Origin of the sequence: Caballeronia sp. GAWG1-1, assembly GCF_023631465.1 — a bacterium.
Taxonomy (GTDB): Bacteria; Pseudomonadota; Gammaproteobacteria; order Burkholderiales; family Burkholderiaceae; genus Caballeronia.
This window is the reverse complement of sequence record NZ_JALQDB010000053.1, coordinates 1-56,359: the sequence shown is the minus strand read 5'-3', so window position 1 is coordinate 56,359 and position 56,359 is coordinate 1. Positions and strand designations below refer to the sequence as shown.

Genomic DNA, 56,359 nt, shown 5'->3' with positions numbered 1-56,359 from the left:
CCATTTCAGCACGGCCGAGTTCTTTGGAAGCGGCGAGGTCTTTGATCGTCAGCATGGTGAATCTCCTAAGTGGTTGGTTGGTCGAGCGTTGATTTGTTGCGCTCGCAGCTACATATGCGAGAGGCATGCCAACGACGCAAATAAATTTGGTTTGGCTGTCTAAATGATTGATTTAGAAAAATAAAAGTTGAATTGGTCGCACGCTTCGATCAGGTTGAGAAAGATCAGTAGAAACATTTGTGTTTTGATGGGCCCGACATAAATTTCGAAGATGACTGTCCTGAACAGACACAGTGGAAGGTCCTCTTGGTCCGCAAGACAGAGACGTGAAAAAAATCTAGTCCCAGCCAAGTCTCACGAGTCCTTGGCTAGCCGCCGTCCACACTTCCGATTGAAACAACTCAACTTTGCTGACGCGCAGAGTGTTATCTGGAGTCATTCCGGCCCTGATCGAGTCGTCCCGCCGTCGAACGCTCAACCATCCATCGTCTCTGCAAGCTTCTCGAATCCATGGAAAAATGTGCATATGCACTAACCATGGAGAGAATGTCATGTTCAAAGACGAAATCGTTCTATGCGCGCCGGTGCGCACGCCAATCGGAGCCTTTGGCGGCAGCTTGAAAGAAGTGGCGGCAACGGAGCTGGGCGCCACCGCTATCCGCGAGAGCGTGCGTCGCGCGGGTCTGGCGCCGCGAAAGGTCGATGCAGTCATCATGGGCAACGTCATCCAGGCAGGCAGCGGCATGAATCCCGCGCGCCAGGCGTCGATCAACGGCGGCATTCCGGTGGCATCGCCTGCTGTCACGGTGAATCGCGTATGCGGATCGGGCGCGCAGGCAATTGCATCGGCGGCTCAGGAAATAGCACTCGATATCTCGAACGTGGTTATCGCGGGCGGCATGGAGAACATGGATCGCGCGCCGTATCTGCTGCCTGCGGCGCGATGGGGTCAACGCATGGGCGCGGCACAGGTCATCGACAGCATGTTGCGCGATGGACTCGACGACGCGTTCTCGGGCCAGCACTCCGGCTGGCACACGGAAGACCTCGTCAGCAAATACGGCATCGGCCGCGAGGCGCAGGACCGCTGGGCAGAACGTTCGCAACGGCGCTTCAGCGATGCGCGAGATGCAGGTCACTTCGCAAACGAGCTCGTGACCGTCAACGTTCCTGGCAAAAAAGGCGTGTCCCCATTCGATACAGACGAGCAACCGCGTCCCGATACCAACCTCGAAACGCTTGCTCGGCTCAAGCCCGCATTTCGCAAGGACGGCACCATCACCGCAGGCAATGCGCCGGGCCTGAATAGCGGCGCATCGGCGATGATCGTCACGCGTCGTGCCACGGCTGAATCGTTAGATGTAGTCGCTTCGGCGCGGCTCGTTGCTTTCGCGGTGTCGGCGGTCGAGCCGGGGCTGTTTGGCATCGCACCGGCCCCGGCCGTGACAAAGGTATTGGAGCGCGCGGGCTGGAAGCTGGGCGACGTGGAGCGCTTCGAGATCAACGAGGCTTTCGCTGCAGTGCCGCTCGCCGTAATAGCTGAACTCGGGATTCCCGAGGACATCGTGAACGTGGATGGCGGCGCTATCGCGCATGGTCATGCCATCGGCGCCACGGGCGCGGTGCTCACCACGCGTCTCATCCACTCGATGCGTCGCGATGGCGTGCGGCGAGGCATCGTGACGCTTTGCATCGGCGGAGGGCAGGGCATTGCGCTCGCGCTCGAAAGTGTTTAAGGCATAGCGCAAAAAGTCCGGCAGGAATGCCGGGCCGAAATCCGTCGAGCAGCATGGCATTTTTGACGAGACGCGCGGGCTGTGCGTTACAGCATGCGATTCCCGCCGTCATACGCGTGACGAAGGCATCGCGTTCGGGCGATGTCGTCGGCGCTGCGCACAGGCTTGCCCCGTCGAAAGGCGCCGCACCGGATCAACCGAAAACGCATAAAACCTCACGTTTCAAGGGAGAAAGCTAAAGATCGCGCGCGCCGTGTCGTTACCTCAGAAGCGATCACACGAGGCGGACAGAGGTACGGATGTTTTCCATCATATGCAAGGAATGCGGCGCGGAAGCACGCACGGAAGTAGCGAACTGCCCGAGATGCGGATTCGTGATGGAGAAACCGGCGCCCGAGATCGTCGAGGCCAGCAAGCCTGCTTTGCGGATGCCAAGGCGTCTGCGCGATCACTTGAGCACCGTAGCCGCATGGACGACGGTCTGCCTCGTTGCACTGGCAGGCATTACGCTCTGGTCCACTCGCACGTCGGGTGATTCAGAGAGTGGCGCTGTCGCCGTCGGCAAGATCGAAACGGGTGAGAATCGCATGACAGCCGATACTGCGGCGCTCGCTGCAAGCACGAGTCGGCCTTAGTCCGTAACGCATGCACTTAAAGACTCACCCCATCACGAACTCCGCCGCAGTCTCCTTCAATTGAAGGACGAATTGATTGACGATGACCGACCGCGGTCTGCCGGGCGCAAAGAGAAAGCGCGGTTCGACCGGTACGGCCGGCGAGAATCGTCGTGCAATCAAGTCCGGAAACGAACGGCTCATCAGCGAGAAGGGGTCCACCAGCGCCACCGCATTGGCTTCCCGCACGAGCGCGCACAGCACCGGCGTGCTGTTGGACACGAACGCGCTCGTAAAGACTCGTCCCTGCGCGCGGAACGCTTCGCGCAGGCGCCATCCCGTCAACGTGTCTTCCCCGAAGGTCGCGAGCGTCTCGTGATCCAGCAGGCGAGGCGTGACCGTCTTGCGCGCAGCAAGCGGATGCTCCGCACGCATCACGCAGCATAGTTCGGCGCGACAGAACTCCTCCACCTCGAGCGTGCCTGAAGGCGCGGCTACATCCAGAATGCCGAAATCCGCCTGATTGTTGTTCACGTATTCGACGACGTGACGCGTAGGCAACGCCCTGATATCGAACTCGACTTGCGGATGCGTCTCGCGGAACTTGCCGACCGCGCGCGCGACGATAGTGGTTGCGAGCATGGAGACCGTCGATACGCGAATCGACCCGCGCTGGCCCTCCTGAATCTCGCGTGCGGTCTGCGCAATCGATTGCACGCTGCCAAACAACCGCTCTATCTCCGGCAAGATTGCCTCCGCCTCGGGCGTGCATACGAGCCGCCCCTTCACACGCAGAAAAAGCGTAAGCCCGATGTCTTCTTCCAGCATGCGCAGAGTCTTGGTCACGGCAGGCTGGGACACGTAGAGCAGACGTGCCGCAGCGGACACGCTGCCCGCCTTGACCACCGCGCGGAAGATTTCCAGATGACGCACTTTGAGCATGGCGGACTCGTCGAAGGTATAACTTTCTGGCAGGAACAAGGTTATCAGAATGTATTGGTTTTCATACTTTTGAAACCCTACACTTGATTTCAACGCTGGATGTTGAAAGGCACGCAGGCAATCGACCCAACCCAAGGAGCTTTGCAGTGAGCATTCCCGACGCATCGGTGTGGCGCGCCCGCGCGCAAGAAATCCGGCCCGAGGGCCGCGCGTTCATCGACGGGCGCTATGTGAACGCGCTCTCCGGCAAGCTCTTTGCGACCATCGACCCGGCCACGGGCCGCACCATCGCCGCAGTCGCCGAATGCGGAACGGAAGACGTGGACGTCGCGGTCAGAAGCGCGCGACGCGCCTTCGAATCCGGCGTCTGGTCGCGCGCCGCACCTGCCGAACGCAAAGCCGTCATGCTCAAATTCGCGGGCTTGATCATGGCGCATCGCGAAGAGCTGGCGCTGCTCGAATCGCTCGATGTCGGCAAGCCGATCACCAATGCCTACAACGGCGACATCGTGAGTTCGGCCACCTGCATCCAGTGGTATGGCGAGGCCATCGACAAGCTCTATGGCGAAACCGCGCCCGCCGCACCCGACGTGACCACCATGATCGTGCGCGAGCCGCTCGGCGTGGTCGCGGCCGTGGTGCCGTGGAACTATCCGCTCTCGATGGCAAGCTGGAAGCTCGGCCCCGCACTCGCCGCAGGCAACTCGGTGATCCTCAAGCCCGCGGAGCAATCGCCGCTAAGCGCGATTCGCATCGCCGCGCTCGCGGCCGAAGCGGGTTTGCCGCCTGGCGTGCTCAACGTCGTGCCGGGCTACGGTGAAACGGCGGGGCGCGCGCTCGGTCTGCACATGGATGTCGATGCCGTCGGCTTCACCGGGTCGACCGCTGTCGGCAAGTTGTTCATGCAGTACTCGGGTCAGTCGAATATCAAGCGCATCGGGCTCGAATGCGGCGGCAAGAGCCCGCATATCGTGCTCGACGATTGCCCCGATCTCGACGCCGCCGCGCGCGCCGTGGCGGCCGGTATCTTCGCCAATAGCGGACAGGTGTGCAACGCGGGTTCGCGGCTGATCGTACACGCGGCGGTACGCGACGAATTGCTGGAGAAAGTCGCGGCCATCGCGCGGGACCTCGTGCCCGGCGACCCGCTCGATCCCGCCACGAAGATGGGTGCGATCGTGAGCCAGGCGCAGCACGAGTCGGTCATGTCGTATATCGATGCGGGTCGTGCCGATGGCGCGCGTGTCATCGCTGGCGGGCGTACCGCGCGGCCGGAATCGGGCGGCTACTTCATCGAGCCGACCGTGTTCGATCGTGTGAGCAACGACATGCGTATCGCGCGCGAGGAGATTTTCGGGCCGGTGCTGTCGGCGATCACGGTCGAGTCGCCGGAGGAAGCGGTGCGCGTCGCCAACGACACGATCTACGGCCTCGCCGCCGCGGTGTGGACCTCGAACATCGCGCGGGCGCAGCAGGTCTCGCGTCAATTGAAGGCGGGCGTGGTGTGGGTCAATTGCTTCGATCGCGGCACCATGTCCTCGCCCTTCGGCGGCTTCAAGCAATCCGGATTCGGCCGCGACAAGTCGATGCACGCCTTCGACAAATACATGGACTGGAAGGCGATCTGGATCGCCGGATGAAGCAGTGCCCCGACCTCGCATGGAGACCGACATGAACGCGCCACTATCTCAAGCCGATACCGTATCGACCAGTCCGTCGTCTTCACGACGCACCTTCCTGCTGCAAGCCGGCGCGCTCGCCGGCACCGCGCTGCTCGGCGCACCGGCCATTGTGCGTGCGCAGGCAAAGAGCATCAGCGTGACCTGCTGGGGCGGCGCCTATGAGGCGGCGGTGCGTGCCTCGTTCGCCGAACCCTTTGCGAAAGAGACGGGCATCGCGGTGAATCTTGTGAACAGCGCGGATCTCGCGCGCATGAAGGTGCAGGTCGAATCGAAGAATGTGTCGTGGGATGTGTTCGACAGCATTGGACCGCAGATCGTCGCGGGTTCGCGTCAGGGCATGTGGGAGAAACTGGACCCGGCTATCGTCAAGACCGATGGCCTCATCACGAAGACGGGCGCGGACTTCGTCGGCACGTATTCGTATGCGGGCGGGATCGGCTTCGACCCGAAGCGCGGCAGCAAGCATCCGACGACCTACGCGGAGTTCTGGGATGTAAAAGCGTTTCCGGGTCGTCGGGGTTTGCGCCCACGGGTGAGCGAGAACCTGGAGATGGCGTTGCTCGCGGATGGCGTCGCGCCCGACAAGCTCTACCCGCTCGATGTCGAGCGCGCCTTCGCGGCGATGGACCGCATCAAGCCGGGTGTGCGCAAGTGGATCGAGACGACGCCGGAGACGGTGACGCTTATCGCGAGTAACGAACTCGATTTCACGTACACGTATCTGAGCCGCGTTTTGCCCGCGCAAAGAGCGGGTACGTCGGTGCAGATGTCGATGAAGCAGACGCTCAACAGCCTCGAATATCTCGCGGTGCCGAAGTACGGCAAGAACACGCAGGCTGCCATGCAATACGTGGCGTTCTGTCTGCGCCCCGACCGCCAGGCCGCATTCTGCGAGATGGTCGAGTTCGCGCCGAACGCGGTGCAGGCCATGCCGCTCGTATCCGCCGCCGCCAAGGCGCGCATGCCGGACATGCACGATCCAAACAGCGTGATCATCAACGACACGTGGTGGGGCGATCACTACGACGCGTTGCAGAACCGCTTCACGACCTGGATGCTGACATAAAGTAGCGTAAAACAAGGGGCGCGCGATGAGTTACACGCTGAACCTGAAGGCTGTCGTCGTGATGCTGCTGCCGCTCTACGGCCTGCTCGCGGTGTTCTTTCTGTGGCCGCTCGGCGTAGTCGGCTGGTCGAGCATCTACGAACAGGCGTTCACGCTGCGCGGCTACGAACAGGTGCTGACGAGCGCGCTCATACATCGCGTGCTCGGCAACACGATGATCATCAGCGCGCTCGCCACGGCGACGAGTCTCGTGCTTGGGTATATCGTCGCGCTGCATCTCGCCCGCATGCCCATGTCGAAGCGCGCGCCGTATCTCGTGATGGTGATGTTGCCGTTCTGGACCAGCGTGCTCGTGAAGAGTTATGCCTTCACCGTCGTGCTAGGCAGCGCGGGGATCGTCGCGAAACTCGCGGGATGGTTGAGTGGCGATACATGGCATCCCGACCTCATGTTCAACCGCACTGGCGTCGTGATAGGAATGACCAACTATCTTCTGCCGTTCATGGTGCTGCCCATTCTCACGAGCCTCACCACGCAGAACCGCAACCTCAAGTTCGCCGCCGAACTCATGGGCGCAGGTCCCGCGATGATCTTCGCGCGCATCACGTTGCCTTTGTCGATGCCCGGCGTGTTTGCAGGCGTTCTCATGTGCCTCACGCTCTCCATGGGCATGTACATCACGCCCGCGTTGCTCGGCGGACCGCGCGACATGATGCTCGCCAACCTCATCGACTTCTACACGCGGCAGACGCTCGACTGGACGCTGGCCGCTTCCATCGCGGTGATGCTGCTCGTGCTGTCCGGGGCGCTGATCGCAGTGCTCGGACGTGTTCAGCGCGGCACGGAGGCGCTCGCATGATGGATACCGCAACGCGTGTCAGCAACGAATTCGTCAAGCCCGAACCGAGGCGCCGCGACTCGCGTGTATTCATGCGCGTGCTCGGTTCCATCGGCGGATGGTGCGGCTATTTGTTCCTGCTGCTGCCAAGCCTCGTGATCGTGCCGATTTCGTTCGGCGGCGGCAGCGAACTGACGTTTCCGCCGAAGACCCTCTCGCTTGCGCTATTCCGGCAGTTCTTCGCCGATCCGGCATGGTGGGGCGCGTGTGTGACGAGCGTGATGGTCGCGCTGCTGGCATCGGTAATCTCGATAGCGGCCGGTGTGCCAGGCGCTTATGCGCTTGCACGCGGCCGGTTTCCGGGCAAGCGCGTACTCGAAACCTTCGCCATCACGCCCATGCTCGTGCCCGTCGTCGTGCTCGGTCTTGGCGTGTATAAGCAGTTCTCGATGCTCTCGCTCGTCAACACGGCATGGGGACTTGCGCTCGCACATGCCGTGCTCGTCGTTCCGTTCGTGATCATTGCGGTAGGCTCGGGCTTGCGTCACGCGGATGCATCGCTCGAAGCCGTCGCGCTTCTCATGGGCGCAAGCCGCGTGCGCATCTTCTTTCAAGTGGTGTTGCCGCAGATACGCGCGTCGGTGGCCGTGAGCGTGCTGTTCGCGTTCCTTCTGTCATTCGACGAGGTGGTGGTCGCGTACTTCATCTCGGGACCGCAGACCACGACCTTGCCGGTCAAGATGTACAGCGCGATCCGCTGGGAAGTATCGCCGGTGCTCGCCGCCGTCTCGACGCTGCTCACGCTGATATCGCTTCTGGTGTGCATCGGCATCATGGCTTTGCAACGGCGCGACGCGTCCGCCGACTAATCTTGAACTAGAGACCAACATGGCGAACAGGTACGACGCGGTGATCATCGGCGCGGGACACAACGGCCTCGTGTGCGGTGCTTATCTCGCGCGCAAAGGCTTCAAGGTATGTCTGCTTGAACGGCGCGAACTCGCAGGCGGCGCGGCCGTCAGCGAAGCGGTGTGGCCGGGGTATCGCGTATCGACCGCGTCCTACACGATGGCGTTGTTGCAGCCGCGTATCATCCGCGAACTCGAGCTTGCGAAGTACGGCTACGAGATCGTCGTGCCGCCGCCCATGCTGCATCTGTATGGCGATGGCAAGAGCCTTGTGTTTCGCGGGGAAGGCGAACGGCTTCATGCGGATATCGCGCGCTTTAGCCGCGCCGATGCCGATGCATACGGTAAGTATCGCGCGCATATGGCTCGGCTCGGCAAGGTCGTCTCCGAGATGCTCTGGGAGATTCCGCCCGATCCCGCCGATGCCGCGCTCGGCGCGCGCGGGCGTTTGCTTGGATTCGCCTGGCGTTTCCGCGATATGGGCGAGCAGTTCTACGACTTGTACGACGTACTCACGTTGAGCGCGCGCGATTACCTGTCGCGCTGGTTCGAGTCCGATCAGATGATCGCGGCGCTGGGCTTCTACGCGTCGTGCGGCGGAGCGGCCACGAGCATCTGCTCACCCGGCTCGGCGTATGTGTTGCTGCGCGGCTTCATTCGCGATCACACCACGAACGAGGGGCCGGCGGGCTTCGTGCGCGGCGGCATGGGTTCCATCTCCGAAGCCATCGCGGCATCGGGGCGGGCGCATGGCATGGAGGTGCGTTGCAATGCGCCGGTGGCGTCGGTAGAGATAAGCGGCGGACGAGCGACGGGCGTGCGGCTCGCATCGGGCGAATCGATCGAAGCGGGTTGCGTCATATCGAACGTGGCGACCAAGATCCTGTTTCAGCAACTCGTCGATGCGGATTACGTGCCGCCTGAATTTCTCGCGCGTGTCGCGCAAATACGCGACCGTTCCACCGCTTTCAAAGTGAATCTCGCGTTGCGACGCCTGCCCACTTTCACGGATTTCGATTCCAATGCAGCGGGTTTTGCTTATCCGGCGCAAGTTCGTATCGGACCTTCGGTGGAGTATCTCGAACGCGCGTGGGATGCATCCAAGTATGGCGAGATATCGCCGCGACCGCCGCTCGTCGTGCTGACGCCAAGCGTGATGGACCCAAGCGTCGCGCCTGCGGGCAAGCATCTGATGAGCATCTTCGGCCAGCATGCGCCTTATACGTTACGCGAAGGAACATGGGACACGCAGCGCGAACGTCTCTTTCATATCGTGCTCGATACGCTTGCGTTGCATGCGCCAGATATTCGCGACTGCATCGACGATGCGCAAGTGCTTTCGCCCGCCGATCTGGAGCGCATCTTCGCGCTGCCGGGCGGTCATGTGCATCACGGTGAACTGAGCGCGGATCAGATCTTCTTCAGGCGGCCGGTGCAGGGGGCCGCGGACTATCGCACACCGGTGAAGGGACTCTATCAATGCGGGGCATCCGTGCATCCGGGCGGCGGCGTGACGGGCGTGCCCGGCCACAACGCGGCGCAGGTCGTGATGCGCAGCGAGCGTCACTGAGCGGCATCATTCACGGAATCCGACGATGAACATGATCGAACTGAAGCAGGTCTCGCGGCGCTACGGCGAAGTGCAGGCGCTCGCGCCGCTCGACTTCAGCGTGAAGCAAGGCGAGTTCGTCACGCTGCTCGGCCCTAGCGGCTCGGGCAAGACTACGCTGCTCAACGTGATAGCGGGCATGGTCACGCCATCGTCCGGGCAGATTTTCGTGCGCGGCATCGACATCACGAATGCGCCGCCGAGTGCCCGCGGACTCGGCATGGTGTTCCAGAACTATGCGCTGATGCCGCACATGACCGTGTTCGACAACATTGCGTTCCCGCTGCGCGTGCGCAAGATGCCGAAGGACGAGATTCGCCGCAAGGTAAGGGACGTGCTCGACATGGTGCGCTTGCCCGACATCGCGATGCGCAAGCCGAAGGAACTGTCGGGTGGCCAGCAGCAACGTGTGTCGCTTGCGCGTTGCATCGTCTATAACCCGGCGTTGATCTTGCTCGATGAACCGCTCGGCGCACTCGACAAGAAGCTGCGCGAACAGATGCAACTCGAGATTCGCCGGCTGCATGCGGAACTCGGCATCACGATGCTCAACGTCACGCACGATCAGGACGAGGCGCTTTCGATGTCGGACCGCATCGTGCTCATGAATCAGGGGCGCGTCGAACAGATCGCGACGCCCGACGAGCTGTATCGTTCGCCGCGCACGGCGTTCGCGGCGAGCTTTATCGGCACGGCCAATCTGATCTCGGGCACCGTGCAGGACGACATCGGGACGCATGTGGTCGTGTCGACTCCGCTTGGCATGCTGCGCGCCGCGACGGCATCGCAGACGATGTCGCGCGGTGCGGCCGTGAAGCTACTGGTGCGACCGGAAAGCGTGCGAATGACGTCCGCGCATCGGCCGCCTGACGATCATGCTGTCGATGGCATCTGTCATTCCGGCACCCTCGAAGACTCGATCACGCTCGGCAGCGTCGTGCGTCATCACGTGCGTCTTGCCGACGATACGCAGATCGTCGTCCAGCAACAGGGCACACGGCGGCGCGCCGAACATGAGCGCGGCGCACCGGTGCTCGTCGACTGGGCGCCGGAGGATTGCCAGATCATTCTTCAAGACTAAATACGCGCGACAGGCGCGCCTCGCCGTGCGAGGTTTCGAATTTCGTGGAGAGCATGTATGAAGACACAGTCGCCGACCGTGGCGGACGAACTCGTCCGTCGAAAGCGTCAGGAGCAACTCGCATTGCCTGAATCGCTCGGAGATTTCGTGCGCGAACAGGCCGCGCTATATGGCGACAAGACCGCTGCGGTGTGGTTCGATCGCAGTATCGAGATGACGTATGCGCAAATCGATCGCGCGGCTTCACAGCTTGCCGATTCATTTGTTAGGCGCGGTATTCGCAAGGGCTGTCACGTTGGACTGATGTTGAAGAACACGCCCGAGTTTCCCATCTCGTGGATCGCGCTGGGTCGTATCGGCGCGGTCATGGTGCCCGTGAACACCGCCTACACGCAGGACGAAATGATGTTCGTCCTTACCGATGCCGACGTGCAGTACCTCGTGATCGACGCCGAATTCCTACCGCGTCTCGCCGATGCGCCCACGCTGCCCGCACTGCTTGCATGGGAACGTGTGATCGTGTGCGGCGAGAGCGAGCATCCGCTGCAATGGCAGGCTTTGCTCGATGCGGGCAGCGCCATGTTCAATGCGCCCGGAACGGTGTCGCGCAACGACCTGTTGAATCTGCAATACACCTCAGGCACGACGGGCTTTCCGAAGGGCTGCATGCTGACTCACGATTACTGGATGATTCATTGCCACGGTGCGGCGCGTAACAGGCGCGGCCCCGAAGCGGGCATCGAGAACGTGTTGATCTGGGCGCCGTTCTTCTACATGGACCCGATGTGGCAGTTCCTGATGACGCTTAAGCTCGGTGGCACCGCGTACATTGCCGAGCGCATGAGTCTCACGCGCTTCATGTCGTGGCTCATCGATTATCGGATTCACTACTGCATCTTTCCCGAGCCTGCCTTGAGCGCGCATCCACGGAGCGAACGCGACGCCGATGTATGCCTGAAGTATGTGAGCATCTACGGATGGACCAGAAGCGCGCGCGAAGAAGTGCAGGCGCGCTTCAACGTGATTGCTCGCGAAGGCTTCGGCATGACCGAAGTAGGAACGGGCGCACTCGTGCCCGCGTGGGCCCATGATGAGGCGCTCGAACGCACTTGCGGTCTGCCTGCCCCGTTTCGTGAACTGCAGGTTCGTCGCGATGACGGCAGTATCGCCGATATAGATGAAGTCGGTGAACTCTGGATTCGCGGGCGCGGCATTTTATGGGGGTACTACAAGCGTCCAGAGGCCAACGCCGAGAGTTTCGATGGCGACTGGTTTCGCACGGGCGATCTGTTTCGACGCGATGCAAAGGGCTTTTATTTCATCGTGGGACGCATCAAGGAGATGATCAAGCGCTCGGGCGAGAATGTCTCGGCAACCGAAGTGGAGACCGTTCTACGCAGCATGGATGCAATCGATGAAGCCGCAGTCGTGCCGGTGCCCGATCCGCTGCGTCGCGAGGAAGTGAAGGCGTACCTCAAGTTGCGCGAAGGACTCACGCATAGCGACGTTCCGCCCGCGGCGGTGTTCGAGCATTGCGCGCTGCATCTCGCGTCGTTCAAGGTGCCACGTTATCTGCAATATATCGTCGGCGATTTTCCGCGTACGCCTTCGCGCAAGATCGCGAAAAAACGCCTGATTGCCGAGACAACCGATCCGTTCGTCGATACCTTCGATCGTCAGGAGTCGCGTTGGCGGTAACGCCAGACGCTTGCCGGAGCTGCCCATGTTCGTGGACTTTTCGAGCCGTCCTCCGTCGTTGCAGTTCGACGGTCCTGTCACTCATCTGGCGAATTATCGGCGCGTGTACGAGGGTACGGAGCGTCAAGTCGCGAGTGCGAATGGTGTCGATCCACTCGACGACTATCTCGCGACTTACGAGCGACTGAAGGCGCGACATGTCGTGTTGAAGGCGCGCGATCTCACCAGCACGTTCGGCGTGAAGATAGCGAACGAGCACGTGGCTGCGTTTTGTCACACGCATGGCGAGCGCTACATCGGCTTTGCAGGCGTCGATCCGCATAAAGGCGATGCGGCGGTCGCGGAGTTCGAGACGGCGGTGCGCGAACTCGGTCTGCGTGGGTTGAATGTGCAGGGCTTCGAGCATAAGTTGGCTATCGACGATCCCTTGCTGTTTCCGCTTTATCGCAAATGTGTCGAATTAAACGTGCCGGTGAATATTCATTGCGGCACGAACTTCTCGACGCATACCTCGATGATGCATGGCCATCCTGCCGCGCTCGATCGCGTGATGATGACGTTGCCCGCGTTGCGGGTATGCGCTTCGCCGCCGGGATGGCCGTGGGTGCATGAACTGCTTGCGGTGGCGTGGCGGCATCCGAATGTATGGATAGGCACCGTGGCTGTGCGGCCGAAGCTGCTTGCCACCGCGCACTCGGGTTACGAGCCGCTTTTGCAATACGGCAAGACAGTGCTTAAGAAGCGCATGATCTTCGGGTCCGCGTTTCCGATGATGCCGGTCGACAAGGCTTTGCACGAGTTCGATGCGCTTGGGATGGCGGATCAGGTTCGCGAGGATTGGCTCTGCAACAACGCGGTGCAGTTCCTCGGGGGCTAAAGCGCCCGCGTCGTGAATCAGAATGAAAGGCGGTACGCGTGTTGCTGACAGTGAACGTCGTATGACCTTCAAGCCAGCGCTCAACTCACGAGGAACACGATGGAACCGATGAAGCCCATGAAACCCATGACGCCGATGCAACCGATGGAGTCCATGAAGCCGATGGAACATTGGTGGCCGGACAATCTCGGCGAGCCGCAAACGAGTGGTGCACAGAACGGTCTGCGCTACGCCTTCTTTGCGGATGCGAAGCGACTTTTAATCGAAGACAACGGCACGTTAAAGACTTATGACAGCGCGGACCATCGCATTAGCGGGGTGTCCCAAGGAAGTGGCGCAGGGCATGGCCCTGCGTTTACCAGTCAGAATGGCGTGGTAGACCTTACAACATTGAAGGAGATTAAGTAGCTGGCTTGTCAGGGATGTCTTCCAACAAGGACCGGAAATTTTTTTTCGATGCGTGTCAACACACAGCGTGGCGAGGCGTTAAGCAAGTACTCGCGGTACTTAAGCCGCGACACTGTTAAACAACCACGAAGGGCCTGACCGCCATGAAAAAGCAACTCGTTGCCGCATCGATCGCCGCTTTGTTTTCCGTTGGTGTATTCGCACAGGCTTCGGCGCCTGCCGTAGCCCCTGCAGCTCCGGCTGCCACGACGGCCGACGCCGCGCAGCCCGCAAGTGGAACCAAGACTAAAAAGCATCACCGCAAGCATCACAAGAACACGACGAAGGCTGCCCCGATCCCGTCGTCGGCACCGAAGCCCTAAGCTTTAGGGTGTCGAATTCGCTTCGTTCGGCAGTGGTTCAGGGTTGAAACGATCGAACGAGGTGACGGAGTATTCGAAGTGCGGCTTAAAGGCGCGATACCTGCGCCTTTAGGCCGTTTTCGTTTGCGCTTCCTGGTTGAGTTCTTAAAGCATCGTTGGTGCGGTTTCGTCGACCACGCGCGAACATTGCCTCAGGCTGCTACTAGCGCTATTCTTGAACCGCTTGCAGTAATCGAATGCTGGTCAATCCGGGGACAACAACTTCGTGAAGCGAACTCTGGCTCTCTGCTGCATTTTTACCTTGAGCGCAATCCTCTGCGCATGCAACAAAGACGGATCGCGAAGCGCGACTCCAGATGCGGGCGCATCAGCGAGTCAGGCGCCAGTCCAACCCGGACAGGTCGCGAGCGGTACGCAAGCCGCATCGGCCACGCAGGAGCACAGCGCGCCAGCCGCCGTCACCGTTATCACCAAAGCGCAATTGCCAGGCGAGGCGACTGAGACACTGCGTCTGATCAAGGCCGGTGGTCCGTTCCCCTTCGCCGAGGACGGTGTCATGTTCCGCAATAGCGCCGCAATGCTGCCGCAACATCCGCGTGGCTACTACCGCGCCTATACCGTGCGCACGCCGGGCGCGACGGATCGCGGGCAACGACGCATCGTGTGCGGTGGACAGCGCAAACAGACTAATGACTGCTATTACACTGAAGATTACTACGTCAGTTTCAAGCGTATTGCAGATTGATTTGGAATAAGCGGGATGCCTTGGGGCGCCTTCTTAAAAGGACCTCGATTGCTTCTTAGCGATTCTTAGGCGCGCTGCTCGACGTTGGTAATGGCGGTGGGGAATGCTATCGTCATACGTTTAGATGGGTTGAAGCGTTGGATGGCATCCCCATCCATATCGAGGAGCGTAAGTGATTCTTGAGGCGAGTCGTAGGCAATAGTGTCGTATGACCCGCCAACATAATCGAAGAGCGTGAGTCGACCATCAGTCCGGTGTGCCCGCAAGCCCTAGCAAATAGGCGCGATCTGCCTCCGGCAGCCCGTCAAGCCACTGTTGTTCAGTTCCAGGCTGAGGCAAGACTTGTCCGTATTCGATCATGTTCGCAGGCGGCAACTCGGAGAGATAAACCCATAAAAAACGCTTTTCTAACTTCGAGATTCGATGAAGGGATTCCACGATATCGGCAAGCAACCTGGCCTTTTGCTCAGGCGTTCTTCCTGCGCGAATGTGTCCATGCACGAAGATCTGATTCGTATCGATCCGCTTACCGCCCATGAAATGAGCCCCTCGTGGAATCGCGCTGAACATGACCTGCGCGAAGAAAGTTTGCGCACCCGTGGCTTGACTATGCGCTCGGGTGATTTCGCGCGCGATGTTTGCTTTCGCGTCATCGGAAAGCAGTCCGTCCGTGACAGATACGAAGTAAGTCGGCATATGGCGTCTCCCTAATTAGCGTTTATCCGCTAGCGTTGCATGTTCTTTTCGAAGCGCTCCGCAAATTCATCCGATAAGAGCTTGTCCAGCACGCCGCGCAATACTTCGGCTTCGGCGCGGCCCAATGATGAATCGAAGATAGCTTGCGCCTTACGCCACAGAACGTCGGATTCAGCGAGCTTCTCGCGTCCTTCGGGCGTGAGACCAATCGATTTATGCCGCCTGTCGTCAGGGTTCACCGCGAGTGAGATGAAGCCGTCACGCTCAAGCGGCTTGAGCGTATGCGCGAGCGCGCCCGAATCCATTACCAGCGCTGCAGCGAGCTTGCCGACGTTGGTCGGCTCCGATCGCCCGATCTGAGCGAGCACCGCGCGCTGCGTGATTTTCAGGCCGCTTGGCGATATTGCCGCGTCATAGAGTTGTGAAATACGTCGCGTGGCCTTGCGCAGTGCGGTGCAACTGCAACCGGGTCGCCCGCGATTCACATTCTTTGCCGCCATTTTCGTTGCCATCACTCATTCCTCTGCGAAGTTTCCTGCAGAGTCATTATTCCATTATCAGCATATGCAGGCAATTGACAGATTGCAAGCATATGCTGATAATTCGCCGCACCGGTCCTCATCAAATGGAGCTCCATCATGCCGTTTGTTCGTATCGACTTGAAGAAGGGAAAGGATGCCGACTATCGCCAGCAGATCGGCCTCGTCGTTTATGAAGCGATGCTCAGTGTCGGTGTGCCACAGAACGACCGCTTCCAGGTCATCAACGAGCATGAAGACGCCAACTTCATGTTCGATCCGACGTATCTTGGCATTGCGCGCGACGACGACCTCGTCATCATCCAAATCACGTGGAACGAAGGACGTAACACCGATCAAAAGAAAGCGCTCTACCGCGCAATTGCCGAGGGACTTTCGACAGCGCCGGGCATACGGCCTGAGAACGTCTTCATCAACCTGGTCGAAGTGAAAAAAGAGAACTGGTCGTTCGGCAACGGCATTGCGCAATACGCGGTTTGAGGAGCGCGCCGCATGGATCGTTCACTCGCAAGCAGACCGGACGCCGCGACGAAGCGGCATGAGTGGCTCGTGCTCATCTGCACCTCGGCGCCGTCCTTCATGCTGCAACTCGATGCGAACATCGTGTCGGTGTCGCTGCCCTCCATTGCGCGCTCGCTTCATGCGGATTTCGCGGGCATCGAGTGGGTGATCACGGCGTACATGTTGAGCTTCGCGTCGCTGTTGATGCCAGCAGGCGCGCTCGCCGACCGCTTCGGACGCAAGCGCTTGCTCGTTACAGGGCTGATGTTGTTCACCTTCGCATCGCTGCTATGCGGGTCCGCGTGGAACTTGCCGATGTTGATAGCCGCGCGCGCGTTGCAAGGCGCCGGTGCGGCCATGCAATTGAGCGCCGCACTCGCCACCTTGTCGCACGCATTCCACGGCGAAGCACGGGCGCGAGCGTTCGCGTTTTGGGGCACCGTAGTGGGCATCGGGATCGCGAGCGGTCCGGTGGTCGGTGGACTGATCACGCAGGCGTTCGGCTGGCAATGGGCGTTCTATGTCAACGTGCCGATAGGCGTCGTATTGCTTGCGTTGATCTTGCGCGTGATCGAATCGTCGCGCGATCCGCACTCGATGCGACTCGACCTGCCAGGCGTCGCATGCTTCGGAACGGCGCTCTTTCTAACGACGCTTGCGCTTATCGAAGGCAATCGGCGCGGCTGGCATGATCGCTGGATCATCGCTGAATTCGTGGGCGCTGGCGTGCTGTTCGTGTTGTTCGTCATTGTCGAGCGACGTCAGACGCGGCCGATGCTCGATCTATCGTACTTCCGCAATCGAACGTTTCTCGGTGCGACGCTCGCGCAGTTTGCGTTTTCCATCGGCATGCTCACGATGCTGACGTTCGTGCCGATCTTTCTGCAAAGCGGTCTCGGCGCGACATCGGCGAGTGCGGGTCTCATGATGCTGCCGATGGTCGGGCCACTCTTTATCGTGCCGCGTCTCGTGTCGCGTCATCTCGCGCATCGCCTGACAGGGCGCGCGTTGCTTTCGCTCGGGTTGCTTACGGTGTGCATCGGGCTCGTCTGTTTCGCGGCGGTCGTGACCATGCTTGCTTATGCGCCTCTCATCGTAGGCATGATCGTGACGGGCATCGGCGCGGGCATGCTCAACGGCGAGACGACCAAGGTTTCGATGACCGTGATCCCGAAGGAGCGATCCGGCATGGCGTCGGGTGTGTCGGGCACGACGCGTTTTACCGGACTCGTCATTGGAATCGCGATGCTCGGCGCGGTGATGTTTGCGCGTGTCCAAAATGTCATTACGAATTCGATGCCTTCCGTCGATTCGCAGCAGCGCCTTCATCTCGTAGTGGATATCACTGCAGGGCATCTTCAGCGCGCAACCTTGCCAGGTTGGAGCGATGCCGCGTTGCATACACTCGGTGCGATTAGCTTCGCCAAAGGGTATCAAGCGCTGTTCGTCGTGGCTGCATTGTTCATGTTGTTGTCGGCAGCGTTGACTTGGCGCCTCGTGAATCCGGCTGAGACACCGCCGACTTTAGCACGCTGAATTAAGGCTTGAAATCAGCCAGTATCACGCCGTTGCGAATATTTTCAAGCGCATGGGCTATGTAGTCGACGGTCGGCTCAGGCGGATGGTCCGGCAGCGCCCAAACAAACGCAGAACACTTGTGCGGCTCCATGTTCGCAAGGACGCCTTCCCAAGAACGACATGTCAGAAAGAAGCTTATTCGGTTCTGTTCCGAATCGCGTCGCATCACCAACTTGAAGTCGAGAGAACCTGGCGCGATGCTCACGCCGGCTTCTTCCTTCGACTCGCGGATCGCGCATTCCTCGATGGATTCCCCAGGTTCGAGATGACCGGCGACCAGCGAATACTGACCGTCTCTATGGCCGGTATTTGCGCGCTGGATGAAGAGATATTCGTTATTGTCGTTCTTGAACAGGACATGTACGTCGACAACGCTTTGCATTCGGCTCATCTTTGTGCACCGTGGAAGAAGCTGATGTTCGGTTCGCGATCCTACGTCGCGAAGCGGCGAGCGCAAGTTTAAACCGCGAGGCGGCTTATTGGATATTGGCGGCGATGAATCAGGCTGATTGCGTCGAGCCTCGACGGCGACTTTGGTTGAATCCTGATCCGGCGTGCACTATGTTGGAACTCATCCTCTCAGTATTTCCCGAAGCGAGCGCACAAAGCAGCCCTGCCAATGAAGCGCAAATTAGATAGTTTGGAGTCCTCGAACGGCCCTTTAATGCGGGTCATCCATTCAGCATGCATAGCGCATGCGATTCCACTTTGCCTTTTGCCATCACGACGCTTCGCGATGGTATCGAGAGGTCGCTAAGAAGTATCGCTTAGTCAACTTTGTTACCCAGCTTTCGAGCATCGGGATGACAGGGGGCATTGCGCTTTGCTTCTAGAGTAACGCTCTAGCCGTTGCGGGCGGTTGAGAGCCTGAGATTACCGGCTTTCGCAAATGGCCCGGCCGAATTCCTTCCCCTAAGAAGTGCGATAGGGGTCGCTGTCTTTAGCGATCCTCTAAGCAGCTTGCGCTAGCAAACTCGTCGGCCTGTCGCGTCGATTCCATCACACATGGCAACGTCTCGCGACTCGACGCTAGCGCCTACGCCCTGTGCGCTCGCTACCGTTCTAACGGGCTACGCGTCGATCCAACGATTGCGCAATGTCGCACAACGCCTTTAAGACCAACGGTGTCCAATTTTTGTACCCCTGAAACCGCCGCCATCCTTTCGAAATAGAAACTTCATATCAATCGGTATATGTTTCACTGTCAGGAAAACTTAACGCATTTTTTTCTTAATTTCACATTTACAGTCATCTCATAAGACGATAACCTTGCTTCCGTTCTCACCAATTCGGCACATCTTGCTCTAAGCAAGAATTCGCACAGCCGAATACGGTAATAGTTGCTACATCTAACGCGGTTTCTTGTGTCTTACGTTCGGAAGCTTCGATCGGCAGTTCCTGCAGTCGAAAGCAATCGTTTGCTTACGTGCTGAGTACAAAGCAAGCCGCGGAAAGCCGTGACTCGTCGCGAAGTCGACGTGGTGCTACGGCGAACCTCGCAACTAGCGAACTGTGTGCTAGCTGTCGGCGGAAAGTGCCGGCAACCTTTTAAACATGTGCGGGCGCTAGCCCGGCAATTAGTTATGCAAACTAACATGAATGAAAATCAGTCTTCCCATTTCCTGAAAGTTCTGTCGAAAACTAAAGCCGCAGCGCTTGCCACTGCTCTGGTCGCTTCCACGTTGCTCGCAGCTTGCGGTGGCGGCGGCGAAAGCGCAGTCGATGCCGCAGTCGACAAGTCCGCCGCCACGCCGCAATCGACCGAAAAGGCCGCAACCACCAGTTCCATCTTCTACGGCGCAAACGGCCACATCACGAACGGCGGCGCGTATGACACCACGTCGTACGCAACGCAGCTTTCGCAACTCCAAAATCTCGGCGTGAAGATTTACCGTAACGACGTGTACAGCCAGGCATCGGCGAAGGTTCTCGCCACGGTCGCAAAGCAGTTTGCGGCAGGCGGCGTACAGGTTTATCCGGTGATGCTGCTGGGCCTGAACTACAACAGCGAGCAGGCCGCCTATAACGCGGGCTACACGATGGGCCAGCAGACGGCGCAGACGTACAACTACACGTACTACGAAGTCGGCAATGAGCTCGAAGCAAACACGCTCTCTGGCAACTACGACGGCAACGTCTGGAACCATTACAGCAATCAGCCGTTCACGGTCGCACGCGGGTTGATTCGCGGCATGATCGCGGGCGTGAAGTCGGTCAATAGCTCGGCGAAGATCATCGTCGACGGCACGTGGAAGCACACCGCGTTCTTTCAGATGCTTGCGGACGGCTCGCAGCCGGACGGCACGCATGGTCACCCGACTGTCAGCTGGGACATCACGGCATGGCACTGGTACTCGGACCAGGGCGACATGACCCACGCTTGCGGCAACACAGGTTGCCATGACATCCTCGGCGTGCTGAACTCGTTTGGCAAACCGGTCTGGATCAACGAGTACGGTGTGCGTCCGACCTACGGTACGTACTCGGCAATCGCGTCGTACTTCACCGGCAGCTTGATGATGCAGCAGTTTTACAACAACGCGGCAAAGTACAACATCCAGTCGATTCAGGCTTTCGAAATGTACGACGACAGCGAAGGCGCATACGGCCTCATGACGAGCGATGGCAAGACGCAAAAGCCTGCCTTCACCGCAGTCAAGAGTTTCATTGCAAGTCACCCGAAGTAAAGCGAGTCAGAAAGGGCCTTCGGGCTCTTTCTTTTCTTGTTCGGTAAGCGTTGAGGCCCGTTCCCATTCAACCGATGGTCAACGTTCACCAGGTCGCACGTTACGTCACGATGCTCGCTAGCCGCATCAATTCCGACTGACGCGAGCAGGACGTTTTCTTGAGCGTTGCGGCAAGGTGCTTACGTACGGTCGCAATCGACACGTCGAGAATCGCTGCGCATTCATTGACGCTGTGACCGCAGATCAACTCGCACAGCATCCGCGCTTCAGCCTGCGATAAGCCCAACACACTTTGTAGTGTCGCTACCTCCGGCCGGCGAAAAATATGACGGCGCTCAATGCGCAATACCGCTCGCGGCCGTGAGGAAAGCACAAGATCGTCCGCGCGCGTGATCACGATATGCCACGCATGTCCCCAAGCTCCAGTCACGACGATCGTGCTGCACTGACCGCAAGCCAGCGTCTTCGCCACGCTCGACTTGAGTCCTCCGTAGGCCTTCGGGTTCAGATGCATGAGCTGTCCATCGCGGATAGCAAGACCACCCTGGTCGCCAAGTAGGGCCAACGCGTTCGACATCTTGCACATGACGTTCAGATCGGCATCGACGGCGACGACCGTGGTCTCTTCGTTGAACAGATAATCGACCAGCGCTGCGGCATCGCTGCTTTCGAGCGCGACGGCCTTGACCGTCCGAGCGTCCGACATCGCTTCCTGCGCGTTGATCGAAACCGCGACGTTCATCTCCGATGCCACGATACATTCCAGCATTTCATCCCCTTCGGTGTTTTTTTAGGCCGGCTTTGGAGCCATCACGTTGGCACTTTTGCATCGACCAAGCAGAGGCAATTTGTATGCCAAATCCTGCGAAGCCTTGTTGGACAAGAGGTCTCCAAAAGCCGCTCACTGCTAGTTGAAATCCGCACGAATTTGAACCAGGCGGACCAAAACTGTTTCAGTCACGAACGTCCCGCTTTCGGTCGCTAACGTTTGCGCAGCGGCTTTTAAGGGCGATCGACTCAACCGAACGAGCGTCTCAAACGCCCGCCGCACGTGCGTTCTCGTAACACCGTAACGTGTTCCCCGCGACACGAGTCGCGGAAGTTTCATGGCAGCGAGAGGTGTTCATTTGACCCATCGACATCCGCCATCGCCATCCGCCAGAATGCGTTCCATACCACTGCATCGCTTCGGCCAAACGAAGTCTGCAGGAATGACGACGAGAGGCTCGTATGCGACACGATGGCGATGCAAACAGGATCTCGACGAAGGGCGCGTGGCGCATGCCGCAGTTCTGGGTCGCGTCGATGACGTTCGTGACCACGGCCGCGCTACTCGGCAACATGGTCGATAACGCGGCATATGCTCAAGGCGCGCAGGACGCCGATTCGCCGTCGAGCGCTCATGGCTCCGCTTCGGGTAATGAAGCACGTGCGCTCGTCACGCTGCCGAACCCGCCGACGCCGAGTCCGCTTACGAGGGTCCGGCCGCAAGCGGCGTCGCCTGCACTCACCGACAGTGCGACGGTCAGCCGCCAGTCGACGATCACGGGCAGCAACACATTGCCCGCCAAGCCGGATGCCAGATCTCCACTCGTGGATACGCTTGGCGGGATCGTTACCAACGACGCGGTGACGCTGGTAGGCGAAGACTTCTATAACTTTTTTGCTCAGGCATGGACGCAGATGCCGATGAGCGAACGCTATAACGTGTCGGTCCATGAGCGTCCCTCTGCAAGATACGGCAGTCTGATCTGGGTCGAATACGATCAGCGTCGCGTGTTTCAGGCGTTCTTGCCTATTGCCCGGGCGAACGTGCGGCCTATTGCCGAAAGCGCGGCGGCGAGCGCGTTGCAGACAGTGCTGCAGGCGGATATATCGCGCCTGCTGTTTCATGAAGCCGATCTCGCATCGGATGAAATGTAAGTCGCGGCATACGGTAGCAGAAAGACAAAGACAGCATTCAAACGATAAAAGAGAGTTCTAGGAAATCGGGATGACTAACCAAAAGACCTTCACGCGGATATTGCTTACCGCCATTGCCAACGCGGGACTGATCGGCGGAGCGTATGCCTCGCCGCTGGTCTACGAGCCCATCAATCCGACCTTCGGCGGGAATCCCGCGAACGGTCCTGTTCTCATGGATCAGGCGACCGCACAGAACAAGCATCAGGACCCGAGTCTGGCGAGCCTGACCAGTTCGCAGTCCACGCTCGATCAATTCAACAGTCAGTTGCAGCAGGCCATTCTGTCACGCGTGGCGAGTTCGGTGACGAGTTCGATCGTGGGCACGGATGGATCGCTCAAGCCAGGCACCATCAACACGGGCAACTTCTCCATCAACATCGCGCAGATAGCGAACGGCAATCTGCAAGTGACGACGACCGACAAGACCTCGGGTGCTTCAACGACTTTCGTGGTGAGCGGCGGCCAGTAACGCAGCCTACGCCAAATGCTGGAGCGAGGGCTGCGACCAGCCGTCATCCAGATCGATACCAACAAGAAACAGCAAGACACGGGGAATATCATGAACCGATTCGCACTCCGGGCAACGCTCGCGCTCGTCAGCGCCGCCGTGCTCACGCTCTCAGGCTGCGCGGTATCGCCGCAGAATGTGGCGGGCAACGCGACGCTCACGCCGCCCACGCGCGTGACCCGCGACCTCGTGCATCTGCCGCCGCCCAAGGGCCGCGTGCTCGCTGCCGTCTATGGCTTTCGTGATCTGACCGGTCAGTACAAGCCGTCGCCCGACAGTTCGTTTTCATCGCAGGTTACGCAAGGTGGAGCGTCGTTCCTCGTTGCCGCCATGCGCGATTCCGGCTGGTTCACGCCGGTCGAGCGCGAGAATCTTCAGGACCTGCTGACCGAACGCAAGATCATGCGCGCGCTCGAAACACCGGACGACAAGAACCGCGTCATTCCGCAGATCGGCGCGTTGGCGCCGGCCAGCATCATCCTCGAAGGCGGGATCGTGGCGTACGACTCGAATGTGAAGACCGGCGGCGCAGGCGTGGCGTATCTCGGGATCAGCGGCTCGCAGCAATATCGCGTGGATCAGGTGACCGTGAACTTACGCACCGTCGATATACGCAACGGGCAAATCCTGAATAGCGTCTCGACGACCAAAACCATCTACTCGTATCAAGTGGATGTCGGCGTCTACAAGTTCGTTGGCTTCAAGGATCTGCTTCAGGCTGAAGCAGGCTTGACGCGCAATGAGCCGGCGCAGTTATGCGTCAAGGAAGCGATCGAATCCGCAGTGGTTCATCTGATCGTGCAGGGACTGAAGAACCAGACTTGGGCGCTCACGGACGACAAGGACTGGTACGACCAGACAGTTCAGCGTTATCTGCAGGAAAACCAGAACTACGTCGCGGATATGGACAAGGTCAACACCTCGTATGACCCGACGAAGGTCGAACCGGAAAAGGCATCGTCGGGCGGTTGATTCCGGCGCACGCGATTATTACCTCGCATCAGGAGCCGTAAATGAAGAACCGAATAATCAAGAAGTCGATCGCTAATAAAGTATACGGAATGCTTATGATTGTTGCGTCGACCGCGAGTGCCGCTGACCTGTCCTTCATCTCGGATTTCGGTGCAGGGGAGCCGGCTTTCACGGTGAGCCGCCAAAGCGCGACGGTGAATCAGACGGGTTCAGCGAACACGGTGCAGGCCCGGCAAACCGGCGTCAACGCGATCACCATCAATCAGATTGGCGTGGCGAACGTGGCGGCGTCGCAGCAAACCGGGACGCAGAACTGGCAGTCGCTGGTGCAGTCAGGTAACGGCAATCAGTATGTCGGCGTGCAATCGGGGTCATACAACACGGCCAGCGTGACGCAACGAGGCAATAGCGATTACGCGTCGGTTACGCAATACGGGTCTCGCAACGACGCATCGGTAGCGCAACGCGGCAACGGTAATCAGGCAACCATCATTCAAGGAGGCGCCGGCAGCGGCATTCAGGTCCAGCAAACGGGTAACGGAGCAAAGGCGTTGGTGATCGCCCGATAAGCATACAACAATGAGCAAGGAATCAAGGAGCAGCCATTCGATGAAACGACGAGTGAAGTAGCGGCAGCAGCAGGGGAAAGGCGGCAAGTGCACACCATGAAAATGCCAAGCAGGCCGGACCACTGAAATGAAAGCAAAAGCACAAACACGAAACCATCGTTCACTGGTTCATATAAGGGGTTGACCAATCATGAAGATCAAAGCATCCGTCGTTGCAATGGGGTTTCTGGCACTGGCCTCGTCGAGCGTGTTCGCCGAAGCCATCAACAACACCGTCACCGTGACCACGACCGGTACATACAACAATGCATTGGTTGACCAGAAGGACACGAACGGCGATAACGTCGCAATATCGCAGCAGGGCGGCCTTATCGCGGCCGGCAACCGCGCGAGTGTCACCGAATCGAGCTCACGCGACAACACAGTTGTGATCAACCAGTCGAGTGTGCTTAACAACGCATCGGTCAATACGAGCGGCGGTGCGGGCAATGCAACAAACATCGATCAGAGCGGTGTGCTTACCGCCGCCAAGGCGTCGGTCGTGCAAACGGGCGAAGTGCAGAACAAGGTCAACATCACGCAGACCGGCTTCGTGAGTGGTTCGACCGCCAACGTGAACTCGAACAATGGCACCGGCAACACGACTTCGATCTATCAGACCGGTGTGAATTCGGCGAGCGTTGCGCAGAATGTCGGTTCGGATAACACGACGATCATCAGCCAGACCGGCGCGCTCGGCGTGGCATCGGTGGGCCAGGCTTCGTCGTCGGGTAACAACACGAATGTTCAGCAAGATGGCGCCAGCGGCAACGCAACGGTCTCTCAGACGCTCGGCTACGACAACACCACGAACATCGCGCAGCATGGCTCGCTGGAGACGGCAACGGTCTCGCAACTCGGCGCGCTCGGCAACACGACGCAGATTCTGCAAACCGGTCCGAGCAACACGGCAAACGTCGCACAGACTTTGTCGGCGGCCAACCTGACTTCGATCTCGCAGACCGGCTCGAATAACGACGCGGCCGTCTCGACGATGCTTGCGCTAGGCGGCAACGTCACGGTGTCGCAGATGGGCTCGAAGAGTCAGGCCTCGGTTTCGCAGGTGAGCGAAGCAGGTTCGAGCGCGACCGTGTCGCAAAGTGGCTCAGGCGTGAATAATGTCAGCACGTTGCAGCAAAACGGCAGCGGCAACGAGATCACGTCGACCCAGGTTTCGAGTGGCACGGCCGTCAACACGGCGGGCCTTTCGCAAGTCGGCGCATTCGGCTCGAAGCTCGATCTGCTCCAGCATGGCAGCGGCAACAATGCGGTGGCGTATCAGGCCGGGATGGAAGAAACGCTGTTGGCATCGCAAGATGGCGTGAGCAACGAGTTGTACTCGTCGCAATCGGGCAGCGGCAACCGCATTGCATCGACGCAAGTTGGTGGAAGCAACTACGCATCGGTCACGCAAGCCGGTTCAAGCAACATCGCCACCGTGACGCAAACAGGCATCCACAACTCGACGACGATCGCTCAGCACTAAGGGGCGTAGTAAAGATCGTTGTGTGTGTTCGACTCGAACGGCCGAGCCCCCGGCCGTTTGATCGATGCTCTCCTTCACCCCGCGTGGTGCCGGTCGATATTCATAGCCACCACGCCGGGTGCTTTTCCATTCAGACGCGCTTTGCCTGAGAGGAGCCGATCATGATCGCGTTCTCCGATGTCGCCGTGTCCTTCGATGTCACTTCCGCCAACGGTTCGATCCGCGTCGTTCCGTACGTTGTTTGCGTGTACGACACCGGCCTCGACTACGACTTGCACGTGCTCAAGTCGGGCGCGTCGGGCACGTCGAACGTGTCGCAGTCGGGCAGTTTGCATTTGCGCGGCGGCGAGAGCCGAGCGGTCTCGACGCTTGCCGTGTCATCGGCGAAAGGGGAGGCTTGCAAGGTCAGCATCACGTTGATGCAGGCCGGGCGTGTGATCCGTACGGTCAGCACGGATTGCGGAACTGGCAGCGCTTACCAGGCGACTCGTTGAAAGCCCGAGCGGCCGTTTGAACCATCAACTTTGCCACTGAGTTTTCAATCGTTCGATGAACCATTTGCCTGCAGGTCCAGGCGGCCGCGAAGGCTGCTGAAAAATGGACATCGTCAAAAGCCAGCCGCTGGGCGGCATCTCGTCCGTATCGAGAACAACCAGCGTCCCTGCGGCGATGTCTTTTTCGACCATATGCAAAGGCATGCCTCCCCAGCCCACGCAGTCCTTTAAAAACGCGTATTTGGTGGACAAGTCCGCCAAGCGCCAGGTCGAAGCGGAGGCCACGCCGAAGTCGCGACCTGCCGTGAGATCGGATCTGTCGGTCAGCACCAGTTGAACGTGGCGGCCAAGCTCACGCCGTGTTATTCGGCGACTGATGGCTGCAAGCGGATGCTGCGCCGAAGCCACCGCGACCACGGGCACGTCGCCGAGCCGCTCGCTCGTCAGCGATGAAAATGCCTGCGGCAGCGGCGGTAGTATGCCGAGACTGCATCGGCCGTCGAGAACGGGTAGATAAGCCGCTCCCAGTCCTTCGACGAAGAGACGTAGCGGCGTCAGTGGAAACTGCTCGGCGAAGGCCTTTGCGACTGCACTGATCACGTCAGTCGGGAAGAAAACGTCGACCACTACCGAGAGTTCGGCTTCCACGCCCGATGTCATGAGCCTCGCACGCGCCTTCAACGCATCCACCCCGGCGACGATATTGCGAGCGTCCGCGAGCAACAGCGCGCCCTCCGGTGTGAGCTTCGGGAATCGTCCAGAGCGCTCGAAAAGAATGACGCCCGTTTGATCTTCCAATCCTCCGACCCAGCCACTCACCGCCGACTGAACGCGATTGAGTTTTCGCGCTGCCGCCGAGAAACTGCCCTCATCCACGGCGGCGATAAAGGTTCTGAGTTGATCCAGCGATATTCCATCGAGCATGGCGGCTATCCATCTCCGAGCGTGATGGATTGTATCTCGATATGCCGTCTTCCCAGATCGTTCACGCAATGCCACGATCTACTCAAGCAACGACGTACTCGTGACCAACCAGAAAAAGGAATTCTCATGACTTATTCGATCATCGGGAGCGGCAGCGTAGGCGCCGCGATTGCCCGTCAATTCGCTCGCAGCGGCATCACGGCAGGCATCGCGAACACGCGCGGGCCGGAATCCATCGCACCTATCGCGCAAGAGCTCGGCGACAAGATCGTACCTATGACGTTGCAGGACGCGCTCAAGGCCGACGTGATCATTCTCGCGGTTCCGTTCTGGGCGCATCGCGATGTCGCCAAGGCTATGGCTAGCTGGCAAGGCAAAGTCGTAATCGACGCCACCAATGCCTATGGCGTGCCGCTAAACGAACTGGACGATCTGCCTTCCTCGGCGGTCGTGGCGAAGGCGCTGCCAGGCGCACATTTGGTCAAGGCGTTCAACCATCTGCCCGCGCGCGTGCTCGCGCAGGAACCCGCGACTTCAGCGGGACGCCGAGTGCTCTTTTTATCGAGCGATGATGAGGGCGCCAACGCAACCGTCGCGGCGCTCGTCGAACGGCTCGGTTATGCGCCGGTCAGTCTCGGCAAGCTCGCCGAAGGCGGTCAACTCGTACAGGCCCGTGACAAGCATTGGGCGGCGTTGATCTTTCAGGACCTGTTCAAGCAGGAGCAATGAGCCCTGTACGATCATGTCATAGGACCCGAGCCATATGACCGGAGAAGGTTGGCTATCCGTGCGCTCGATGACATATAAAGGCGCCGCTTGAAGTCGTGTGGAAGTTGCTCGTCGATGCAAAGCAGGGGTCGAGCGACTACTGCGTGCCTCTATAAAAACGCATTCAGCGCACCCGCCGTGACGAATACAGCGATAGTCCGCTTGACATGCGAGCGGATCTCGTTGCGAAGATCATCGAGGTTTTCATCCATCAATGCTCTCATGAGCATGGGCGGGACGATTGCATCGAGCATCTGAGTGGCGATGATCAACGCATTGCGCTTGATGGCAGCGCGCGCACTGGCGTCGCGCGCAATTTGCGAATGTTCCGCCATCAAGCTCGCTACCGCGTCGATGCCGCGCAGGCGCCCCGCCTCGCGTGTCATTTTCGCCAGCGACGGAAATCGCGGCGCGTCGGCTACCACCACTCTGATCAACCCGATCACCTCGTCGTCGAGCAAGCGTGTGACGAGCGCGCGCGTCACCCCTTCGAGTTGCTCGACGAGAGCAGAGGATTGCGGCGCCTCGAACACGGGACGCAAGCACCGCTCGCAATTTCGTTTGACCACTTCGGCGAAGAGCGCTTCCTTGCTCGGATACCGACTGTACAACGTTGCCTTGCCTGCGCCCGCCGCCTCGGCGATGCGCTCCAGCGACGCTCCAGCGAAACCCTGCTGCAGAAAGACGGTACTCGCCGCGTCCAGAATGCGCTCTTCCACATCGCCTGCCATCGCGTTGGACGGACGGCCTTTCTTGCGCGAGAACATGGCTCCTATGGGGCATAGGGAGGCATGTCCGTTGCCATCTTTCATCGTGCGTTTCACGGCTGATCCTTGCATAAATCTCCAGCGCAAGATTAACACAGACGCCGCTTATTAAAAAAAGAACGATACCGTTCCGTTCTATTGTAGAATGCATCTCAATATTGGTTGGGAGAGTGCAATGGCCGGAAGTGAAAGCGAAGATAGCAAGCCCTCCGGCGATGCCGGAGAAGGCGACCGCGAGCAAGCCGACAAGAAGCCGGGCGAGGAAACGTCCAAGCCGATGAGCCCGAAGCGCAAGCGCATGAATGCCATCATCGGCGGAACGGTATTACTGATTTGTGTGGCTGGAGGCGTTGCGTACTGGCTCCATAGCCGGCACTACGAGAGTACCGACGACGCGTTCATCGACAGCAATCAAAGCCAGATTGCATCGCAGGTGAACGGTCGCGTGATCGAATTGCTGGTGGCGGATAACCAGCACGTCGAAAAGAATCAGCCGCTCTTGCGCATAGATCCACGCGACTTCGAAGTGAAGCTCGAACAAGCCGAGGCACAGGAAGCCAATGCCGTTGCGCAAGTTGCGCAGGCGCATGCCGACCTGCTGTATCAGCAAGCCAATCTCGCGCAGCAGACCGCGCAGGTGCGCGTCGCGCAGGCCGATCTACTGCAGGCGCAACAGGATCTCGCGCGCTATACGGGCACGGACCCGGCCGCCATCACGCGTCAGCAACTCGAACAGAGTCAGGCGACCACCAAGAGCGCGCTCGCGAGGCTCGATAGCGCGAAGCAGGCCGTTCAGGCGGGCGAAGCGCAGGTCGCGTCGCAACGAACCAAGATCGACGCCGCTCAGGCATCGGTGCGTCAGACGCATGCGGATGTCGATAACGCGAAGCTGCAATTGAGCTACACGGAAGTCGTCGCACCGCAGGCAGGGAAGGTGACGCGCCGCACCGTGAACCTTGGCAACTACGTGACGCCCGGACAGGCGCTCGTTGCAGTGGTGCCCGACGAGATGTGGGTCACCGCGAACTTCAAGGAAACGCAGCTCGTTCACATGAACGTGGGACAACCCGTGGATGTCACCGTGGATGCTTATCCCGACAAGGTTCTCCACGCGCATGTCGAGAGTCTGCAACGCGGTACGGGCTCGGTGTTCAGCAGCCTGCCTGCGGAAAACGCCACGGGCAATTACGTGAAAGTGGTGCAGCGTCTGCCCGTGAAGATCGTCTTCGATGGCGACGACTGGCGCAACATGCCGCTCGCGCCGGGTCTCTCCGTCAGTCCGCGCGTGACGGTACGTTGACATGGCCGCTACGCACGCAGCATTGCCGAGGTCGGCGGCGGGGCCCTTCAATCCGTGGCTCATCGCGGTCATCGTGTCGATTGCCACCTTCATGGAAGTGCTCGACACGACCATCGCGAACGTGGCGCTCAGGCATATCGCGGGCGGACTCGGTGCGAGTCTCGACCAGAGCACGTACATCACGACGAGCTACCTGGTGAGCAACGCAATCGTCTTGCCTATCAGCGGATGGCTTGCGAACGTGATCGGGCGCAAGCGCTTCTACATGATCTGCGTGTTCCTGTTCACGGTCAGTTCGGTGGCGTGCGGCTTCGCCACCTCGCTGCCGATGATGATCGTCTTTCGCGTGCTGCAAGGACTGGGCGGCGGCGGTCTCGCGCCGGTCGAGCAGAGCATTTTCGCGGACACGTTCACACCGGACAAGCGCGCGATGGCGTTTGCGCTGTATGGCTTTACGGTCGTCACGGCGCCCGCCATCGGACCGATGCTTGGCGGCTGGATCACCGAGAACTATTCGTGGCACTGGGTGTTCCTCATCAACCTGCCGGTGGGGATGGTGTCGCTCGTCCTGACGTGGATGTTCGTAAGCGACAGCAAGCTCGTTCAGCAAGAGCGTCGCGCGCTGCTCGACCGAGGCTTGCGCATCGACTATCTCGGCTTCTTTCTGGTGGCGGTCGGCTTCGGCTGCCTGCAGATCGTGCTGGATAAATTCGAGCGCGAGGACGGGTTCTCGTCGAACTTCATCTGCTCGTTCGCGGCGGTTGCATGCGTCGCATTGGTGGCGCTGGTCATTCGCGAACTGACGACCGCGCAACCAATCGTGAACTTGCGGCTTTTCAAGTCGCGCGCATTCGCCATCAGTTGCGGCGTCATGTTCGCGTTCGGGTTCATCATCAACAGCACGACGCAGATTCTGCCGCAATTCACGCAGGAACTACTTGGCTACGATGCCACCAACGCCGGCCTCACACTTGGCTTGGGTGGTCTCGTCACGTTGTTCTTCATGCCCGTGGCGGGCATCGTGACCGGGCGCGTGTTCCAGCCCAAATGGCTCGTGATGATGTCGCTTGCGGGCACGGGCGTCGCGTTACTGCATTCGGCGGGTCTCGATCTGAACATCGGCTTCTGGGACGTCTCGTTGTCGCGGCTTTATCAGGTCATCTGGCTGCCGTTCCTCTTTATTCCGCTTTCGACCGTGCAGTTCATCGGCATTCCGCCGGAAGAGAACAACAACGCATCCGCGCTCATCAACATGATGCGCAATCTCGGCGGCAGCTTCGGCGTGTCGCTCGTGACGACGCAACTGGCGTGGCGCGATCAGTTTCATCATGCACGGCTCGCCGAGCACATCACGCCGTATAACGGCTTCGTGAATGCGCTCGGCTCCATCGCCGGACGGGTCGAGCAACAGGCGTCCGTCATGAGTTATCTCGACGTGTTCATCATGCTCGGCGTCATATCACTCGTGCTGTGTCCCGTCTGTATCTTGTTGCCGAAGCTGCCGAAGGGGGCACAAGTCAATGCGCATTGATTATCGATGGATTCCGTTTGTCGCTTTCCTGTCGGCCTGTACGGTCGGCCCGAATTTTCAGCGTCCTGCATTGCAGACACCGGCGCCGTGGCCCGAAACGCAGTCCACGAGCGAGGCTAACCGGTCGGTCGCGGTGCCCGAACCTGTCGATCCGCAATGGTGGAACAGCTTCGGCGATCCCGTGCTGACCGAGCTCGTCACGCGCGCGATGGACAGCAATCTCGACATCAAGGTCGCGGCGGCGCGGCTCCTGGAGTCGCGTGCGCAGCTTGGCCAGACGAAGGCCGACGAGCTTCCGACGCTCAACGGCAACGCTTCTTACACGCGCGAGCTGCAGAGCGCCGATGGCGTCATCGGCTTGCTGGGCGGCGGCGGGTCATCGGCCACGGATACGAACGGGCTCGGCGGACGGCAAGGCGGTGTCCCGACGTCGAGCGCGGCGCAAAACGCACTGCCGCCGTTCAATTTGTATCAGTATGGTTTCGATGCATCGTGGGAACTCGACCTCTGGGGCCGCGTGCGACGCACGACGGAAAGCGCGAGCGCCACGGTCGAAGCGCAGAACGAGGCGCGGCACGATGCGATCGTCTCGACCGCCGCCGAAGTCGCGCGCGATTATCTGAATCTGCGTGGGACGCAGGAAAAGCTGCGTATTACGCGAGAGAATCTGGCGTTTGCAGAGCGTACCGTGCAACTCACGGAGGAGCGCGCGAAGCATGGACTCGCTACCGATCTCGATGTCGCCAATGCGCAGAGCCAGGCCGAATCGAATGCCGCGGATATTCCGCAGGAAGAGCAGCAGGAAGCGAAGCTGATCAATGCCATCGGCGTGCTGCTTGGCGAGTATCCGCAAGCGCTTGCGGCGAAGCTGTCGCCGCCATCCGCCGTGCCGATGGCGCCGCCGCGCGTGCCGGTCGGGCTTTCATCGGAACTGGCGCATCGGCGGCCGGATATCCGCGAGGCGGAGGCGCAGCTTCATGCGGCAACGGCGAGCATCGGCGCGGCGAAGGCGGACTTCTTCCCCAAGATCACGCTGTCGGGAAGCGTCGCCATTCAGGCCACGCAATTCACGAATCTCGGTAGTTGGGGCGCGCGCAGCTACAGTGCGGGGCCGAGTCTTTCGCTTCCCATCTTCGAGGGTGGCCGCTTGCGTGCGACGCTCGCGTTGCGGGAAGCCCAGCAACAGGAAGCGGCGATCACGTACCGCAAGACCGTGCTGTCGGCATTCCAGGAAGTGGATGACGCGCTGACGGGATTCGCCGCCGAACAGCGCCGCCGCGATCGCCTGGAGGCAAGCGTGCAAGCGTCCAAACGCGCGCTCGACATTGCAAACAAGCGCTACATTCGTGGCCTGTCGAACTACCTCGACGTGTTGACGGCACAAAAGGCGTTGCTCACCGCCGAGCAGCAATGGGTCGACAGCACCGCGACGGTATCGACGAATCTCGTCGCGTTGTACAAGGCGCTCGGCGGCGGCTGGGATACGCAAGACGGCGCGTATGCGGCGCTTCCCGCCAAGCAGGAATAAGGCGCACAAGCGCGCGTTCGCGATGCCTCGATGACGGCTTGCGCGAGAACGAGGCTACACTCAGGCTTTTCCAAGCCGGAACGCGCTGTGCCCAAAGTGTCCACGATTCGCGAAGTGGCGGAACATGCCAAGGTCTCGAAGGCGACCGTATCGCGCTACCTGAACGGCAGCCTCGCGTTGCCGCCGGACACAGCCGAACGCATCGACGCCGCCATCGCGGCGTTGAAGTACCGGCAAAACAGCCTTGCTCGGCGCCTGAGCCTCGGCAGCAGCGAGACTATCGGCTTGGCCATGCCGGACGTGGCGAATCCTTTCTTCGCGGAGATCGCCGACGAAGTGGAGCTGGCCGCTTCCGAGCATGGCTACGGTCTGTCCTTGTGCATCACGCGCAACCAGTTCGCTCGCGAATCGCTGTATGTCGGCTGGCTCGACATTCAGCATCTCGATGGCCTGATCCTCGTCTCCAACCGTCCCGACGACGGCACGCTGCGCACGCTCATCGGCACGCGCGGCAATATCGTCGTGATCGATGAGGACGTGCCCGGCGCGGACGTGCCCAAAGTGCTCGTCGATAACGTGCAGGGCGGCTATCTCGCCACGCAGCATCTGATCGAGGCGGGGCATCGGCGCATTGCTCATATCAGCGGCCCGCTCGGTCTTTTCACCGTGCAGGAGCGTTGCGAAGGGTATCGGCGGGCGTTGGCGCAGGCGAATATCGAATTCGATGAAACGCTCGTCTGTTTCGGCTCGTACGAGCGCGAGTTCGGCGCGACGGCGCTCGGCCGTCTGCTTGCGCTGCCGTCGCCGCCCACGGCGATTTTCGCGGCGAGCGATTACCTCGCGGTCGGCCTGCTCGAAGCGCTGCGCGATCGACGCATCGACGTGCCGCGCGATATGTCGATCGTCGGCTTTGACGACATGGAGTTTGCGAGCCTGCTGATGCCGCCCATCACGACGCTTCGGCAGTCCGCGCGCGATCTCGGCCGCACGGGCGTCGAGTTGCTGCTTGCGCGTCTCTCGGGCGGCGGACCGTCCACCGTGCGGCGGCTGCCCGTGAGTCTGATCCAACGCGCGTCCGTCGCGCCGCCACGTTTGCGCTGAACTCAGCGTCAACGCCCCTCCACGCAAATTCTAATTTTGACCGGTTGACACGAAAGGGGCGACGGCCGTAGCCTAAGTAAACCGGTTTACAAAGCGGCGCGTTTTCATCCGCGCCCTCTGAAGTTTCAACCATGCCAGGACCAGCCGACGAGTCGCTCGTTCTGCGCCTTTGCGATGGAGGAGCTGTGATGAACGCCATGCTGTCACGCCGGATCATGTCCGCGGTCGCCGTGATGTCCGCCGGATCGCTGATTGCACTATCGGGCGGCGCGCACGCCGCCTACAAGAAGAAGATCGCGCTGGTCCAGATCAATCAGGAAGCGCTCTTCTTCACCCAGATGGATGAGGGCGCGCAAAAGGCCGCGAAGGCCGCGGGTGCGGACCTCGCCATCTTCAATTCGAACAATGACCCGAACGCGCAGAACAACGCCATCGAGACATACATCCAGCAGAAGGTGGATGCGCTTCTCGTGGTCGCCATCGACGTGAACGGGATCAAGCCGGCGATTGCCGAAGCAAAGAAGGCCGGCATTCCGGTCGTCACCATCGACGCTATCGTGAACGGCGATAACGACGTGCAAGTCGGTGTCGACAATCTCAAGGTCGGCAAGGACATCGGCACTTACACGGCCGATTACGTCAAGAAGTCGCTTGGCGGCAAGGCAAGCGTGGGCGTGGTTGGCGCGCTGAATTCGTACATTCAGAACGTGCGTCTGGACGGCTTCAAGGCCGGTCTCGCGGGCGCGCCCAATGCGAAGATCGTGTCCACGGTCGATGGCCAGAACGTGCAGGACCAGGCGCAGACGGCCGCCGAAAATCTCATCTCCGGCAACCCGAACATGCAGGTCGTTTATGCGACCGGCGAACCGGCCTTGATCGGTCTCGTGGCCGCCGTGTCGGCGCAAAGCGCGACGGATCGCGTCAAGATTTTCGGCTGGGACTTGAGCGCGCAGGCCATCAAGGGCATCGATCAGGGCTTTGTCGTGGCCGTGGTGCAGCAGGACCCGGAAGGCGAAGGCAAGGCGGCCGTCAACGCCGCGCTCAAGCTGATCGCGAAGCAACCGGTCGAGAAGAACATCTCCGTTCCGGTGACCATCGTCACCAAGGCGAACGTGGCGAAGTATCGCAGCGTGTTCAAGTAGGCCGCGTCCAAACCGGGAGAGCTTCATGTCGAGTGTGGACACAGGCGCGCCGCTGCGTGTGCGGATGCGCGGCATCACCAAGCAATACGGCGCGATACAGTCGTTGCGCGGCGTGAATCTCGATGTCGCGCCGGGCGAAGTGCTGGGCCTCGTCGGTGACAACGGCGCGGGCAAATCGACGCTGTCGAAAGTGCTGTCGGGTGCGGTCGTGCCCGACAGCGGATCGATCGAGATCGACGGCAAGACGGTCCATTTCGACAATCCGGGCGATGCCCGCACGCATCGCATCGAGATGGTCTATCAGGACCTGTCCTTGTGCGATACGGTCGATGTCGCGGGCAATCTGTTTCTCGGCCGCGAGCCCATGCGCCGCGTGCTCGGCATGCCGATGCTCGATCACGCGAAGATGCATCGCGATGCACGTTCCATGCTGGACGGGCTCGGCATCCGCATTCCGGACACGAAACTCGACGTGGAAAATCTGTCGGGCGGACAGCGTCAAGCCATCGCCATTTCGCGCGCGGTTTCGTTCGATCCGAAAGTGCTCATCATGGACGAGCCGACTGCCGCGCTCGCCGTCGCGGAGGTCGAAGCGGTGCTCGATGTCGTGCGAACCGTAAGCGCGCGCGGCGTCAGCGTGATTCTCATCAGTCATCGGCTACAGGACCTGTTTCTGGTCTGCGACCGCATCACGGTGATGTACGAAGGCACCGCCATCGCGGACCGGCCTATCGGCGAGACGAATCTGCAGGAGATCGTCGATCTGATCGTCGGGCACAAATTCAACGCGCGCTCCGCGCGTCCACACGCCGAACATTGATCATGGGTACCACCGTGTCCTCCGAATCTTCCGCACGGCGCGCGCTTTCGCTGTCGCACCGGCTGGGCCATCGTGCAGGCGTCGCGAGCATCGCGGCCTTCTTCGCGATCTGCGTCGTGGCGTTCAGCATCGCCACCGACACTTTTCTCACCACCGGCAATCTCCTTAACGTGCTGCGTCAGAGTGCGCCGTTGCTGATCGTCGCCACTACGATGACGCTTGTCATCACCACCGCGGGCATCGACCTTTCGGTGGGCTCGACGCTCGCGTTCGTCGGCGCGCTCGCGGCCATCGCTTTGCACGCGGGCATGCCGGATACGCTCGTTCTGATCGGCGGCCTCGTGCTCGGCGGGGTCATCGGGCTCGCGAACGGCTACTTCATCGCGATCGCGGGCATGCCCGCGTTCATCGTCACGCTTGGCACGTTGTCGATCGTGCGCGGTGCGGCGCTTCTCATCACGCAAGGCTATTCCGTGCCCGTGGATGGCAACGGCTGGTTCGTCGCGCTCGGCCGCGAGTGGTTCCTGGGACTTCCGCTGCCCGCCGTGATCGCGGTGGCCGTGATGCTCGCCGGATGGGTCGTGCTGCGTCATACGCGCTTCGGGCGCTACATCATCGGGATCGGCACGAACGCGGAAGGCGTGCGGCGCGCGGGCGTCGATACACGCGGCGTCATCATCAAGGTGTATGTGCTGAGCGGCATCGCGGCGGGGCTCGCCGGGCTCATTACGACCGCGCGGCTCGGGAGCGGTTCGTCGAATCAGGGCGTCGGCTTCGAGCTCGCGGTGATCGCGGCGGTCGTGCTCGGCAGCACCAATCTGTTCGGCGGCCGCGGCACCATTCTGGGCACGCTCCTCGGCGCGCTGACCATTGCCGTGCTCGGCAACGGGCTGATTCTGGTTCACGTGTCGCCGTTCTATACGCAGATCATCCAGGGGGCCATCATGCTGTTCGCGATCTGGCTGAACACGCGCATCTTTTCCGCCCGGCGTGGAAAGAAGGGCTGAACATGATGTCGACGAAACCCGTATTCGGTCATCCGGCGACGCTGCCCATAGGTGTCGGCAGCGGCCACGCGATGACGGTGCTCGGTCCGCTACCGATCGAGCAAATGGGCATCACGCTGATGCACGAGCATATTCTCGTCGATGCCTCCGGCAAATGGGTCGCGCCCGCCTGTTGCGGCGAGCGGCATATCGGCGAGCAGAAGGTGCATGTCGGCATTTTGGGCGCGCTGCGCATGAATCCGCTCATGAACCGCGACAACTGCCAGCTATTCGATGTCGATGCCGCCACCGAGGAACTGATGAAGTTCCGCGAATTGGGTGGCCAGACGGTGGTCGATCCGACCAACCTCGGCATTGGCCGCGATCCGCTCGCGCTGCAGCGCATTTCGCGGCGCACGGGGCTCAACATCGTCATGTCGACGGGCTTTTATCTGGAGCCTTCGCATCCGGCGTACGTGCGCGAGCGTTCCATCGACGAACTCGCCGAGCAGATGATCTTTGACGTGGGCGGCGCCGAGCGCAAGCCAGATGTGATCGCGGGGCTCATCGGCGAAATCGGCGTGTCGGCGGCGTTCACGGCGGAAGAAGAGAAGTCGCTGCGCGCGGCGGCTCGCGCGAGCGCCGCCACGCGCGTGCCGCTTTCGGTGCATCTGCCGGGATGGGTGCGGCATGGACATCGCGTGCTCGATATCGTCGAGCGCGAGGGCGCCGATCTCGCGCATACGGTGCTTTGTCACATGAACCCGAGCCACGCGGATATCGAGTATCAGCATTCCATCGCGCGGCGCGGTGCGTGGCTCGAATACGACATGATCGGCATGGACTACTACTACGCCGACGAAGCCGCGCAATCGCCGTCCGATGAAGAGAACGCGCGCGCTATCCGCGCGCTCATCGATGCGGGGTTCATCGGCAATCTGCTGCTCTCGCAGGACGTGTTCCTCAAGATGATGCTCACGCGTTACGGCGGCTTCGGCTACGGCTATATCCTCGAACACTTCGTGCCGAGACTCAGACGCCACGGCGTGAGCGACGCGCAGATCGAAACCATGCTCGTGACCAATCCCGCTCGCGTGTTCTCGGCGGCGGCATCTGGCGTGACGAGCCGTCGCGTTCAAGGAGATTGAGAATGACGAAGAAAGTCCTGCTCGCCGGAGAGTCGTGGACCAGCACGGCAACCCATGTGAAGGGTTTCGATCTGTTCGCGTCGGTGACGTATCACACCGGCTCCGAGCAGTTTCTCGCGCTCTTCAAGGACAGCGCCGGGTACGCGGTCACGCACATGCCGAGTCACGACGCGCAGACGCGATTTCCCACGACGCTCGAAGGGCTCAAGGAGTATGACGCGATCATTCTTTCCGACATCGGCGCGAATACGCTCTTGCTGCATCCGGATACGTGGGTGCACAGCAAGCGCACGCCGAACCGCCTGAAGTTGTTGCGCGAGTATGTGGAGGCAGGCGGCGGTCTCATGATGATCGGTGGCTATCTGAGCTTTCAAGGCATCAACGGCAGTGCGCGCTTTCGCAATACGCCCGTCGAGGACGTGCTGCCCGTGAAGTGCCTCGCGTGGGACGACCGCGTGGAAGTGCCCGAGGGGTTCACGCCGAGTATCGTCGCGCGGCATCCGGTGATAGAGGGCCTCGGCATGCAATGGCCGCATCTGCTCGGCTACAACGAAGTCGAGTTGAAGCCAGGTGCGACGCTCATCGCAACCGTGCCGGACACGGGCCATCCGTTGCTCGTGGCGGGGCAGTATGGCGAGGGCCGCACGCTTGCTTGGACAAGCGACATGTCCGTGCACTGGCTGCCGCCCGAGTTCTCCGCGTGGGACGGTTATGGACGGCTTTGGCGGCAGTGTCTCGACTGGCTGACCGAGGCGCGCGCGGCATGATGTATTTCGGTATCGCCGACCTCGATCTCGATCTCGACCTCGCGCGCGCGGCATGCGCGGCTTGCCGCGATGCTTGCCCGCGTGAGGCGCTCGGCTCGTATCTAGCAATGTTCGGCTACCGGATGGCACCATCATGAGCAGCGCGCGCGTCTGCGTGATCGGCAACGCGGCGATGGACATGACGCTGCGCGTGGCTTCGTTGCCGAAGCCCGGCGAGACGTCGATTGCGCTTGGCAGCACGCTGGACTTCGGCGGCAAGGGCGCGAATCAGGCGGTGATCGCTGCACGCGCGGGCGCGCAGGTGACGTTGCTTGCGGCTGTCGGACGCGACGCCGACGGCGCGCGCATCGTCGCCATGCTCGGTGAGGAAGGCATCGATACGCGGCACGTTGACCATCTCGATTGCACGACGGATCTTTCCATTGTCACCGTCGATGCTGCCGGTGAAAACACCATCGTCACGAGCAACGAAGCCGCCAGCGGCTACGCACCGGATGCCGCGTTGCTGGACGCCGTGAGCGCGCCGGGCGACTGGATCGTGCTGCAAGGCAATCTGGCGCGCACGGTGACGGCGACGTGGTTGCGCGCGGCGCGTCGCGGCGGGCGGCATACGCTTCTGAATCCGGGACCGGTGCAATTCGAGGTCAACGCGCTGCTGCCCGATGTCGATGTGCTCGTCGTCAACAGCGTCGAGGCCGAAATGCTGTCGGGCGACGCCGATGCACGCCGCGCGGCGCTCGCACTGCACGCGGCAGGCGCGACCGACGTGCTGCTCACGCTCGGCGCGGGCGGCGTCGTCTGGTGCGGCGCGCACGGCGGCATCGAGCAGATGCCCGCATCTGAAGTCATTGCCGTGGACACGGTCGGCGCAGGCGATGCACTCTGCGGCATGCTCGCGGCTGGGCTCGCGCACGGCCATCGACTGCGCGACATCCTGCCTCGCGCAATGGCCGTTGCCGCCTATGTGGTCGGCCGGCACGGCACGCAGGCGAGTTTTCCGGATCGTGCGCGCATGCTCGAACTCGCGCGCTTCATCTGACCGATACTTCGACAGGATTCTCATGGACACCGGACACGAGGTTGGACGCGGACGCACCGACAGCATCGCGCATATTTTCGGCCGCCCGCGCGGCGTGGTCATAGGCGTGATTCACTGCCCGGCGTTTCCCGGCGCGCCGCGCTACGACGGAGGCACGAGCGAGGCGCTATACGAAACCGCTCTTGCCGATGCCCGCGCGTATGCAGCAGGCGGCGTCGATGGTCTCATCGTCGAAAATCATGGCGACGTGCCGTTCGCAAAACCGGATGACATCGGACCGGAAACATCGGCGTTCATGGCCGTGAGCGCGGACCGGATTGCGCGCGAGACGGGCCTGCCTATCGGCATCAACGTGCTTGCCAACGCTTCGGTGCCGGCGCTTGCCATCGCGGCCGCGAGCAATGCCGCGTTCGTGCGCGTCAATCAGTGGGCGAATGCTTATGTGGCCAACGAAGGCATCATCGAAGGCGAGGCGGCGCGGGCCTTGCGATATCGTGCGCGGTTGCGCGCGGAAGGCATCCGCGTGTTTGCGGACGCGCACGTGAAGCACGGCGCGCATGCAATCGTCGCGGATCGTGCGCTCGAGGAACTCGTGCGCGATGTCGAATTCTTCGATGCCGATGCGATCATCGCCACCGGCCAGCGCACGGGCGATGTCGCGAGCCTTGATTATCTTCGGCAGATTCGCGCCGCGACCAGGCTTCCGCTTTTGGTGGGCAGCGGCTGCACGGAAACCAACGTCGCGGAGATTTTGTCGGTCGTGGATGCGGTGATCGTCGCGAGTTCGCTGAAGGTGGGCGGCGTGTGGTGGAATCCCGTCGATGAAGACAAGGTGCGGCGGTTCGTGCACGCGGCGCGAGGAGGTTAGGACGAGCGGTAGACTTCTCCTCGTGTGCAACCGTCTTCCGGGAGAGTGAATTTGAACCAAGACAAAGAGGTCGAGCCGCTCTCGAGGCGCTTCGGGTTTCTCATCGAACTGGACAAGCTGAAATCGGTTATGCGGCAGTCGCCGCTCATCGACCGCAGCCGCAGGGAGAATTCGGCGGAGCACTCGTGGCATCTGGCCATGTTCGCGCTGGTGCTTTCGGATTGCGCGAAGGAGGTCGACAGTTTTCATGTCATCAAACTGCTGCTCGTGCATGACATCGTCGAGATCGATGCTGGCGATCATCCGCTGCACGCGCCAGGCGCGGATTCCGCGTCGATCGAGCAATCGGAGCAACGGGCCGCGGAGCGAATCTTCGGGTTATTGCCCGACGATCAAGGGCGCGAACTGCGCAAACTATGGATGGAATTCGAGGCGGCTGAGACACCGGAGGCGATCTTCGCCAAATCGCTCGATCGGCTGCAGCCGTTGCTGATCAATACCTTGACTGGCGGAGGCACGTGGACGGAGAACGGCGTGAACGAGCAACAGGTCGTGGAGCGGTACGGGCCTGTGATTGCACGCGGATCGCCGCAGTTGTGGGAAGCGGCGCGTGAGCTTGTCGGCGCGCACTTTTCCGGTGACGTCGCTCGCCGGAAAGACGACTGATGCCGTGGCGAATGGCGTTGAATGACGGCGAGATGCATCCGCAGTGTCGTAGTTGGCGATGATCGCCACCTTGGTTGAGGCGACGCGTTTTGTTCCGGTCGCTCATCGCCATGTTCAACGCGTGCCCGATACATGTCCCTGACGAGCCGAAGCTAACCGTGCCATCGGCGAGCGGATTTAACAAGCCCGCTCGGCGATTCGCATCCAGGAAAACCATCAATCGTTCAAGCCGCGTTCGTCGCCCGTCGATCCGCATCGCTCGTCTTGCGTGTTTCATGGCCGTGCCGCAACCGCACACTGCATATTGCCGCGACAATCAGCGCGACAGCAAGACACACCAGCCCGTTCATCGCCTTGCCGGTCGATTGCTCGATGATCCCCATGACCGTGGGCCCGACGAAGCCGCCGAGCAACCCGCACGTGTTGACGAGCCCGAGCCCGCCCGCAAGCGCGCTGCCTGAAAGCCGCGAAGACGGGAACGTGAAGATGATCGACTGAACCACGAAGAACATCGAAGCGGACACGCACACGCCGAGAAAGCCGATGACGGGCGTCGAATAGGCGGCGACCAGCATGCCCGCGGCCATGATCAGCAGGCCGCCCACGAGCATGCGGCGGCTGCGCGATGAATTGCTCGCGAAGCGCGGCAAAAGGGCGGCGCCGAGTGCGGCGGCGACCCACGGCGTGGACGTCAGCACGCCGACGACGAATGGCGAGAAGTGCCCCGAAGATCCGATGATCCCTGGCAAAAAGAAGATAACCGTATAGATGGTCAACTGATGGCAAAAGTAGACGAAGATCGAGAGCCAAATCTGTCTGTCCGCCAGCGCCGCGCGAAACGTATGACCGCCGTGACCCGTACCGATGGCTTCCTGTTCGGCGGCAAGACGACGCTCCAGCGCCAGCGCTTCATTGCGCGGTAACCACGAAGCGCGCGTCGGCCGGTCGGGCAACATCTTCCACACGACGATCGCGAGCAGCACGGCAGGCGCGCCTTCGACCATGAACAGCCATTGCCAGCCGTGAAAACCGAGCACGCCATCCATTTCCAGCAGCGCACCCCCAAGCGGGCCGCCGACGATGTTGGCCACGCACACGCCGAGCAGGAAGTAGCCGGTGGCGCGCGCGCGATCCTCGCGTCCGAACCAGTAAGTCAGATACAGCATCACGCCGGGAAAGAGTCCCGCTTCGGCCACGCCGAGCAGAAGACGCATCACATAGAACGAGGTCTCGCCGCGCACGAAGGCCATCGCCACCGAGAGCACGCCCCATGTCACCATGATGCGCGTGATCCAAAAGCGCGCGCCGACACGATGCATCACGAGATTGCTCGGAATCTCGAAAGCGGCATACGTCAGAAAGAACAGCCCCGCGCCTAGCCCGTAGGCGGCGGATGACAGGCCAAGATCGATGCTCATCGTATGCTTGGCAAGCGCGATGTTGGTGCGATCCAGAAAGCTGATCACATACGAAATCACGAGCAGCGGCATGAGCTTGCGAAACAGCAGCGCGTTCAGCGACGCATGGGGTGACGCATGTGTTGAGTTACGCGAAGAACTGGGCGTGGACATGATGACTCCCGGCGTCAGGACGGATTGGAAGAGCAGGGCGCGCATGGACGACGAGGTGAAGCGTCGCGGCGAGATAGGTAGGCTTTCATGACTTGTCTCCGTGTATCTTTTCGTTGTCATGGCGCGGACGTCGCTTGGCGCGCGTCCGCTTGCTTCGGTGCGGTCTTCAGAAGTTCACGTTGTCGTGGCCCTTGAGCGCGAGCATCTGACGCGCTTCGGCGGGCGTCGCGATGTCGAGCGACAAGCCTTCGATCACCTGGCGAATCTGGCGCACTTGCTGCGCGCTCGATTCGGCAAGCTGGCCAGGACCGATCCACAGCGAATCCTCAAGGCCGACGCGCACGTTCGCACCTTGCGCCGCGCCGATGGACGCGAGCGGAATCTGATTGCGCCCCGCGCCGAGAATGGACCACACATAATCCGAACCGAAAAGGCGATCGGCGGTTCGCTTCATATGCGCCAGATCTTCCGGGTGCGCGCCTATGCCGCCCAGCAGTCCGAACACGGTCTGCACGAAGAACGGCCCTTTCACAAGCCCGCGATCGACGAAATGCGCGAGGTTGTAGAGATGCGAGGTGTCATAGCACTCGAACTCGAAGCGCGTGCCGTTCGCCGTGCACGAACTCAGGATGTACTCGATATCCGCGAAGGTGTTCTTGAACACGAGATCGCGACTCTTCTCCAGATGCTGACGTTCCCAGTCGTGCTTCAGGTCCTTGAAACGGTCGAGCATCGGATACAGCCCGAAGTTCATCGATCCCATGTTGAGCGATGCCACTTCCGGCTGAAAATGATGCGCGGGCTTGAGGCGCTCGGCGACCGTCATATGCGGACTGCCGCCCGTCGTGAGATTGATGACCGCGTTCGTTTCCGCCTTGATGCGCGGTAAAAAGCGTTCGAAAACCGCAGGGTCTTGCGTCGGCCGCCCGTCTTCGGGATCGCGCGCGTGCAAATGAAGAATCGATGCGCCTTCGCGTGCGGCGGCGAGTGCGGCATCGGCGATCTGATCCGGCGTGACCGGCAGATACGGCGACATGGAAGGCGTGTGGATGGCGCCCGTCGGCGCACAGGTGATGATGACTTTGCGTTTGCTTGCCATGGTGTTCGATCTCCTCTCGTACTTGTTTGAAGCGATATTCAGAGCGTTTCGACGTTGCCGCAGACGGACAGCGCCTGACCGGAAATCGCACTGCCAGCTGGCGAGCTCAGGAACAGCACGCTGGCGGCGATCTCCTCTTGCGTCACCATGCGGCGCAGCGAAATCTTCTCCAGATAACGCGCTTCCATTTCCTGATAGCTGATGTTCAGTTGCTTCGCGCGCGCGGCGATCACGCCTTCCATGCGCGGCCCTTTGACGATGCCCGGCTGCACCGCATTCACGCGAATGTTGTCCGCGCCGAGTTCAATGGCGAGACTCTTCGCGAGGCCCACGATCGCCCATTTGGTCGCGGAATAGGGCGTGCGGAATCCATAGCCGAGACGTCCTGCGACCGACGACATGAAAACGATCACGCCGCCGCCATTTGCTTCGCGCAGCATCGGCACGGCCTGGCTCGAAAAGTAGTAATGGCTATTCAGATTGATGTCGATGGTGCGTTCCCAGTCGTCCGACTCGATCTCGTCGATGCCGCCCGTCGGTCCCGCGATGCCCGCGTTGTTGATCAACACATCGAGGCCGCCGAGTTCGCGCTTCACGTCGTCGAACACGCGCGCGACGTCGGCTTTGTTCGATACGTCGGCGCGAGTACCGGTGATCGACGGCGATTCGGTCGCATGAGTCGATAGGGCATCGATGGCTTTGGCGTCGACATCGCATACATGCACGCGCGCGCCCGTGGACACGAACGCCTGCGCGATCGTCAAACCGATGCCCGACGCGCCGCCAGTAATCAGCACGCGCAATCCGGCGGGCGGGGCGAGCAGTTTGAGGTAATCCATGTGGTTGGCTCCTGTAGGACGGTTGTTATTTGGTCAGCTTTTCGAAGCGCGGGCGATGGTGATAGGCGTGTGCGGTTCTTGCTCGCATGGCCCATTTCGCGCTTTTTGCATCTTGCGCATGTTGATGCGTTGGTCCGCGCCACGGGCAGCGCAAGAGAGCCGGATTGATTCCGTGATCTGTGATCACAGTGTGTGTTTGTTGTTGATCTGTGTCAATCCGGTTTGCCTAGGGGATAACCCTTCTGCGAAGTAATCGCCTAGGCGAATTTATGAAATAGGCGTTTAATAAAGCAGCGAGCTCCGCTATTCTCACGTCACCGACAGTTGCGGCGCGTGCGAGACGAGCGGGTTGAATCGCTCGTTTCGAGGACGCGCCCAACTGAAGAACCGCTTCTGCTTACAACAATCAACCCCGAACCGCAGTCATGACGCAGGGATCGCCGTCTCCCGCAGCACCCGTCCCGCATCCGCCGTTGCAGGGCGGCCAGCTCGTGATTGCCACCATCGTGGTGGCGCTTGCGACCTTCATGACCGTCCTCGATACGTCGATTGCGAACGTCGCCGTGCCGAATCTCTCGGGAAACCTCGGCGTATCGGTCGACGAGGGAACGTGGGTCATCACGATCTTCGCGGCCGCGAATGCCGTATCCATTCCATTAACGGGCTGGCTTACGCAGCAGATCGGCCAGATCCGCCTGTTCGTCGGCGCGATTCTGATGTTCGTGTTCGCTTCATGGCTTTGCGGCATCGCGCCTGACCTGCCTTTCCTGCTGGGCGCGCGGATCTTGCAAGGCCTCGTGGCCGGGCCGCTCATTCCCTTGTCCCAGGCCGTGCTGCTGAGTTCTTATCCGAAGGCGCGCGCCAACATGGCGCTGGCGCTCTGGGCGATGACCGCCACGGTCGGTCCGATCGCAGGACCGGTGTTAGGCGGCTGGATCACCGACAACTACAGCTGGTCGTGGATCTTCTACGTGAACATTCCGGTCGGCTTCATTGCGGCGGGCGCCACGTGGATCATCTATCGCAAGCGCGAGACGCCGACGAAGAAACTGCCCATCGATACGGTCGGCCTTGCGTTGCTCGTGGTGTGGGTGGGCTCGCTTCAGGTGATGCTCGACAAGGGCAGGGACCTCGACTGGTTCGCATCGCCCTTCATCGTTGCGCTGGGGCTCATCGCCCTCGTCAGCTTCGCGTTCTTTCTCGTGTGGGAGTTGACGGAGGCGCATCCGGTCGTCGACCTGAGGCTCTTCGCATTGCGCAACTTCAGCAGCGGCACCATAGCCATTTCCGTTTCCTACGCGCTCTACTTCGGCAACCTCGTTCTGCTGCCGCAATGGATGCAGGAGTATCTCGGCTATCGCGCTTACGACGCCGGCCTCGTCACCGCGCCGGTGGGCATTTTCACGGTATTGCTTTCGCCTTTTATCGGGCGACTTTTACAGTTATTCGATGCCCGCGTTCTCGTGACGGTCGCGTTCATGGGACTGTCCGGTGTGTTCTTCATGCGCACGCAGTATTTGAGTACGGTCGATGCTTGGCATCTCGTCATCCCGACCTTGCTTCAAGGTATTCCAACCGTGCTCTGGTTCGTGCCCCTCGTGTCGATCATTCTTTCCGGCTTGCCGCCCGAACGAATTCCCGCAGCGGCGGGGTTGTCGAATTTCGCGCGCATTTTCTGCGGGGCGGTGGGCACGTCGATCGCGGGCACCGTATGGAATCATCGGACGGTCGTGCATCACGTGCGGCTGACCGAACAGGCGAGCGTCCATAATCCGGTTTTCAATCAGACCATCGCGGCATTGCAGTCGCAGCTTCATATCGATGTGGGTGCGGCTTACGCATCGTTCGAGTTGATGGTGGCGAATCAGGCTGCCGTCATGGGGCTCGACGATTTCTTCTATGCGTCCACGTTCATTTTCATTTTGATCATTCCGCTTATCTGGATTACGCGGCCGGTGAAGGGTGGGGATTCGGCGGAGGCGGCTGGGGCGCATTGAGGCCAGGGAACAGGCATGCCTGCGGCGCGCGGTCGGGGTTCTAGTACGTCACGAACGCTTCCTGCAACGCGTGCGTGGTTCTCGTTCCCGTGAGCGCCACCATCATCAGGATTCGCGCCTTATGCGGGACCTGATCGTCCGCTGCGATCCATCCATAGCGATCGTCCGGCTGTGCGGCATTGCGGATGACGATGCCGCTGCCCGTGCGCGACGCACGCACGATATGAATGTGTCTCGCGCGCGCTTTCACGAGCGAATCGATCAGCTCGTGCGCCACGTTGCCGTTGCCCGTCCCGGCGTACACGATCGCATCCACGTCGGAGCACGCCATGTGTTCGATCACCGTTCGGTTGATGCCGCCATGCGCGTAGACGATAGCGACCTCGGGCAAGGCTTGGATGGTGTCGATGCTCCATTCGCTTTCCACCGTATGCCGCCGCGCCACCAGCCGATAAAAACGCGCGCGTCCCTCGACCACGTAGCCTAGCGGACCGAAGGTCGAACGAAACGCTTCCTGCTTGAAGGTGCTGGTCTTGACGACGTCGCGCGCCGAGTGAATCTCGTCGTTCGAAACGACGAGCGTACCCTTGCCGCGCGATGCCGCGCTCGACGCCACCACGATCGCGTTGTACAGGTTGAGCGGTCCGTCGGCACTGAGCGCAGACGCCGGGCGCATTGCGCCGACCACGACGACGGGCTTCGCACTCGGCACCACCAGGTGCAGAAAGTATGCCGTCTCGTCGATGGTATCGGTGCCGTGCGTCACCACGACGCCGTCGATGTCGTCCCGCTTGAGAAGCGCGCGAACATGCCGCGCGAGCCCGAGCAGCTCCTCATTGCCGAAGTTTTCAGAGCCGGTCTGGAAAAGCTGGGCCGTTTGGATATCGGCGAGATCGCGCGCGCCGGGCAACGCGTCGAGCAAATCATCCACCGTTTCGACAGAGCAGTCGTAGGTCGCGGTATGCGCGGCCGACGCACCGCGTCCCGCGATGGTGCCGCCCGTGCCGACAATGACGACACGCGCATTCATGATGCAGCACGCGGCGAGAAGGGGGTGTCGTCGAGCGAAGGTTGGCGCCCGGCCATCCGTTGCGCGAGCACGTGCGCCGAGCCCATGGCGAGCGTGAAGCCAAGCGCGCCATGACCGACGTTGAGCCAGAGATTCCAGTATTTGGACCCTCCGATGATCGGCGTCCCGCGCGGGGTGGCCGGCCGCAAGCCCGCCCACGCGGCTGCCGCGTCATAATCGCCCACGTGCGGAAAGACGGCCTGCGCTTCGCGCCGCAACGTCGCGAGCCGGGTCGCATCGATCGCGCTCGAATGTCCCACAATGTCCGCCATGCCCGCCACGCGCAGACGGTCGCCCAACCGGGCGTACACCACCTTGCGGTCGAAGTCCGTCACGCTCGTCGCGGGTGCAGCCTTTCCCGCGACTGCATCGAGCGTCAGGCTGTAACCCTTGAGCGGATAGACTGGCACTCGCACGCCAATCGTGCGCAGTAAGGCCGCGCTGTCGCAACCCGACGCCACGACGACATGTTCCGCGTCCAACCTGCGGCTTCCGGCGATTGCCCGGACCTCGCCTTTGTTCGACACGGACAGCGAACGCACGGCCGTACCGAGCTCGAACGCCACGCCTCGTTCGCGCAACAAGCTTTCGAGTCCCACGCAGAAGCGGTGACAGTCGCCTGCCTCTTCGCCCGGCGTATGGATGCCGCCGACGAATCGATCTGCCACCTGGGCCAGCGCGGGTTCGAGCGCGACGCAATCGCTCACGCCGAGCGCTTGCTGCTCGCTGCCGAGCGTACGCTGGTACGACAGCAAGGACGCGGCCCGCGACATCGCCATTGCGCTTCGATGCATGACGAGCTTGCCAGCGCGGACGTAGTCGAAGGCAAGCGTGGGATGGGCGGCGGTAAATTCGTGCATCAGCGAGCGGCTCAGAAAGGACAGCGCAAGGAGTTGCGCCGTGGTCGATTCGCTCATCGCCTGAGTACAGGCCCTTGCGAATTGCCAGCACCAGCGCCACTGATTCACGTCGATGGCGGGCGAGACGCGCACCGGGGCGTCGCGACGCATAAGCCAACCGGGAAGCTTCGCAAGCACGCCAGGACCGGCGAGCGGCGCCACGTAGCTGTAAGAAAGCTGCGCGCCGTTGGCGCGGCTCGCTTCCGCCGCGACCTCCGTGCGCCGGTCGATCACGCTCACTTCGTGGCCGTCCTCGCGCAAGCGGTATGCGGTCGTGAGACCGATCACGCCCGCACCGATCACCAGAATGTTCATGGCTTGCGTCGTCCTTGTGAATGTGCGGCCATTACATCTTGACGACGTCGAGCAACGTTTGATTTCCGCCCACGTAGTGATAGAGCGAGATCATTCCCTGCCTGAGGTCGCCGTGCGCGTCGAATTGCGTCTCGCCGAGTACGCCCTTGAAGTCGGTGTTGGGCATCGCCGCGAGAATCTTGTCCGGCGAGGTGGAATTCGCGCGCTTCATCGCGTCGACGATGATGTACACCGCGTCATACGCGAACGGGGCGTTGAGCTGCACCTTCTGCCCGAAGCGCGCTTCGTAGCGTTGCTCGAACGCGGGGCCATCGGGCATTTTAGCGAGCGGCATGCCGGCGATGGAACACACGACGTTGTCCGCCGCCTCGCCAGCCAGTTGCGACAGCGACGCTGCGCACAGGCCGTCGCCGGCCAGTACCTTCGAGGAGATTGCGAGCTGGCGGGCCTGCTTCGCGAACGGGCCGCCTGTCGCATCCATGCCGCCGTACATGATCACGTCGGGATGCTCGCTCTTCACCTTGGTCAGGATCGCGCGGAAGTCCACGGCCTTGTCGGTGGTTGCGTCGTGCGACAGGACGTTCATCCCGTTCGCCTTGGCGCGCTTTTCGAATTCGTTCGCGAGACCCTGACCGTAAGCGGTGGCGTCGTCGACGATGGCGACCGACTTCGCCTTCAGCACTCGGGCTGCATAGTCGGCAAGCGCCGGACCCTGCTGCGCGTCGGTGGCGACCACGCGATACGTCGTGCGAAACCCCTGCTGCGTATAGACGGGATTGGTGGCCGAGGGCGAAATCTGCAGCACGTTGGCATCGCTATAAATTTTCGAGGCCGGAATGGAGGTGCCGGAATTCATGTGCCCGACCACGGCCGCCACCTTGTCGTCCACGAGCTTTTGCGCGACCTGTGTGCCTTGGCGCGGATCGGAGGCGTCGTCCTGCGCATCCAGCGCAAGCGTGATCTTCTGTCCGCCGATCACGAGGCCCTTCTTGTTGATCTCCTCGACGGCAAGCCGTGCGCCGTTCTCAGTGTCCTTGCCGAGGTGCGCATTGGCCCCCGTCAGAGGCGCGACGTGGCCGATCTTCACTACTTCATCGGCGCACGCCTCCACCGGATGCAGGACGACGAACGCACTTCCAAATGCGGCGCAAACCGCCAGATGCAACGCTGCTGACATGACGCACTCCCTGTTTTGAATCGGTTCTTTCCGGCCGTCTTCACCCCGGAACTGACTTCAATGTAACGGCGACGAAATGGCCGGCATTGCACGCGCTCGCGGAAAAATAGAACGAATGCGACAAGTCGCACCGATCGCTTTTCGGCGCTCCTATACTGGCGCCGACGACCTCACGGCATTCAAGGAGTGCATGGATGGCAATGGCGAACGCAAAAAAGTCCGATACCGCGGCGCTCGGGCGCGGACTTGTCGAGCGGCTCGATCGCATGGACGGCGTGGATCGCAAGGTATCTGCGCGACGCGCGGGCGCCGAGCTCAGCGTCGGCCTTTTACTTTGGCCGAGCTTTCCGCTGCTTTCGCTCGCCAGTTTTTGCGACTGCCTGCGGCACGCCGCGGATCTCGGCGACCAGAGCCGCCAGTTACGGTGTACGTGGACCTTGCTCGGGCCGACGGACGACACCGTGGAAGCGAGTTGCGGCGTGAGCGTGCCAGTTCGGGCGTATTCCGGGAAGGCGTCGCGATTCGACTACTTCGTGGTGATCGGCGGCTTGCTGCCCAGGCTCGAACATGTCGACCCGCGCTACTGGGACGCGCTGCGCGACGCCGACGCAGCCGGCGTGCCGCTCATCGGCCTGTGCACCGGCAGCTTCGTGCTGGCGAAAGCGGGCTACATGCACGACCGCGTCGCGTGCGTGCACTCCTTTCACTACGACGATTATCAGTCCATGTTCCCCGGCCTGCGCGTGGTCACGAACGCCGACTACGTGATCGACGGCAACCGCATTACGTGCGCGGGCGGCGTGTCGGCCATCGAACTCGCCACGCGGTTGATTTCCGTGCATTGCGGCGCCGACCGCGCGTCGAAGGTCATTCACCAGATGACGGTGAGTCGCAAGAGCGGCACGTCCTTCGTCGAACGCCGCCGTGCGCTCGGCTACCTCGCCGTCGATAGTCTCTTGCTGCGTCACGCGATCGTGCTGATGGAGGAGAATCTCGAAGCCCCGCTGACGATCGCCGCGATTGCCAGGATGACCGGTTCAAATGCGCGGCAATTGGAGCGCGTGTTCATGTCTGAAATGGGCGTGACGCCAAAGGAGTTCTACCGGACGATGCGCTTGCGATACGCCCGCTGGCTACTCTTGAACTCGGCGAAGCGCGTCACCGCGATCGCCTACGAATGTGGCTTCGCGGATTCGGCGCACTTCATTCGCGGCTTTCGCGAAGCGTACGGTGTGACGCCGGGTAAGCTGCGCGCGTCGCTTAGCCGGACGTGAAGTGCGGAGGTCTTTGGACTTCGCTTACTTTGGCGTGCGCTTAGTTGCTGGCCGTGTCTGCAATGAATCGTGCAAAGTTCGGTGTAAGTCATCGTGCGAGATGAACATTTCGATCCAGCTGCCTGTCGGCGTTGCCCGGCCGAAGTGCGTGACTTCTAATCGACGACGCAGCCTTGGGAAACGATGAGCCCGGACTTCGTGCAGGTGAATGATTCCGATTGAGGTAGCGAGGTAAGTGCTTGAGTCGAGTCTCTGGAACGCGCCTCGATTCTAAAGGGTATTGAGCTGCGGCAGCGCTGCCGTGTCCGCACACTCGAGCCGCAGCATTGTAAAGCGCGCGCTAGTCGGGCAGTTCGATGGTTCCTTCCATATACTGAACCGCGTGACCGGATATCAACACACGCTCCGGTTCGATCTCGCAATGTAGAACGCCGCTTCGTTGGGAAGCCTGTAACGCGACGAGCTTCGGCTTGCCAAGAATGTCGGACCAGAGCGGAGCAAGCGCCGCGTGAATGGACCCCGTCACCGGGTCTTCGGCGCCGCCGTTCGCTGGCCAAAAGTATCGGGAGACGAAGTCGTATTGGTTGCCACGAGCGGTGACCGCGACATCCAGTGGTCCAAGTTGCGCGAGCAGTTCCAGATTTGGCACGACGGCGCGTACCTCGGCTTCGGTGTCGTAGAGGGCGATGTATGACTGCTGGTTTATGAAGACTGCTGTTGGCTTGATCGACAAACCATACGCGAGCTGGTCCGGGATATCTTTAATCCGTTCACTTTGTCGTCGAGGAAAGTTCATTTCGATCAGCCCCCGCTCGCGCCGATGAACAGAGAACGTGCCCGTTGCTTTTGCATGGAAGACGAGGTGATCGTCTTGAGGGAGGTGTCTGAACAGAACGAAAGCGCTCGCCAGCGTCGCGTGTCCGCAGAAGGCGATCTCCTTGATCGGTGAGAACCACCGGATGTCGAAAACGCCATCGTCTCGACGCACGATGAACGCTGTTTCCGACAGGTTGTTTTCGCTGGCGATGGCTTGCATTAGCGAAGCGGGAAGCCACGCGTCGAGCGGAATTACCGCCGCATAGTTTCCCTTGAATACTTCGCTGGTGAAAGCGTCTATCTGATAAAGCTTCAGTTGCATGGGCGGTAGAGTCGAAGAGATGAGCTAGTTCGTTCCTATCCTATCGGCTTGAATGATTCGCGAACATGCACAGTTTCCATCTGACACGCTGAAAAGTGACAGCCTCGAAGCCATCGCGTAGCCGCGCCCGACTTGCCAAAACCCGTGCCCCGGATAGTTGTTCCGTCCACGAAAAATCTTCTCTTTTTTCTGCTCAGTGCAGAGGGCGCATGTTTGCCATCACCGCATCAGCGGACGCCGTTAAGCATGGGGGAGGGTGCTGCCACTTACGACCGGATGGCTTTCACCGATAGCCATGCAAATGTATTGCTCCACGTAATGGCCGCCGATGCACTTACTGTGAATTACGCGAGAAGCTCGATGTCGACCGCCAACGGTGACGACCGTCTTGCTGTCGCGGAGTTTTCCGAAAAGGTCGCATTCGGGTTTGCTGACGGTTTCGCCTTGCAAACGAAGCTTTGGATCGCAATTGAAGCGGTACCGCTGCACTTACTCGACCTTCGCTTTTCGCGGCGGATGCGCGGCTATCTTGCACGCGAGTTCGACAAAAGCGCCTAGCGCAGCAGACGAATTGGGCTCCTTCCACGCAAGGTAGAGTTCGCTCTTCGTGTGCTCTTCGCGCAGAGGACGAAAGACGACGTTTTCCATGTGCGTTCGTTGAACCGACGCCGGTACGAGCGTCACACCAAAGCCGGCGCTTACAAGGCCAAGGGAAGCGTAGATCTGGCCCATTTCAAAGCTCGTGGAGGGAGAAAATCCGGCAAGCGCGCACAACTGGTTGATGGCGGCGTGATAATCCGGCGCGACATCCTTCCGATAATTAATGACGCGCAACTGCTTACAGTCCTTGATGGAAATGCGTCGTTTGGCTGCTAAAGGATTGTCTTTAGCGATGGCAACGTAAAACGGTCCTGGAGCAACAAGACACTGTTCAGTTGATTATTTGGCGGCAACGAACGGACGAAAGCCAGATCGACGTCTCCTCGGTTCAAGGCATTGATCTGTTCCGCAGAGGAAAACCATTGAAGCTCGACGGTCACCGCAGGGTAGCGCTGTTGAAAATCACGCAAGAGCGGTGGCAGCAGTGTGTACGCAATGTGTTCGAAGAACCCGACCGCCACCCGGCCGGTTTCGCCTCTTGCCGCACGTTGCGAATCCACGATTGCGGAGTTCGTGTCCTTAAGAATCTGCCGGGCCCGTTCCTCGAAGACCTGGCCCGCCGATGAGAGAAACACGCGTTTGCCTTGGCGCTCGAAAAGCGCTACGCCGATTTCTTCTTCCAGTTCCCGTATCTGCCGGCTCAACGGCGGCTGCGCCATGTGCAGTTCGTCCGCCGCCTTCGTGAAGTTGAGTGTGCGTGCCACCGTCAGAAAATAGCGAAGATGACGCAGTTCCATTTGGAACCTTTCGAGTATCGATACGCAACCTATTATATCTTTTACATCGGATGCGAACGCTTTTAGGATCATGAGACCACACTAACAAGTCAGGAGATCCCCTCATGAAACTTACGACGTCGCAGTTGGAAGCGTACGAGCGCGATGGCTTCGTGGTTCTGCCAGAGCTTTTCTCGAAAGAAGAAGTCGAGCATATGAAGAGCGACTTGCGCCGAATCCAAAAAATCGACACCGACCATCTCGTTCGTGAAAAAACGGGCGGCATTGCAAAAACGATTTATAAAGTTCACGAGACCGCCAGTCCAACGGCATCGCCGATTTTTCACTCCGCAGTGCGCTCGCCCAGATTGCTCGAACCCGCACAACAACTGATCAACGATCCCCAACTTTACGTCTATCACACAAAGTGCAATTTGAAGACGGCAATCGACGGTTCGGTCTGGCAGTGGCACCAGGATTTCGGCACCTGGCATATGGACGGCGTGAAAGAACCGCATATGACAACCGCGTTGGTCATGCTCGATGAGCCGACCGAAATGGGCGGATGTCTCTACTTTATTCCGGGAAGCCACAAACTAGGCTCACTCGATCCAACGTTCGATGAGACGACCGGTTATCGCTTTTACGTGGTACCCAAGCCGACCATGCTCGATATCTTGTCCAGCCATCTCAAGGCCGTGCCTATCATCGGCCGACCGGGAACAGTGGTGTTCTTCGACGCAAACATCGTGCATTCATCGGGTCACAACCTTTCAGGTGACGATCGATGGCAAGCCTATGTCGTCTACAACCAGGTGGAGAACAAGCCAGAACAGGTGAAGCAGCCGCGACCGGATTATGTGCGCTCGACCAATTTCGCTCCTCTCGAGGTAGGTTCGGACGAGATTCTCGACAGAGTTCAGATCGACTGAAATCTATCAATTTACTTTAGCGAGTCGGCTGCAGGCGGCAGCGTGTCTATCGACGCGCCAGCGTGCTCGCATGGTCCATCGTTGGATCGCATCAATTGGACTGGACGCCGCCGCGTGCGGCACGTGCACAACGCTTCGCATGAAGGCATCGTTGATCCATCAACGCATAGGGAATGTGCGCCCGGTCCAATTACTTTTGACTCGTACGCAGACCTGCGTGGGCTGCTTCGGGCCTCCGGAATTTCATACGTGATGGAAGCCAAGAGTGAAAGTGAACATATCCTTCGCGACATCGCTCAGTCCTGAAAGTGTGAGCGCGGCCTCAAGCGCTTGCCGCGAATACGCTCATTCGTTGAAGAATCCAACTCAGCAGTTGTTCCGCGGCGCCGGAAAGCGGCCGTCGCGCCTTCACGAGAATGCGTGCCTTCGCCGCCTCGAATAGCGGGTGCTGTATGTGTGCGGGCGGGAAGCCGTTTGAGGGCCGAGGGGAAGGTATGCGATTGACTGAAAGCGCGGCTTGCCACCGTTTAGTGGCTCTGGATTAACCGAGAGTCCGTCGGGCTGTGTTCAACGAACATTGGTCATTCAGCAATTTACATAATCCTAATTATCGATCATTAACTTGTAGGTCCCAAGTTCAAATGTCGTGTTTCTGCCAAGTAGAGATGTCGCCTTTTGGCTTAAGTTCATTGCCGGACAAGCGTGTCAGGAGCGCGGG

54 protein-coding genes and 1 pseudogene are annotated in these 56,359 nt (G+C 60.5%); 40 read left to right on the top strand and 15 right to left on the bottom strand.

The genetic code is table 11. From position 1 onward, the window contains the following. Nucleotides 1-551 precede the first annotated feature (551 nt). Both NCT03_RS31235 and NCT03_RS31230 read left to right on the top strand, forming a co-directional pair. Nucleotides 552-1,736: a thiolase family protein gene (locus NCT03_RS31235; RefSeq protein WP_250495262.1), complete on the top strand. Its 1,185-nt coding sequence runs from the start codon at nucleotides 552-554 to the stop codon at nucleotides 1,734-1,736. Between the two features lie 299 nt (nucleotides 1,737-2,035). Next, on the top strand, nucleotides 2,036-2,371 hold the full coding sequence (locus NCT03_RS31230) for a hypothetical protein (RefSeq protein WP_250495261.1): 336 nt from the start codon (nucleotides 2,036-2,038) through the stop codon (nucleotides 2,369-2,371). Nucleotides 2,372-2,395: 24 nt separating this feature from the next. Here the strand turns inward: NCT03_RS31230 and NCT03_RS31225 are convergent, their stop codons facing one another. Further along, nucleotides 2,396-3,292, bottom strand: a complete 897-nt coding sequence (locus NCT03_RS31225; protein ID WP_244832438.1) for a LysR family transcriptional regulator — start codon at nucleotides 3,290-3,292, stop codon at nucleotides 2,396-2,398. Nucleotides 3,293-3,438: 146 nt separating this feature from the next. Between NCT03_RS31225 and NCT03_RS31220 the strand changes: the two genes are divergently transcribed. The 11 genes from NCT03_RS31220 (at nucleotide 3,439) to NCT03_RS31170 (ending at nucleotide 14,566) form a co-directional block, all read left to right on the top strand. After that, nucleotides 3,439-4,932, top strand: a complete 1,494-nt coding sequence (locus tag NCT03_RS31220) for an aldehyde dehydrogenase (RefSeq protein WP_250495260.1) — start codon at nucleotides 3,439-3,441, stop codon at nucleotides 4,930-4,932. Between the two features lie 31 nt (nucleotides 4,933-4,963). Next, nucleotides 4,964-6,040 carry an ABC transporter substrate-binding protein gene (locus NCT03_RS31215; protein ID WP_244832439.1) on the top strand — a complete coding sequence of 359 codons (1,077 nt, stop codon included), beginning with the start codon at nucleotides 4,964-4,966 and terminating at the stop codon, nucleotides 6,038-6,040. A 25-nt stretch (nucleotides 6,041-6,065) separates the two neighbouring features. Beyond that, entirely contained in the window at nucleotides 6,066-6,899 is an 834-nt protein-coding gene (locus tag NCT03_RS31210; protein WP_250495259.1) for an ABC transporter permease, read from the top strand. Beyond that, complete coding sequence (locus tag NCT03_RS31205) at nucleotides 6,896-7,747, top strand: ABC transporter permease (protein WP_250495258.1); 852 nt, start codon at nucleotides 6,896-6,898, stop codon at nucleotides 7,745-7,747. Before NCT03_RS31210 ends, NCT03_RS31205 begins: the two co-directional genes overlap by 4 nt. Before the next feature lie 19 nt (nucleotides 7,748-7,766). Continuing rightward, nucleotides 7,767-9,356: a phytoene desaturase family protein gene (locus NCT03_RS31200; protein WP_250495257.1), complete on the top strand. Its 1,590-nt coding sequence runs from the start codon at nucleotides 7,767-7,769 to the stop codon at nucleotides 9,354-9,356. A 25-nt stretch (nucleotides 9,357-9,381) separates the two neighbouring features. Next, nucleotides 9,382-10,476, top strand: a complete 1,095-nt coding sequence (locus NCT03_RS31195) for an ABC transporter ATP-binding protein (RefSeq protein WP_250495255.1) — start codon at nucleotides 9,382-9,384, stop codon at nucleotides 10,474-10,476. Between the two features lie 57 nt (nucleotides 10,477-10,533). Next, the gene (locus tag NCT03_RS31190) at nucleotides 10,534-12,174 is read left to right on the top strand and encodes a class I adenylate-forming enzyme family protein (protein ID WP_250495254.1); all 1,641 of its coding nucleotides are present in this window, start codon (nucleotides 10,534-10,536) and stop codon (nucleotides 12,172-12,174) included. Nucleotides 12,175-12,199: 25 nt separating this feature from the next. Then, nucleotides 12,200-13,051 carry an amidohydrolase family protein gene (locus tag NCT03_RS31185; RefSeq protein WP_250495253.1) on the top strand — a complete coding sequence of 284 codons (852 nt, stop codon included), beginning with the start codon at nucleotides 12,200-12,202 and terminating at the stop codon, nucleotides 13,049-13,051. A gap of 99 nt (nucleotides 13,052-13,150) precedes the next feature. Next, nucleotides 13,151-13,459 (top strand): hypothetical protein, encoded by a 309-nt coding sequence (locus NCT03_RS31180; protein WP_250495252.1) that lies wholly within the window; start codon nucleotides 13,151-13,153, stop codon nucleotides 13,457-13,459. 143 nt (nucleotides 13,460-13,602) lie between these two features. Then, nucleotides 13,603-13,821, top strand: coding sequence for a hypothetical protein (locus tag NCT03_RS31175; protein WP_250468339.1), 219 nt, complete (start codon nucleotides 13,603-13,605; stop codon nucleotides 13,819-13,821). A 265-nt stretch (nucleotides 13,822-14,086) separates the two neighbouring features. Further along, complete coding sequence (locus NCT03_RS31170) at nucleotides 14,087-14,566, top strand: ribonuclease (protein ID WP_250495250.1); 480 nt, start codon at nucleotides 14,087-14,089, stop codon at nucleotides 14,564-14,566. 246 nt (nucleotides 14,567-14,812) lie between these two features. Here the strand turns inward: NCT03_RS31170 and NCT03_RS31165 are convergent, their stop codons facing one another. Beyond that, nucleotides 14,813-15,262, bottom strand: coding sequence for a tautomerase family protein (locus tag NCT03_RS31165; protein ID WP_250495248.1), 450 nt, complete (start codon nucleotides 15,260-15,262; stop codon nucleotides 14,813-14,815). A 29-nt stretch (nucleotides 15,263-15,291) separates the two neighbouring features. Beyond that, the gene (locus NCT03_RS31160) at nucleotides 15,292-15,774 is read right to left on the bottom strand and encodes a MarR family winged helix-turn-helix transcriptional regulator (protein ID WP_250495247.1); all 483 of its coding nucleotides are present in this window, start codon (nucleotides 15,772-15,774) and stop codon (nucleotides 15,292-15,294) included. 126 nt (nucleotides 15,775-15,900) lie between these two features. Here NCT03_RS31160 and NCT03_RS31155 point away from each other — a divergent pair, with 126 nt between their 5' ends. Then, nucleotides 15,901-16,281, top strand: coding sequence for a tautomerase family protein (locus NCT03_RS31155; protein ID WP_250495246.1), 381 nt, complete (start codon nucleotides 15,901-15,903; stop codon nucleotides 16,279-16,281). Nucleotides 16,282-16,293: 12 nt separating this feature from the next. Beyond that, a complete protein-coding gene (locus NCT03_RS31150) occupies nucleotides 16,294-17,838 on the top strand; it encodes an MFS transporter (RefSeq protein WP_250495245.1) in 1,545 nt (514 codons plus the stop codon). 1 nt (nucleotide 17,839) lies between these two features. Here NCT03_RS31150 and NCT03_RS31145 read toward each other — a convergent pair whose 3' ends face one another. Continuing rightward, nucleotides 17,840-18,271, bottom strand: a complete 432-nt coding sequence (locus NCT03_RS31145) for an NUDIX hydrolase (protein ID WP_250495244.1) — start codon at nucleotides 18,269-18,271, stop codon at nucleotides 17,840-17,842. A gap of 1,204 nt (nucleotides 18,272-19,475) precedes the next feature. Here NCT03_RS31145 and NCT03_RS31140 point away from each other — a divergent pair. Further along, the gene (locus NCT03_RS31140; RefSeq protein ID WP_244832454.1) at nucleotides 19,476-20,567 is read left to right on the top strand and encodes a lipopolysaccharide biosynthesis protein; all 1,092 of its coding nucleotides are present in this window, start codon (nucleotides 19,476-19,478) and stop codon (nucleotides 20,565-20,567) included. A 100-nt stretch (nucleotides 20,568-20,667) separates the two neighbouring features. Here the strand turns inward: NCT03_RS31140 and NCT03_RS31135 are convergent, their stop codons facing one another. Continuing rightward, nucleotides 20,668-21,336: a helix-turn-helix transcriptional regulator gene (locus NCT03_RS31135; RefSeq protein ID WP_250495243.1), complete on the bottom strand. Its 669-nt coding sequence runs from the start codon at nucleotides 21,334-21,336 to the stop codon at nucleotides 20,668-20,670. A 461-nt stretch (nucleotides 21,337-21,797) separates the two neighbouring features. Between NCT03_RS31135 and NCT03_RS31130 the strand changes: the two genes are divergently transcribed. The 6 genes from NCT03_RS31130 (at nucleotide 21,798) to csgH (ending at nucleotide 26,600) form a co-directional block, all read left to right on the top strand. Beyond that, entirely contained in the window at nucleotides 21,798-22,490 is a 693-nt protein-coding gene (locus NCT03_RS31130; protein WP_250495242.1) for a CsgE family curli-type amyloid fiber assembly protein, read from the top strand. A gap of 70 nt (nucleotides 22,491-22,560) precedes the next feature. Beyond that, a complete protein-coding gene (locus NCT03_RS31125) occupies nucleotides 22,561-23,001 on the top strand; it encodes a curli assembly protein CsgF (RefSeq protein ID WP_244832457.1) in 441 nt (146 codons plus the stop codon). Between the two features lie 90 nt (nucleotides 23,002-23,091). After that, a complete protein-coding gene (locus tag NCT03_RS31120) occupies nucleotides 23,092-24,012 on the top strand; it encodes a CsgG/HfaB family protein (RefSeq protein WP_250495241.1) in 921 nt (306 codons plus the stop codon). 95 nt (nucleotides 24,013-24,107) lie between these two features. Then, nucleotides 24,108-24,581 carry a hypothetical protein gene (locus tag NCT03_RS31115; RefSeq protein ID WP_244832459.1) on the top strand — a complete coding sequence of 158 codons (474 nt, stop codon included), beginning with the start codon at nucleotides 24,108-24,110 and terminating at the stop codon, nucleotides 24,579-24,581. 190 nt (nucleotides 24,582-24,771) lie between these two features. Next, complete coding sequence (locus tag NCT03_RS31110; RefSeq protein ID WP_250495240.1) at nucleotides 24,772-26,106, top strand: beta strand repeat-containing protein; 1,335 nt, start codon at nucleotides 24,772-24,774, stop codon at nucleotides 26,104-26,106. Between the two features lie 161 nt (nucleotides 26,107-26,267). Then, nucleotides 26,268-26,600, top strand: a complete 333-nt coding sequence (gene csgH, locus NCT03_RS31105; RefSeq protein WP_250495239.1) for a curli-like amyloid fiber formation chaperone CsgH — start codon at nucleotides 26,268-26,270, stop codon at nucleotides 26,598-26,600. Nucleotides 26,601-26,624: 24 nt separating this feature from the next. Here csgH and NCT03_RS31100 read toward each other — a convergent pair whose 3' ends face one another. Continuing rightward, entirely contained in the window at nucleotides 26,625-27,524 is a 900-nt protein-coding gene (locus NCT03_RS31100; protein ID WP_250495238.1) for a LysR family transcriptional regulator, read from the bottom strand. 126 nt (nucleotides 27,525-27,650) lie between these two features. Here NCT03_RS31100 and NCT03_RS31095 point away from each other — a divergent pair, with 126 nt between their 5' ends. Beyond that, a complete protein-coding gene (locus tag NCT03_RS31095) occupies nucleotides 27,651-28,253 on the top strand; it encodes an NADPH-dependent F420 reductase (RefSeq protein WP_250495237.1) in 603 nt (200 codons plus the stop codon). A gap of 149 nt (nucleotides 28,254-28,402) precedes the next feature. Here the strand turns inward: NCT03_RS31095 and NCT03_RS31090 are convergent, their stop codons facing one another. Further along, nucleotides 28,403-29,059, bottom strand: coding sequence for a TetR/AcrR family transcriptional regulator (locus tag NCT03_RS31090; protein ID WP_250495236.1), 657 nt, complete (start codon nucleotides 29,057-29,059; stop codon nucleotides 28,403-28,405). A 175-nt stretch (nucleotides 29,060-29,234) separates the two neighbouring features. Here NCT03_RS31090 and NCT03_RS31085 point away from each other — a divergent pair, with 175 nt between their 5' ends. From NCT03_RS31085 to NCT03_RS31025, 13 genes are all read left to right on the top strand, one after another. After that, complete coding sequence (locus tag NCT03_RS31085; protein ID WP_244832463.1) at nucleotides 29,235-30,359, top strand: HlyD family secretion protein; 1,125 nt, start codon at nucleotides 29,235-29,237, stop codon at nucleotides 30,357-30,359. A gap of 1 nt (nucleotide 30,360) precedes the next feature. Then, the gene (locus tag NCT03_RS31080; protein WP_250495235.1) at nucleotides 30,361-31,890 is read left to right on the top strand and encodes a DHA2 family efflux MFS transporter permease subunit; all 1,530 of its coding nucleotides are present in this window, start codon (nucleotides 30,361-30,363) and stop codon (nucleotides 31,888-31,890) included. Beyond that, nucleotides 31,880-33,418 (top strand): efflux transporter outer membrane subunit, encoded by a 1,539-nt coding sequence (locus NCT03_RS31075; RefSeq protein WP_250495234.1) that lies wholly within the window; start codon nucleotides 31,880-31,882, stop codon nucleotides 33,416-33,418. Before NCT03_RS31080 ends, NCT03_RS31075 begins: the two co-directional genes overlap by 11 nt. An 87-nt stretch (nucleotides 33,419-33,505) precedes the next feature. After that, the gene (locus NCT03_RS31070; protein WP_250495233.1) at nucleotides 33,506-34,519 is read left to right on the top strand and encodes a LacI family DNA-binding transcriptional regulator; all 1,014 of its coding nucleotides are present in this window, start codon (nucleotides 33,506-33,508) and stop codon (nucleotides 34,517-34,519) included. A 188-nt stretch (nucleotides 34,520-34,707) separates the two neighbouring features. Continuing rightward, the gene (locus NCT03_RS31065) at nucleotides 34,708-35,661 is read left to right on the top strand and encodes a substrate-binding domain-containing protein (protein WP_250495232.1); all 954 of its coding nucleotides are present in this window, start codon (nucleotides 34,708-34,710) and stop codon (nucleotides 35,659-35,661) included. A gap of 25 nt (nucleotides 35,662-35,686) precedes the next feature. After that, nucleotides 35,687-36,481: an ATP-binding cassette domain-containing protein gene (locus NCT03_RS31060; protein WP_250468321.1), complete on the top strand. Its 795-nt coding sequence runs from the start codon at nucleotides 35,687-35,689 to the stop codon at nucleotides 36,479-36,481. A 2-nt stretch (nucleotides 36,482-36,483) separates the two neighbouring features. Beyond that, nucleotides 36,484-37,488 (top strand): ABC transporter permease, encoded by a 1,005-nt coding sequence (locus NCT03_RS31055; protein ID WP_244832415.1) that lies wholly within the window; start codon nucleotides 36,484-36,486, stop codon nucleotides 37,486-37,488. A gap of 2 nt (nucleotides 37,489-37,490) precedes the next feature. Then, complete coding sequence (locus NCT03_RS31050) at nucleotides 37,491-38,615, top strand: phosphotriesterase family protein (protein WP_250495231.1); 1,125 nt, start codon at nucleotides 37,491-37,493, stop codon at nucleotides 38,613-38,615. Between the two features lie 2 nt (nucleotides 38,616-38,617). Next, nucleotides 38,618-39,382 carry a glutamine amidotransferase gene (locus tag NCT03_RS31045; RefSeq protein ID WP_244832416.1) on the top strand — a complete coding sequence of 255 codons (765 nt, stop codon included), beginning with the start codon at nucleotides 38,618-38,620 and terminating at the stop codon, nucleotides 39,380-39,382. Beyond that, nucleotides 39,379-39,519 (top strand): hypothetical protein, encoded by a 141-nt coding sequence (locus tag NCT03_RS31040; RefSeq protein WP_250468318.1) that lies wholly within the window; start codon nucleotides 39,379-39,381, stop codon nucleotides 39,517-39,519. The genes NCT03_RS31045 and NCT03_RS31040 overlap by 4 nt, the downstream gene beginning before the upstream one ends. Continuing rightward, a complete protein-coding gene (locus tag NCT03_RS31035) occupies nucleotides 39,516-40,421 on the top strand; it encodes a ribokinase (RefSeq protein WP_250495230.1) in 906 nt (301 codons plus the stop codon). Before NCT03_RS31040 ends, NCT03_RS31035 begins: the two co-directional genes overlap by 4 nt. Before the next feature lie 22 nt (nucleotides 40,422-40,443). Further along, the gene (locus tag NCT03_RS31030) at nucleotides 40,444-41,289 is read left to right on the top strand and encodes a BtpA/SgcQ family protein (protein WP_250468316.1); all 846 of its coding nucleotides are present in this window, start codon (nucleotides 40,444-40,446) and stop codon (nucleotides 41,287-41,289) included. 51 nt (nucleotides 41,290-41,340) lie between these two features. Next, complete coding sequence (locus tag NCT03_RS31025; RefSeq protein ID WP_284503540.1) at nucleotides 41,341-41,955, top strand: HD domain-containing protein; 615 nt, start codon at nucleotides 41,341-41,343, stop codon at nucleotides 41,953-41,955. 224 nt (nucleotides 41,956-42,179) lie between these two features. On the opposite strand, the gene NCT03_RS31020 is transcribed toward NCT03_RS31025, so the two are convergent. The 3 genes from NCT03_RS31020 to NCT03_RS31010 form a co-directional block, all read right to left on the bottom strand. After that, nucleotides 42,180-43,526 (bottom strand): MFS transporter, encoded by a 1,347-nt coding sequence (locus tag NCT03_RS31020; protein WP_250495229.1) that lies wholly within the window; start codon nucleotides 43,524-43,526, stop codon nucleotides 42,180-42,182. Nucleotides 43,527-43,692: 166 nt separating this feature from the next. Then, nucleotides 43,693-44,625, bottom strand: coding sequence for a 3,5-dioxohexanoate:acetyl-CoA acetone transferase (gene kce, locus NCT03_RS31015; RefSeq protein ID WP_244832421.1), 933 nt, complete (start codon nucleotides 44,623-44,625; stop codon nucleotides 43,693-43,695). A gap of 38 nt (nucleotides 44,626-44,663) precedes the next feature. Next, nucleotides 44,664-45,464, bottom strand: coding sequence for an SDR family oxidoreductase (locus NCT03_RS31010; RefSeq protein ID WP_250468314.1), 801 nt, complete (start codon nucleotides 45,462-45,464; stop codon nucleotides 44,664-44,666). A 425-nt stretch (nucleotides 45,465-45,889) separates the two neighbouring features. Between NCT03_RS31010 and NCT03_RS31005 the strand changes: the two genes are divergently transcribed. After that, nucleotides 45,890-47,461, top strand: coding sequence for a DHA2 family efflux MFS transporter permease subunit (locus NCT03_RS31005; protein ID WP_250495228.1), 1,572 nt, complete (start codon nucleotides 45,890-45,892; stop codon nucleotides 47,459-47,461). 40 nt (nucleotides 47,462-47,501) lie between these two features. Here NCT03_RS31005 and NCT03_RS31000 read toward each other — a convergent pair whose 3' ends face one another. Genes NCT03_RS31000 through NCT03_RS30990 form a run of 3 tightly spaced genes read right to left on the bottom strand, consistent with a single transcriptional unit; the run spans nucleotide 47,502 to nucleotide 50,921 of the window. Further along, on the bottom strand, nucleotides 47,502-48,491 hold the full coding sequence (locus tag NCT03_RS31000) for an asparaginase (protein ID WP_250495227.1): 990 nt from the start codon (nucleotides 48,489-48,491) through the stop codon (nucleotides 47,502-47,504). Then, complete coding sequence (locus tag NCT03_RS30995; RefSeq protein WP_250495226.1) at nucleotides 48,488-49,744, bottom strand: D-amino acid dehydrogenase; 1,257 nt, start codon at nucleotides 49,742-49,744, stop codon at nucleotides 48,488-48,490. The genes NCT03_RS31000 and NCT03_RS30995 overlap by 4 nt, the downstream gene beginning before the upstream one ends. Before the next feature lie 31 nt (nucleotides 49,745-49,775). Then, nucleotides 49,776-50,921 carry a branched-chain amino acid ABC transporter substrate-binding protein gene (locus NCT03_RS30990; RefSeq protein ID WP_244832426.1) on the bottom strand — a complete coding sequence of 382 codons (1,146 nt, stop codon included), beginning with the start codon at nucleotides 50,919-50,921 and terminating at the stop codon, nucleotides 49,776-49,778. A 200-nt stretch (nucleotides 50,922-51,121) separates the two neighbouring features. Here NCT03_RS30990 and NCT03_RS30985 point away from each other — a divergent pair, with 200 nt between their 5' ends. Further along, entirely contained in the window at nucleotides 51,122-52,195 is a 1,074-nt protein-coding gene (locus tag NCT03_RS30985; RefSeq protein WP_250495225.1) for a GlxA family transcriptional regulator, read from the top strand. Nucleotides 52,196-52,535: 340 nt separating this feature from the next. Here NCT03_RS30985 and NCT03_RS30980 read toward each other — a convergent pair whose 3' ends face one another. Beyond that, nucleotides 52,536-53,333, bottom strand: coding sequence for a PhzF family phenazine biosynthesis protein (locus NCT03_RS30980; RefSeq protein ID WP_250495224.1), 798 nt, complete (start codon nucleotides 53,331-53,333; stop codon nucleotides 52,536-52,538). A gap of 132 nt (nucleotides 53,334-53,465) precedes the next feature. Between NCT03_RS30980 and NCT03_RS30975 the strand changes: the two genes are divergently transcribed. Beyond that, on the top strand, nucleotides 53,466-53,891 hold the full coding sequence (locus tag NCT03_RS30975) for a hypothetical protein (protein ID WP_250495223.1): 426 nt from the start codon (nucleotides 53,466-53,468) through the stop codon (nucleotides 53,889-53,891). On the opposite strand, the pseudogene NCT03_RS30970 reads toward NCT03_RS30975, so the two are convergent. Further along, nucleotides 53,823-54,730: pseudogene (locus NCT03_RS30970) on the bottom strand (LysR family transcriptional regulator). The gene NCT03_RS30975 and the pseudogene NCT03_RS30970 overlap by 69 nt on opposite strands. 104 nt (nucleotides 54,731-54,834) lie before the next feature. Between NCT03_RS30970 and NCT03_RS30965 the strand changes: the two are divergent. After that, entirely contained in the window at nucleotides 54,835-55,641 is an 807-nt protein-coding gene (locus NCT03_RS30965; protein ID WP_250495222.1) for a phytanoyl-CoA dioxygenase family protein, read from the top strand. Nucleotides 55,642-56,359 lie beyond the last annotated feature (718 nt).

Coding starts and splice junctions, on each gene's coding strand:
- NCT03_RS31160 (WP_250495247.1), bottom strand. CDS start 15,774: ATGGCAACGAAAATGGCGGCAAAGAATGTGAATCGCGGGCGACCCGGT.
- NCT03_RS31000 (WP_250495227.1), bottom strand. CDS start 48,491: ATGAATGCGCGTGTCGTCATTGTCGGCACGGGCGGCACCATCGCGGGA.
- NCT03_RS31165 (WP_250495248.1), bottom strand. CDS start 15,262: ATGCCGACTTACTTCGTATCTGTCACGGACGGACTGCTTTCCGATGAC.
- NCT03_RS30980 (WP_250495224.1), bottom strand. CDS start 53,333: ATGCAACTGAAGCTTTATCAGATAGACGCTTTCACCAGCGAAGTATTC.
- NCT03_RS31100 (WP_250495238.1), bottom strand. CDS start 27,524: ATGCTCGATGGAATATCGCTGGATCAACTCAGAACCTTTATCGCCGCC.
- NCT03_RS31150 (WP_250495245.1), top strand. CDS start 16,294: ATGGATCGTTCACTCGCAAGCAGACCGGACGCCGCGACGAAGCGGCAT.
- NCT03_RS31180 (WP_250495252.1), top strand. CDS start 13,151: ATGGAACCGATGAAGCCCATGAAACCCATGACGCCGATGCAACCGATG.
- NCT03_RS31050 (WP_250495231.1), top strand. CDS start 37,491: ATGATGTCGACGAAACCCGTATTCGGTCATCCGGCGACGCTGCCCATA.
- NCT03_RS30990 (WP_244832426.1), bottom strand. CDS start 50,921: ATGTCAGCAGCGTTGCATCTGGCGGTTTGCGCCGCATTTGGAAGTGCG.
- NCT03_RS31080 (WP_250495235.1), top strand. CDS start 30,361: ATGGCCGCTACGCACGCAGCATTGCCGAGGTCGGCGGCGGGGCCCTTC.
- NCT03_RS31235 (WP_250495262.1), top strand. CDS start 552: ATGTTCAAAGACGAAATCGTTCTATGCGCGCCGGTGCGCACGCCAATC.
- NCT03_RS31010 (WP_250468314.1), bottom strand. CDS start 45,464: ATGGATTACCTCAAACTGCTCGCCCCGCCCGCCGGATTGCGCGTGCTG.
- NCT03_RS30995 (WP_250495226.1), bottom strand. CDS start 49,744: ATGAACATTCTGGTGATCGGTGCGGGCGTGATCGGTCTCACGACCGCA.
- NCT03_RS31200 (WP_250495257.1), top strand. CDS start 7,767: ATGGCGAACAGGTACGACGCGGTGATCATCGGCGCGGGACACAACGGC.
- NCT03_RS31110 (WP_250495240.1), top strand. CDS start 24,772: ATGAAGATCAAAGCATCCGTCGTTGCAATGGGGTTTCTGGCACTGGCC.
- NCT03_RS31045 (WP_244832416.1), top strand. CDS start 38,618: ATGACGAAGAAAGTCCTGCTCGCCGGAGAGTCGTGGACCAGCACGGCA.
- NCT03_RS31130 (WP_250495242.1), top strand. CDS start 21,798: ATGCGACACGATGGCGATGCAAACAGGATCTCGACGAAGGGCGCGTGG.
- NCT03_RS31185 (WP_250495253.1), top strand. CDS start 12,200: ATGTTCGTGGACTTTTCGAGCCGTCCTCCGTCGTTGCAGTTCGACGGT.
- NCT03_RS31005 (WP_250495228.1), top strand. CDS start 45,890: ATGACGCAGGGATCGCCGTCTCCCGCAGCACCCGTCCCGCATCCGCCG.
- NCT03_RS31230 (WP_250495261.1), top strand. CDS start 2,036: ATGTTTTCCATCATATGCAAGGAATGCGGCGCGGAAGCACGCACGGAA.
- kce (WP_244832421.1), bottom strand. CDS start 44,625: ATGGCAAGCAAACGCAAAGTCATCATCACCTGTGCGCCGACGGGCGCC.
- NCT03_RS31020 (WP_250495229.1), bottom strand. CDS start 43,526: ATGTCCACGCCCAGTTCTTCGCGTAACTCAACACATGCGTCACCCCAT.
- csgH (WP_250495239.1), top strand. CDS start 26,268: ATGATCGCGTTCTCCGATGTCGCCGTGTCCTTCGATGTCACTTCCGCC.
- NCT03_RS31095 (WP_250495237.1), top strand. CDS start 27,651: ATGACTTATTCGATCATCGGGAGCGGCAGCGTAGGCGCCGCGATTGCC.
- NCT03_RS31140 (WP_244832454.1), top strand. CDS start 19,476: ATGAATGAAAATCAGTCTTCCCATTTCCTGAAAGTTCTGTCGAAAACT.
- NCT03_RS31135 (WP_250495243.1), bottom strand. CDS start 21,336: ATGCTGGAATGTATCGTGGCATCGGAGATGAACGTCGCGGTTTCGATC.
- NCT03_RS31085 (WP_244832463.1), top strand. CDS start 29,235: ATGGCCGGAAGTGAAAGCGAAGATAGCAAGCCCTCCGGCGATGCCGGA.
- NCT03_RS31065 (WP_250495232.1), top strand. CDS start 34,708: ATGAACGCCATGCTGTCACGCCGGATCATGTCCGCGGTCGCCGTGATG.
- NCT03_RS31075 (WP_250495234.1), top strand. CDS start 31,880: ATGCGCATTGATTATCGATGGATTCCGTTTGTCGCTTTCCTGTCGGCC.
- NCT03_RS30965 (WP_250495222.1), top strand. CDS start 54,835: ATGAAACTTACGACGTCGCAGTTGGAAGCGTACGAGCGCGATGGCTTC.
- NCT03_RS31175 (WP_250468339.1), top strand. CDS start 13,603: ATGAAAAAGCAACTCGTTGCCGCATCGATCGCCGCTTTGTTTTCCGTT.
- NCT03_RS31145 (WP_250495244.1), bottom strand. CDS start 18,271: ATGAGCCGAATGCAAAGCGTTGTCGACGTACATGTCCTGTTCAAGAAC.
- NCT03_RS31035 (WP_250495230.1), top strand. CDS start 39,516: ATGAGCAGCGCGCGCGTCTGCGTGATCGGCAACGCGGCGATGGACATG.
- NCT03_RS31190 (WP_250495254.1), top strand. CDS start 10,534: ATGAAGACACAGTCGCCGACCGTGGCGGACGAACTCGTCCGTCGAAAG.
- NCT03_RS30985 (WP_250495225.1), top strand. CDS start 51,122: ATGGCGAACGCAAAAAAGTCCGATACCGCGGCGCTCGGGCGCGGACTT.
- NCT03_RS31120 (WP_250495241.1), top strand. CDS start 23,092: ATGAACCGATTCGCACTCCGGGCAACGCTCGCGCTCGTCAGCGCCGCC.
- NCT03_RS31115 (WP_244832459.1), top strand. CDS start 24,108: ATGATTGTTGCGTCGACCGCGAGTGCCGCTGACCTGTCCTTCATCTCG.
- NCT03_RS31215 (WP_244832439.1), top strand. CDS start 4,964: ATGAACGCGCCACTATCTCAAGCCGATACCGTATCGACCAGTCCGTCG.
- NCT03_RS31040 (WP_250468318.1), top strand. CDS start 39,379: ATGATGTATTTCGGTATCGCCGACCTCGATCTCGATCTCGACCTCGCG.
- NCT03_RS31125 (WP_244832457.1), top strand. CDS start 22,561: ATGACTAACCAAAAGACCTTCACGCGGATATTGCTTACCGCCATTGCC.
- NCT03_RS31060 (WP_250468321.1), top strand. CDS start 35,687: ATGTCGAGTGTGGACACAGGCGCGCCGCTGCGTGTGCGGATGCGCGGC.
- NCT03_RS31090 (WP_250495236.1), bottom strand. CDS start 29,059: ATGTTCTCGCGCAAGAAAGGCCGTCCGTCCAACGCGATGGCAGGCGAT.
- NCT03_RS31030 (WP_250468316.1), top strand. CDS start 40,444: ATGGACACCGGACACGAGGTTGGACGCGGACGCACCGACAGCATCGCG.
- NCT03_RS31210 (WP_250495259.1), top strand. CDS start 6,066: ATGAGTTACACGCTGAACCTGAAGGCTGTCGTCGTGATGCTGCTGCCG.
- NCT03_RS31155 (WP_250495246.1), top strand. CDS start 15,901: ATGCCGTTTGTTCGTATCGACTTGAAGAAGGGAAAGGATGCCGACTAT.
- NCT03_RS31205 (WP_250495258.1), top strand. CDS start 6,896: ATGATGGATACCGCAACGCGTGTCAGCAACGAATTCGTCAAGCCCGAA.
- NCT03_RS31225 (WP_244832438.1), bottom strand. CDS start 3,292: ATGCTCAAAGTGCGTCATCTGGAAATCTTCCGCGCGGTGGTCAAGGCG.
- NCT03_RS31195 (WP_250495255.1), top strand. CDS start 9,382: ATGAACATGATCGAACTGAAGCAGGTCTCGCGGCGCTACGGCGAAGTG.
- NCT03_RS31055 (WP_244832415.1), top strand. CDS start 36,484: ATGGGTACCACCGTGTCCTCCGAATCTTCCGCACGGCGCGCGCTTTCG.